This window comes from Allobosea sp. Root483D1, from assembly GCF_001429505.1.
In the GTDB taxonomy this organism is placed as follows: Bacteria; Pseudomonadota; Alphaproteobacteria; order Rhizobiales; family Beijerinckiaceae; genus Allobosea.
Map to the genome: position 1 here is coordinate 394154 of NZ_LMJW01000011.1, position 54538 is coordinate 448691.

General features: G+C 67.5%; 57 protein-coding genes and 1 tRNA gene (2 of these 58 cut by a window edge). 32 read left to right on the forward strand and 26 right to left on the reverse strand.

All coding sequences use genetic code 11. From position 1 onward, the window contains the following. From ASE66_RS11685 to ASE66_RS11710, 6 genes are all read left to right on the forward strand, one after another. Positions 1-669 carry the 3' portion of a glycosyltransferase family protein gene (locus ASE66_RS11685; protein WP_057189764.1) on the forward strand. Its footprint begins 471 nt before the window's first position, so 669 of the gene's 1140 nt are visible here — the last part of the coding sequence; its start codon lies beyond the left edge, outside the window; its stop codon occupies positions 667-669. Positions 670-826: 157 nt separating this feature from the next. After that, positions 827-1819: a cobaltochelatase subunit CobS gene (cobS, locus tag ASE66_RS11690; RefSeq protein ID WP_057189765.1), complete on the forward strand. Its 993-nt coding sequence runs from the start codon at positions 827-829 to the stop codon at positions 1817-1819. 67 nt (positions 1820-1886) lie between these two features. Further along, complete coding sequence (locus ASE66_RS11695) at positions 1887-2237, forward strand: GFA family protein (RefSeq protein ID WP_057189766.1); 351 nt, start codon at positions 1887-1889, stop codon at positions 2235-2237. Positions 2238-2249: 12 nt separating this feature from the next. Beyond that, a complete protein-coding gene (locus ASE66_RS11700) occupies positions 2250-2690 on the forward strand; it encodes a GNAT family N-acetyltransferase (protein WP_057189767.1) in 441 nt (146 codons plus the stop codon). Continuing rightward, complete coding sequence (gene cobT, locus ASE66_RS11705; RefSeq protein WP_057189768.1) at positions 2687-4582, forward strand: cobaltochelatase subunit CobT; 1896 nt, start codon at positions 2687-2689, stop codon at positions 4580-4582. The genes ASE66_RS11700 and cobT overlap by 4 nt, the downstream gene beginning before the upstream one ends. 87 nt (positions 4583-4669) lie before the next feature. Then, entirely contained in the window at positions 4670-5686 is a 1017-nt protein-coding gene (locus ASE66_RS11710; protein WP_057189769.1) for an esterase-like activity of phytase family protein, read from the forward strand. Between the two features lie 252 nt (positions 5687-5938). Here the strand turns inward: ASE66_RS11710 and rpmB are convergent, their stop codons facing one another. Continuing rightward, positions 5939-6226 (reverse strand): 50S ribosomal protein L28, encoded by a 288-nt coding sequence (gene rpmB / locus ASE66_RS11715; protein ID WP_057189770.1) that lies wholly within the window; start codon positions 6224-6226, stop codon positions 5939-5941. Between the two features lie 251 nt (positions 6227-6477). Here rpmB and ASE66_RS11720 point away from each other — a divergent pair, with 251 nt between their 5' ends. After that, a complete protein-coding gene (locus tag ASE66_RS11720) occupies positions 6478-7308 on the forward strand; it encodes a DUF3108 domain-containing protein (protein ID WP_057189771.1) in 831 nt (276 codons plus the stop codon). A gap of 351 nt (positions 7309-7659) precedes the next feature. Here the strand turns inward: ASE66_RS11720 and ASE66_RS11725 are convergent, their stop codons facing one another. Further along, positions 7660-8424: a hypothetical protein gene (locus tag ASE66_RS11725; RefSeq protein ID WP_057189772.1), complete on the reverse strand. Its 765-nt coding sequence runs from the start codon at positions 8422-8424 to the stop codon at positions 7660-7662. A gap of 488 nt (positions 8425-8912) precedes the next feature. On the opposite strand from ASE66_RS11725, the gene ASE66_RS11730 reads away from it, so the two are divergent. From ASE66_RS11730 to ASE66_RS11750, 5 genes are all read left to right on the forward strand, one after another. Then, the gene (locus ASE66_RS11730; protein WP_082613368.1) at positions 8913-9803 is read left to right on the forward strand and encodes an alpha/beta fold hydrolase; all 891 of its coding nucleotides are present in this window, start codon (positions 8913-8915) and stop codon (positions 9801-9803) included. 311 nt (positions 9804-10114) lie between these two features. Further along, positions 10115-13453: a helicase-related protein gene (locus tag ASE66_RS11735; RefSeq protein WP_057189925.1), complete on the forward strand. Its 3339-nt coding sequence runs from the start codon at positions 10115-10117 to the stop codon at positions 13451-13453. Between the two features lie 21 nt (positions 13454-13474). After that, complete coding sequence (locus ASE66_RS11740) at positions 13475-13786, forward strand: RNA-binding S4 domain-containing protein (RefSeq protein ID WP_057189773.1); 312 nt, start codon at positions 13475-13477, stop codon at positions 13784-13786. A gap of 159 nt (positions 13787-13945) precedes the next feature. Further along, positions 13946-14281: a ferredoxin FdxA gene (gene fdxA / locus ASE66_RS11745; protein WP_057189774.1), complete on the forward strand. Its 336-nt coding sequence runs from the start codon at positions 13946-13948 to the stop codon at positions 14279-14281. Positions 14282-14670: 389 nt separating this feature from the next. Further along, a complete protein-coding gene (locus ASE66_RS11750; protein ID WP_057189775.1) occupies positions 14671-15267 on the forward strand; it encodes a CarD family transcriptional regulator in 597 nt (198 codons plus the stop codon). A gap of 59 nt (positions 15268-15326) precedes the next feature. Here ASE66_RS11750 and ASE66_RS11755 read toward each other — a convergent pair whose 3' ends face one another. The 3 genes from ASE66_RS11755 to ASE66_RS11765 all read right to left on the reverse strand — a co-directional run bounded on the left by ASE66_RS11755 (position 15327) and on the right by ASE66_RS11765 (position 18063). Beyond that, on the reverse strand, positions 15327-16196 hold the full coding sequence (locus ASE66_RS11755) for a dienelactone hydrolase family protein (RefSeq protein WP_057189776.1): 870 nt from the start codon (positions 16194-16196) through the stop codon (positions 15327-15329). A 73-nt stretch (positions 16197-16269) separates the two neighbouring features. Next, the gene (locus tag ASE66_RS11760) at positions 16270-17745 is read right to left on the reverse strand and encodes a M48 family metalloprotease (RefSeq protein WP_082613369.1); all 1476 of its coding nucleotides are present in this window, start codon (positions 17743-17745) and stop codon (positions 16270-16272) included. Between the two features lie 6 nt (positions 17746-17751). After that, positions 17752-18063, reverse strand: a complete 312-nt coding sequence (locus ASE66_RS11765; protein WP_057189777.1) for a hypothetical protein — start codon at positions 18061-18063, stop codon at positions 17752-17754. Positions 18064-18316: 253 nt separating this feature from the next. On the opposite strand from ASE66_RS11765, the gene ASE66_RS32045 reads away from it, so the two are divergent. The 4 genes from ASE66_RS32045 (at position 18317) to ASE66_RS11785 (ending at position 19337) form a co-directional block, all read left to right on the forward strand. After that, complete coding sequence (locus ASE66_RS32045) at positions 18317-18538, forward strand: hypothetical protein (protein ID WP_156412109.1); 222 nt, start codon at positions 18317-18319, stop codon at positions 18536-18538. Between the two features lie 58 nt (positions 18539-18596). Further along, positions 18597-18673, forward strand: a tRNA-Arg gene (locus tag ASE66_RS11775). Between the two features lie 170 nt (positions 18674-18843). Next, positions 18844-19071: a helix-turn-helix domain-containing protein gene (locus ASE66_RS11780; RefSeq protein WP_057189779.1), complete on the forward strand. Its 228-nt coding sequence runs from the start codon at positions 18844-18846 to the stop codon at positions 19069-19071. A gap of 8 nt (positions 19072-19079) precedes the next feature. After that, on the forward strand, positions 19080-19337 hold the full coding sequence (locus ASE66_RS11785) for a hypothetical protein (RefSeq protein WP_057189780.1): 258 nt from the start codon (positions 19080-19082) through the stop codon (positions 19335-19337). A gap of 44 nt (positions 19338-19381) precedes the next feature. Here the strand turns inward: ASE66_RS11785 and ASE66_RS11790 are convergent, their stop codons facing one another. After that, a complete protein-coding gene (locus tag ASE66_RS11790; protein ID WP_057189781.1) occupies positions 19382-19570 on the reverse strand; it encodes a DUF3008 family protein in 189 nt (62 codons plus the stop codon). Positions 19571-19795: 225 nt separating this feature from the next. On the opposite strand from ASE66_RS11790, the gene ASE66_RS11795 reads away from it, so the two are divergent. Continuing rightward, the gene (locus ASE66_RS11795) at positions 19796-20539 is read left to right on the forward strand and encodes an aspartate/glutamate racemase family protein (RefSeq protein WP_057189782.1); all 744 of its coding nucleotides are present in this window, start codon (positions 19796-19798) and stop codon (positions 20537-20539) included. Here ASE66_RS11795 and ASE66_RS11800 read toward each other — a convergent pair. Genes ASE66_RS11800 through ASE66_RS11810 form a run of 3 tightly spaced genes read right to left on the reverse strand, consistent with a single transcriptional unit; the run spans position 20536 to position 23022 of the window. Further along, positions 20536-21261 carry a spermidine synthase gene (locus ASE66_RS11800; RefSeq protein WP_057189783.1) on the reverse strand — a complete coding sequence of 242 codons (726 nt, stop codon included), beginning with the start codon at positions 21259-21261 and terminating at the stop codon, positions 20536-20538. The two genes, ASE66_RS11795 and ASE66_RS11800, sit on opposite strands and share 4 nt — an antisense overlap. Positions 21262-21267: 6 nt before the next feature. Beyond that, entirely contained in the window at positions 21268-22503 is a 1236-nt protein-coding gene (locus ASE66_RS11805) for a metal-dependent hydrolase family protein (protein ID WP_057189784.1), read from the reverse strand. A 39-nt stretch (positions 22504-22542) separates the two neighbouring features. Next, positions 22543-23022: a DUF2938 domain-containing protein gene (locus tag ASE66_RS11810; protein ID WP_057189785.1), complete on the reverse strand. Its 480-nt coding sequence runs from the start codon at positions 23020-23022 to the stop codon at positions 22543-22545. 185 nt (positions 23023-23207) lie between these two features. Here ASE66_RS11810 and ASE66_RS11815 point away from each other — a divergent pair, with 185 nt between their 5' ends. Then, positions 23208-24329, forward strand: a complete 1122-nt coding sequence (locus tag ASE66_RS11815) for an ROK family protein (RefSeq protein WP_057189786.1) — start codon at positions 23208-23210, stop codon at positions 24327-24329. A gap of 3 nt (positions 24330-24332) precedes the next feature. Here the strand turns inward: ASE66_RS11815 and ASE66_RS11820 are convergent, their stop codons facing one another. The 7 genes from ASE66_RS11820 to ASE66_RS11850 form a co-directional block, all read right to left on the reverse strand. Continuing rightward, positions 24333-25268: an alpha/beta hydrolase gene (locus ASE66_RS11820; RefSeq protein WP_082613370.1), complete on the reverse strand. Its 936-nt coding sequence runs from the start codon at positions 25266-25268 to the stop codon at positions 24333-24335. A gap of 62 nt (positions 25269-25330) precedes the next feature. Then, on the reverse strand, positions 25331-26092 hold the full coding sequence (gene soxA / locus ASE66_RS11825; RefSeq protein ID WP_057189787.1) for a sulfur oxidation c-type cytochrome SoxA: 762 nt from the start codon (positions 26090-26092) through the stop codon (positions 25331-25333). After that, a complete protein-coding gene (soxZ, locus tag ASE66_RS11830; RefSeq protein WP_057189788.1) occupies positions 26089-26412 on the reverse strand; it encodes a thiosulfate oxidation carrier complex protein SoxZ in 324 nt (107 codons plus the stop codon). Before soxZ ends, soxA begins: the two co-directional genes overlap by 4 nt. 5 nt (positions 26413-26417) lie before the next feature. Beyond that, complete coding sequence (locus ASE66_RS11835; RefSeq protein WP_057189789.1) at positions 26418-26912, reverse strand: thiosulfate oxidation carrier protein SoxY; 495 nt, start codon at positions 26910-26912, stop codon at positions 26418-26420. Continuing rightward, a complete protein-coding gene (gene soxX, locus ASE66_RS11840) occupies positions 26875-27321 on the reverse strand; it encodes a sulfur oxidation c-type cytochrome SoxX (RefSeq protein ID WP_244494876.1) in 447 nt (148 codons plus the stop codon). The genes ASE66_RS11835 and soxX overlap by 38 nt, the downstream gene beginning before the upstream one ends. Next, positions 27318-29513: a xanthine dehydrogenase family protein molybdopterin-binding subunit gene (locus ASE66_RS11845; RefSeq protein WP_057189790.1), complete on the reverse strand. Its 2196-nt coding sequence runs from the start codon at positions 29511-29513 to the stop codon at positions 27318-27320. Before ASE66_RS11845 ends, soxX begins: the two co-directional genes overlap by 4 nt. Positions 29514-29591: 78 nt before the next feature. Continuing rightward, positions 29592-30059 (reverse strand): (2Fe-2S)-binding protein, encoded by a 468-nt coding sequence (locus tag ASE66_RS11850; RefSeq protein WP_057189791.1) that lies wholly within the window; start codon positions 30057-30059, stop codon positions 29592-29594. Between the two features lie 442 nt (positions 30060-30501). On the opposite strand from ASE66_RS11850, the gene ASE66_RS11855 reads away from it, so the two are divergent. Beyond that, entirely contained in the window at positions 30502-33084 is a 2583-nt protein-coding gene (locus ASE66_RS11855; RefSeq protein WP_162262475.1) for a DUF3772 domain-containing protein, read from the forward strand. Positions 33085-33088: 4 nt separating this feature from the next. Further along, positions 33089-33619, forward strand: coding sequence for a CAP domain-containing protein (locus ASE66_RS11860; RefSeq protein WP_244494878.1), 531 nt, complete (start codon positions 33089-33091; stop codon positions 33617-33619). 19 nt (positions 33620-33638) lie between these two features. On the opposite strand, the gene ASE66_RS11865 is transcribed toward ASE66_RS11860, so the two are convergent. Genes ASE66_RS11865 through ASE66_RS11875 form a run of 3 tightly spaced genes read right to left on the reverse strand, consistent with a single transcriptional unit; the run spans position 33639 to position 36012 of the window. Then, on the reverse strand, positions 33639-34391 hold the full coding sequence (locus ASE66_RS11865; RefSeq protein ID WP_057189793.1) for a M15 family metallopeptidase: 753 nt from the start codon (positions 34389-34391) through the stop codon (positions 33639-33641). A gap of 11 nt (positions 34392-34402) precedes the next feature. After that, positions 34403-35227, reverse strand: coding sequence for a flagellar motor protein MotB (locus tag ASE66_RS11870; protein ID WP_057189794.1), 825 nt, complete (start codon positions 35225-35227; stop codon positions 34403-34405). A 14-nt stretch (positions 35228-35241) separates the two neighbouring features. Continuing rightward, a complete protein-coding gene (locus ASE66_RS11875; RefSeq protein ID WP_057189795.1) occupies positions 35242-36012 on the reverse strand; it encodes a motility protein A in 771 nt (256 codons plus the stop codon). A 141-nt stretch (positions 36013-36153) separates the two neighbouring features. On the opposite strand from ASE66_RS11875, the gene ASE66_RS11880 reads away from it, so the two are divergent. The 3 genes from ASE66_RS11880 to ASE66_RS11890 all read left to right on the forward strand — a co-directional run bounded on the left by ASE66_RS11880 (position 36154) and on the right by ASE66_RS11890 (position 39702). Continuing rightward, the gene (locus ASE66_RS11880; protein ID WP_057189796.1) at positions 36154-37965 is read left to right on the forward strand and encodes a glucan ABC transporter ATP-binding protein/ permease; all 1812 of its coding nucleotides are present in this window, start codon (positions 36154-36156) and stop codon (positions 37963-37965) included. Between the two features lie 102 nt (positions 37966-38067). Beyond that, positions 38068-38397, forward strand: a complete 330-nt coding sequence (locus ASE66_RS11885) for a DUF1330 domain-containing protein (RefSeq protein ID WP_057189797.1) — start codon at positions 38068-38070, stop codon at positions 38395-38397. 138 nt (positions 38398-38535) lie between these two features. Beyond that, on the forward strand, positions 38536-39702 hold the full coding sequence (locus tag ASE66_RS11890) for a calcium:proton antiporter (RefSeq protein WP_057189798.1): 1167 nt from the start codon (positions 38536-38538) through the stop codon (positions 39700-39702). Here the strand turns inward: ASE66_RS11890 and ASE66_RS11895 are convergent. The 3 genes from ASE66_RS11895 to ASE66_RS11905 are packed head-to-tail and all read right to left on the reverse strand — an operon-like array spanning position 39692 to position 42764. After that, positions 39692-41020 (reverse strand): HlyC/CorC family transporter, encoded by a 1329-nt coding sequence (locus tag ASE66_RS11895; protein ID WP_057189799.1) that lies wholly within the window; start codon positions 41018-41020, stop codon positions 39692-39694. The two genes, ASE66_RS11890 and ASE66_RS11895, sit on opposite strands and share 11 nt — an antisense overlap. A gap of 11 nt (positions 41021-41031) precedes the next feature. Continuing rightward, positions 41032-42177 (reverse strand): 3-dehydroquinate synthase, encoded by a 1146-nt coding sequence (gene aroB / locus ASE66_RS11900; RefSeq protein WP_057189800.1) that lies wholly within the window; start codon positions 42175-42177, stop codon positions 41032-41034. Beyond that, positions 42174-42764: a shikimate kinase gene (locus tag ASE66_RS11905; RefSeq protein WP_057189801.1), complete on the reverse strand. Its 591-nt coding sequence runs from the start codon at positions 42762-42764 to the stop codon at positions 42174-42176. The genes aroB and ASE66_RS11905 overlap by 4 nt, the downstream gene beginning before the upstream one ends. 125 nt (positions 42765-42889) lie before the next feature. On the opposite strand from ASE66_RS11905, the gene ASE66_RS11910 reads away from it, so the two are divergent. The 3 genes from ASE66_RS11910 to ASE66_RS11920 are packed head-to-tail and all read left to right on the forward strand — an operon-like array spanning position 42890 to position 45828. Beyond that, positions 42890-44722 carry an aminodeoxychorismate synthase component I gene (locus tag ASE66_RS11910; RefSeq protein WP_162262476.1) on the forward strand — a complete coding sequence of 611 codons (1833 nt, stop codon included), beginning with the start codon at positions 42890-42892 and terminating at the stop codon, positions 44720-44722. A 30-nt stretch (positions 44723-44752) separates the two neighbouring features. Continuing rightward, entirely contained in the window at positions 44753-44896 is a 144-nt protein-coding gene (locus tag ASE66_RS11915; RefSeq protein ID WP_057189930.1) for a hypothetical protein, read from the forward strand. Then, positions 44893-45828 (forward strand): site-specific tyrosine recombinase XerD, encoded by a 936-nt coding sequence (locus ASE66_RS11920; protein WP_057189803.1) that lies wholly within the window; start codon positions 44893-44895, stop codon positions 45826-45828. The genes ASE66_RS11915 and ASE66_RS11920 overlap by 4 nt, the downstream gene beginning before the upstream one ends. A 5-nt stretch (positions 45829-45833) precedes the next feature. Here ASE66_RS11920 and ybaL read toward each other — a convergent pair whose 3' ends face one another. From ybaL to ASE66_RS11940, 4 genes are all read right to left on the reverse strand, one after another. Continuing rightward, positions 45834-47609 (reverse strand): YbaL family putative K(+) efflux transporter, encoded by a 1776-nt coding sequence (ybaL, locus tag ASE66_RS11925; protein ID WP_057189804.1) that lies wholly within the window; start codon positions 47607-47609, stop codon positions 45834-45836. Between the two features lie 223 nt (positions 47610-47832). Beyond that, positions 47833-48159: a polyhydroxyalkanoic acid system family protein gene (locus ASE66_RS11930; RefSeq protein WP_057189805.1), complete on the reverse strand. Its 327-nt coding sequence runs from the start codon at positions 48157-48159 to the stop codon at positions 47833-47835. 240 nt (positions 48160-48399) lie between these two features. Then, positions 48400-48609 (reverse strand): hypothetical protein, encoded by a 210-nt coding sequence (locus ASE66_RS11935; RefSeq protein ID WP_057189806.1) that lies wholly within the window; start codon positions 48607-48609, stop codon positions 48400-48402. A 125-nt stretch (positions 48610-48734) separates the two neighbouring features. Then, the gene (locus ASE66_RS11940) at positions 48735-49520 is read right to left on the reverse strand and encodes an IclR family transcriptional regulator (protein WP_057189807.1); all 786 of its coding nucleotides are present in this window, start codon (positions 49518-49520) and stop codon (positions 48735-48737) included. Positions 49521-49675: 155 nt separating this feature from the next. Between ASE66_RS11940 and ASE66_RS11945 the strand changes: the two genes are divergently transcribed. The 6 genes from ASE66_RS11945 to ASE66_RS11970 form a co-directional block, all read left to right on the forward strand. Further along, complete coding sequence (locus ASE66_RS11945) at positions 49676-50335, forward strand: amino acid ABC transporter permease (RefSeq protein WP_057189808.1); 660 nt, start codon at positions 49676-49678, stop codon at positions 50333-50335. Beyond that, positions 50332-50982, forward strand: coding sequence for an amino acid ABC transporter permease (locus ASE66_RS11950; protein ID WP_156412112.1), 651 nt, complete (start codon positions 50332-50334; stop codon positions 50980-50982). Before ASE66_RS11945 ends, ASE66_RS11950 begins: the two co-directional genes overlap by 4 nt. After that, on the forward strand, positions 50969-51700 hold the full coding sequence (locus ASE66_RS11955) for an amino acid ABC transporter ATP-binding protein (RefSeq protein ID WP_057189809.1): 732 nt from the start codon (positions 50969-50971) through the stop codon (positions 51698-51700). Before ASE66_RS11950 ends, ASE66_RS11955 begins: the two co-directional genes overlap by 14 nt. A gap of 44 nt (positions 51701-51744) precedes the next feature. Further along, on the forward strand, positions 51745-52527 hold the full coding sequence (locus tag ASE66_RS11960) for a transporter substrate-binding domain-containing protein (RefSeq protein ID WP_057189810.1): 783 nt from the start codon (positions 51745-51747) through the stop codon (positions 52525-52527). A gap of 184 nt (positions 52528-52711) precedes the next feature. After that, positions 52712-53752: a succinylglutamate desuccinylase/aspartoacylase family protein gene (locus ASE66_RS11965; protein WP_057189811.1), complete on the forward strand. Its 1041-nt coding sequence runs from the start codon at positions 52712-52714 to the stop codon at positions 53750-53752. After that, positions 53749-54538, forward strand: partial view of a threonine/serine dehydratase gene (locus ASE66_RS11970; RefSeq protein ID WP_057189812.1) — the 5' portion only. 149 nt of this gene lie beyond the right edge of the window; the window shows 790 of its 939 coding nt (coding positions 1-790); it begins with the start codon at positions 53749-53751; its stop codon lies beyond the right edge, outside the window. Before ASE66_RS11965 ends, ASE66_RS11970 begins: the two co-directional genes overlap by 4 nt.

The window sequence follows — 54538 nt, forward strand, 5'->3', positions numbered from 1 at the left end:
GCGACGCTGTTCGATGCCGTGCTGGTGCATGGCGACCCGCACGTCCTGCCGCTCGAAGCCTCCTGGCCGGTCACGCCGGAGATCGCGGGCAAGCTGGTCTATACCGGCTATCTGGCGGAGCCGCCGGCATCGCCCGGGAACTCGGCAGGCTCGCGGGAGACGATCCTTGTCTCCGGCGGTGGCTCGGCGGCGGCGCTGCCCTTGTTCGAGATGGCGCTCGCGGCGGCGCGGCTCCTGCCGAAGCGAGCCTTCCATCTCCTGATCGGCCGCGGGATCGCCGAGGCTGATTTTGCCAAGCTGCGACAATTGGCTCCTGCCAATGCGACGGTCGAGTGGGCGCGGCCGGATTTCCCGGCGCTGCTCGCCGCCTGCGCGCTGTCGCTCAGCCAGGCCGGCTACAATACCGTGCTCGACCTGCTGCAGGCCGGGCGGCCGGCGCTGCTCGCGCCCTTCGACGCCGGCAACGAGACCGAGCAGGCCCTGCGTGCCGCCGCGCTGGAACGGGCCGGGCTGGCGCGCGTTGCCCGGCTTGCCAAAGGGCCGCACGCTCTGGCCGCTGCGATCGAAGCGGCGCTGGTGCAAGGCGCTCCGCCGGTCGCAGCGGTCGATCTGGGAGGGGCCGCGGGCACCGTTGCAGGGCTCGCACGACTGCTCGCGAACCGTGCCTGAGCCGTGCGTGAATGCATGCCGGCGAAGGGCCGGCATGCCTCTTGCGAATTGCCGGCCCAAAGCTTTCGATCTAATGAGGTTCTACACGCCTCCCTTTCGGTCGGCTCCAGGACACCGGATCTTCTGCCGGCCCCTGTCCTGCGCCCGGAGAAGAACGATGACAACGACGACTGCCTCCGCCCCCGGAATGCCGGACATGAAGTTGTCCGTGCGTCAGGTCTTCGGGATCGACAGCGATCTGGAGGTGCCGGCCTATTCCAAGCCCGAGGCACATGTTCCCGACTTCGACGCGGACTATCGCTTCGACCGCGACACCACGATCGCGATCCTCGCCGGCTTCGCCCATAACCGCCGCGTAATGATCTCGGGCTATCATGGCACCGGCAAGTCGACCCATATCGAGCAGGTCGCGGCCCGGCTGAACTGGCCCTGCGTCCGCGTCAACCTCGACAGCCACGTCTCGCGCCTCGACCTCGTCGGCAAGGACGCGATCGTGCTGAAGGAAGGCAAGCAGATCACCGAGTTCCAGGATGGCATCCTGCCCTGGGCGCTGCAGAACAACATCGCGCTGGTCTTCGACGAATACGATGCCGGCCGCCCGGACGTGATGTTCGTGATCCAGCGCGTGCTCGAGCAGTCCGGCAAGCTGACGCTGCTCGACCAGAAGCGCGTCATCCGCCCGCACCCCGCCTTCCGGCTGTTCGCCACCGCCAACACGGTCGGCCTCGGCGACACCTCGGGCCTCTATCACGGCACCCAGCAGATCAACCAGGGCCAGATGGACCGCTGGTCGATCGTCACCACGCTGAACTACCTGCCTCACGATAACGAGGTCGCGATCGTGCTCGCCAAGTCGAAGCACTATCAGACCTCGCCGGAGGGCAAGGACATCGTCAACAAGATGGTCCGCGTCGCCGACCTGACCCGCAACGCCTTCATGAACGGCGACCTCTCGACCGTGATGAGCCCGCGTACGGTCATCACCTGGGCCGAGAACGCGGCGATCTTCGGCAGCGATGTCGGTTTCGCCTTCCGCGTCACCTTCCTCAACAAGTGCGACGAGATGGAGCGCGCGCTGGTGGCGGAGTTCTTCCAGCGTTCCTTCGGCAAGGAACTGCCGGAGAGCGCGGTCAACGTCGTTCTGAGCTGAAGCATGTTCCGCAGGGGTGGGCACCACTCTTGCGATCGGAACGTGCTCAACGAGCAGGAGGCCAAGCATGGCCCGGTACGAAGGAAGTTGTCACTGCGGGCGGGTCGCCTATGAGGTCGAGGCCGATCTCTCGCGGACGATCACCTGCAACTGCTCCTACTGCCAGCGCCGCGGTTCAGTGCTGGCCTTCACCCCGGCGACGAGCTTCACCCTGACCAAGGGCGAGGACGCGCTGACCGAGTACCGCTTCAACTCGCAGAAGATCCAGCATCTGTTCTGCGAGAGCTGCGGCATCGAATCCTTCGCGCGCGCCAATGCGCCGGACGGCACGCCGACGGTTGCGATCAACGCCCGCTGCCTCGCCGGCGTCGAGCCGACCGAGCTGAGCTCGACGATGTATGACGGACGGGCGCGCTGAAGGAGCGCGTCGATGAGCACCGCCGCCGACAGCAAGCAGGCCACGATCCAGCGCGAGGCGGACTTCGCCGCAACGCGCGAGGCCGTACTGCGCGGGCTTGCCGCGCATAATGAGTCCAGGGTCGGGCCACGCAAGACGCAGCCTCTGGCGCTCAGCCTGCGCGACGAGAACGGCGTCATGGTCGGCGGCCTCGTGGGCGAGCTGAAATGGGAATGGCTCTATGTCGACCTGTTCTGGATCGACGAAGGCCATCGCGGCGCCGGCCATGGCGAGGCGTTGCTGGCGATGGCCGAGCAGGCAGCGCGCGACCATGGCGCGCGCGGCGTCTATCTGGGCACGATGAGCATCCAGGCGCCGGGCTTCTATCCCCGCATGGGCTATCGCGAATGCGGCCGCATGGAGGACTATCCGGTCGCCGGTCAGACCTTCCATCACTTCATGAAGGCGCTATGAGCATCTCGAACCGCAAGCCCGGAACCCCGAAGGAAGCGCCGGCCGAGCCGCTGAAGCGCGCGGTCGCGGGCGCGATGAAGGCGATCGCGCGCAAGCCCGAGATGGAGATCGTCTTCGCCGCCGACAAACCCTCGCTCGTCGGCGAGCGCGCTCGCCTGCCGGAGCCGCCGCGCAAGCTCACCGCGGGCGACGTCGCGATCCTGCGCGGCCATGCCGATTCGATGGCGCTGCGCCTCGCCTGCCACGACAACGCGATCCATCGTCGCGCGGCGCCCGAGGGCGATGCGGCGCGCGCCGTCTTCGACGCGGTCGAGCAAGCCCGGGTCGAGAGTGTCGGCTCGCGCCGGATGAGCGGCGTTTCCGGCAACATCTCGGCGATGCTGGAGGACCGCTATCATCGCGGCGGTCGCTATGAGGAGATCACCGACCGGGCCGATGCGCCGCTGGAAGACGCGCTCGCCCTAATGGTGCGCGAGCGCCTGACCGGCCTGAAGCCGCCCAAGGCGGCGCAGAAGCTGGTCGATCTCTGGCGCGAGCAGATCGAGGCCAAGGCCGGAGACGATCTCGACCGGCTGGCGAAGTCGATCGAGGACCAGCGCGCCTTCGCCCGCACTGTGCGCGACCTCTTGGTCTCGCTCGACATGGCCGAGCAGAGCAGCCAGGGCGACGAATCCGACGAGGACGAAGACAATCAGGACGAGTCCTCCGAGGACCAGCAGCAGGAACAAGGCGAGGCCGAGCAGGAGAGCCAGGGCGAGCGCTCCGAGACCGAGGTCAGCGACGACGCGGCCGAAGAGCTGCAGGAAGGCGCCTCCGAGGCCGCCGACGCGCCGGCCGGCGATTGGGACGAGGAAGACGAGAGCTCCGAGGCTGAAGAGGCCGGCGAGGCGCCGCGTCCGCGCGACAGCCGCGCCAACGACCGGCCGCAGACCGACTACAAGGCCTACACCCAGAAGTTCGACGAGATCGTCACCGCCGAAGAGCTCTGCGACGCCGAGGAACTGACGCGGCTGCGCGCCTATCTCGACAAGCAGCTGGCGCATCTGCAGGGCGTCGTCGCGCGCCTCGCGAACCGCCTGCAGCGGCGCCTGATGGCGCAACAGAACCGCTCCTGGCAGTTCGACCTGGAGGAGGGGGCGCTCGATCCCTCGCGCCTGCCACGCATCATCATCGACCCGTTCCAGCCGCTCTCCTTCCGGCAGGAATCGGACACGAATTTCCGCGACACGGTGGTGACGCTGCTGATCGACAATTCAGGCTCGATGCGCGGCCGGCCGATCACGGTCGCGGCGACCTGCGCCGATATCCTGGCACGGACGCTGGAACGCTGCGGCGTCAAGGTGGAGTTGCTCGGCTTCACGACGCGGGCCTGGAAGGGCGGGCTGTCGCGCGAGAGCTGGCTGCAATCGGGCAAGCCGGCCAACCCGGGCCGCCTCAACGATCTCCGGCACATCATCTACAAGGCCGCCGACGCGCCCTGGCGGCGCGCGCGCAAGAATCTCGGGCTGATGATGCGCGAGGGGCTGCTCAAGGAGAACATCGACGGCGAGGCGCTCGACTGGGCGCATAAGCGCCTGCTCGGCCGCTCCGAGCAACGCAAGATCCTGATGGTGATCTCCGACGGCGCGCCGGTCGACGATTCGACCCTCTCGGTCAATGCCGGCAGCTATCTCGAGCGCCACCTGCGCCATGTCATCGCGGAGATCGAGACGCGCTCGCCGGTCGAGCTGATCGCGATCGGCATCGGCCACGACGTCACCCGCTATTACCGCCGCGCCGTCACCATCGTCGATGCCGAGGAGCTTGGCGGTGTGATGACCGAGAAGCTGGCGGAGCTGTTCGAGGAGGATGCTGCCGGGACGAGTTCGCGGGGCTCGCGCCGCCTGCAATGAGCCCTTTTCAGTGACGGCCAAAACCGCGACCCGTCCTCTCCCCCACAAGGGGGGAGGGCTTCCGCGCGATTCCTTCATCACCTGCGCATGACCTCGCCTCTTGCAACGCGACGCGGCATCATCGCCGGCCTCGGCGCGGCGGCCTTCAGCCTGCCTGCTCGCGCGCAGAGCCTCGAGCCCGGGCGGATACCCGTCAGCGTCTCGGCGCGGCCGATCGCGAGCTTCGAGCCCGGCAATTCGTCAAAGACCCGCTTCGGCCAGCTGATCTTCCGCGGCGGGCTCCAGCTCTCGGGCAGCCATCCCCGCTTCGGCGGCTTCTCGGGACTGTGGCGCTCGCCCGACGGGGCGCAGGTCATCGCGATCACCGACAATGGTTTCTGGCTGACGGCGAAGCTTGCGCGCAACGCCGGCAAGCTTAGCGGGCTGGAGGAGGCCGAGCTCGCGCCGATTCTCGGGGCGTCCGGCAAGCCACTGCACCGCTCGCGCTATTACGACACCGAATCGCTGGCCATGCAGGGCGGCATCGCCTTCATCGGCGTCGAGCGCACCCATGACATCCTGCGTTTCGACTGGGCTCGCCACGGCGTCGAGGCACGGGCCCATCTCGTGCCGGTGCCGCCAGCGGCGAAGCGCCTGCCGAGCAATCGCGGTTTCGAGGCGCTCGGCGTGCTGCCGGCCGGCCACCCGCTTGCCGGCGCGCTGATCGCGATCTCCGAGCGCTCCGGCCGCGAGGACGAGCCGACCGCGGGCTTCATCATCGGCGGGCGCCAGCCGGGCACGCTGCAGGTAATCCGCCGCGATGGCTACGACATCACCGATCTCGCCTTCCTGCCGGGCGGCGACATGCTGCTGCTGGAGCGCTGGTACAAGCCGCTGCGCGGCGTCGGCATGCGCATCCGCCGCATCGCCGGCGCTACCATCCGCCCCGGTGCGAAGCTGGACGGGCCGATTCTGATCGAGGCCGATCTCGGCCAGGAGATCGACAATATGGAGGGGATGGCGGTCCATCAGGAGAACGGGCGGACGATCATCACCCTGATCTCGGACGACAACTTTTCAACTTTCCTGCAGCGGACCGTGCTGCTGGAGTTCGAGTTGGCCTAGAGCCGGGAACCCGCCACGTCATTCCGGGGCGCCGCGAAGCGGCGAGCCCGGAACCCATAAACACCGCGCTGTTCTGGAGGGCGCGGCGATTGTCGTGTCTTCTTAGATCCCGGGGGTGTTCATGGGTTCCGGGCTCAGTCCTTCGGCCTGCCCCGGAATGACGGCAGGCTTCCGTACGCCCCGGCAGTAAGGCGCCCAAACGAAAAAAGCGGCCTCGCGGCCGCCTCGTTCAATCCCGAGGGAAAAACCCGCTCAGTTGGCGGCGAGCTTCTTCTCGATGTCGCGCTTCAGGATCAGCGCGCCCGGCGAGAGCTCACCGGCCGGAGCCTTGACCAGGAAGGCGTCGAGGCCACCGCGATGATCGACGGTGCGCAGGGCGTTGGCCGAGACGCGCAGGCGGATCGAGCGGCCGAGCGCATCGGACTGCAGCGTGACGTTGACCAGGTTCGGCCGGAAGACCGTCTTGGTCTTGTGGTTCGAGTGGCTGACGAGGTGCCCGGTCTGGGTACCCTTCCCGGTCAATTCGCAACGGCGGGCCATGATCGTGTTCCCAAAATCTCCGAATGCTCAACGCAAAGTGCCGACACGCGACGTGCCGGCAGGCGAGCACCGGAAGTCAAATTGAAGTGGCGGGTCTATACCCAGCCGTTGACGGGCCGTCAAGGCGAGAGCGCAGGATCAGCTGCGGAAACATCTCGGTAACCATTATCCCCCCAAGCTCATGCGAGCCAGTCACGATTCGGACCGAATCTCAGTGCATGCGACGATCTCCGTCGCGCCCGGAGCCTGCAATGAAGCTCGCTTTGTCGCCTGCCAACAGCGCCCGTCTCGCGGCGCTGGTGCTCGCCTTGTCGGCGTCGGCCGCGCAGGCGGCCTCGCTCGACGCGACCTATGACGTCACGCTGCTCGGCCTGTCGCTCGGCAAAGCCAATCTCTCCGGCGGAATCGACGGGGCCAGCTACAAGCTCGACGCCAATGCCAAGCTGACCGGTCTCGTCGGCAGCTTCACCGGTGGGCGCGGTTCGGGAGCGGCAACCGGCAATCTCAACGGCAGCAGGCTCTCGCCGGCGACCTTTGCGGTGTCCTCGGCCAATTCCAGCGAAAGCCGGACGGTGCGCATGGCGCTCGGCGGCAATGCCGTGCAGGCGCTGGCGATCGAGCCGCCGATCGACGCCAAGCCCGATCGCGTCCCGCTCAAGGACGAGCACCAGCGCAACATCATGGACCCGCTCAGCGCCTTCCTGATGCCGGTCGAGGCTTCCGGCCGCAATGCGGGGGCAGCCGCCTGCAATCGCACGCTGGCGATCTTCGACGGCGCGGCGCGCTACGACATCAAGCTGAGCTATTCCGGCACGCGCGAGATCAAGATCGACGGCTATAGCGGCCCGGTCTCGGTCTGCCAGGCGCGCTATGTGCCGATCGCCGGCCACCGCTCCTTGCGGCCCTCGACCAAGTTCATGGCCGAGAACAGGGAGATCTCGACCTGGCTCGCTCCCGTCGCCGGGACGAACATGATGCTGCCGGTGCGCATCTCGGTGAAGACGATGATCGGCACCGCGGTGATCGAGGCCTCGAGCTTCAAGGTCGATCCGGGCGTCACGGCGACCGCGACGCGGAATTGAGGTCAGGCGTTGGCGCCAAGCTCAAGCGGGAAGGGCGTGGATTCGTAGATCGCTTCCAGGCGGAGCTTCGCGATCAGCTCCCCATTCATGCACGAGCGCGATGAGCGCCAGCCGGTCGCCTGCCGCGAGCAAAGGGCTGGTGTGGTCGGTGGCCTTACGCCAGGCGCGTCCCCACTAGAATTAGGGGTCGCGAGCTCAGCGCTAATGCAGCGTGCGGCATTTCATCCGGCCATGTCGAGATTCCCGCGGGGATGTCGGCGCCAAATTCTGCAGCTGAGCGATAGTTGCGGCATTAGGTAGCAAACGCACCTAGACCATAGAAATCAGCCCGGCGGTTGGCCGGGCTGATTTTTAGTGCTTCGCCGGCATCAGCGGCACAAGTTTTTGTAACTTGGCGATGAAGCCCTCTAGATCTTCGACGTTGTCGAAACGAGCCGAGACAGTCACCGACTCCATGTCGAACACGATCGGTTTCGTTGGCTCTTTTGGCTGCCCCGGCCAAGGGGGCGGGTGCACCCCCAGTGGGATGGGCTCGGATTTCTGCGCGTGCATCTCAGGCCCCTTGCTCAGTTCACCGGGGTGCTTGACGCCCCCCTCGTCGAGCTTTGATTCTACCGAAGCCTCAGCCTGAACACCACTCTTTAGTCCTGTAAATTGAATGTTGTCTTTCAGAATGCTCAGCAGCGCCCGCGCAGACTGGTCGTTAAGATGACGCTCAAGCTTCAAATGGCTGCGGGCTACAGTGTCGGCCGGAATGCCAGCCGACCAGCCGTCCGTCTCCCATAGCGCCCGAAACAGCGACGGCGCGAGCGCGAAGGTACTGAGCATGGCGGCTCGTACGTCGTCGCGCTCATCAAGGAAGTAGCGGCGCGCCGCAGCGCTGAGCTTGACGCGGCGCTCGGCATTCGCCCCTTCGTCGTCCAGCAGGCCGTAGCCCTTGAGCGCCCCGACTGTCTGGAACCCTCCGCTACTCTTCGGGCTGTATCCCCAAACCTCAAAGGCCACCGGGACCAGCATGGGTTTGCCGGCCTTGTCAGCGTGGAAGAGCAGCTCGGCGCGGGAGAGCGCCTTTTCCAGATTGATGAATGGAAATCGCGTCGAGACGTCGTCAGCCATAAGAGCCCCCAAGTTTCGCGAGGAATCTACACGGCATCTATTTCAATTTCAAGTTCAGTTCTCCATACCCCTTGACGGCATTCGGGCCGCCGGACATAAGGAAGTGGCGGCGGCGAGAATCGCTGCCGGAAAGGAGAACAAAATGCTCAGGAGGGTCGAGAGTCCTGCCGCCAGCAGTCCGATGGCGATGGACGAGGATTTAAAGGAAGGGCCGCTACCCCAGCCCTAGGAAGCGACGGGTAGCAGCCCTTTAGATCGGCAGATCGCCAATGCGGGTCGGTAGAGAGAAATCTCTTCCGGCCCGTTCTTTTTTATACCGGAATCTCGGGATTCCGTCTAGCTCGCCTGCTTTTCCCGCTCCGACCCGCGCTCGGCCTGGGCTTCAGTCACGATCCGACTCGCACTGCATGGGGCCTCCGCCATCCGACGAATTGCGGGAAGTTCGTGCGAGGGGCTAGCCTTACCGGCGATTCGCCTCCGGAGCCGCCATGTCCAGCGATTTCGCCTTGCCGCCCGGCCTCAGGCATCGCCAGGTCGTCGTGCGTGACACCGTGCTGCATGTCGCCGAGGTCGGCGACGGGCCGGCGGTGCTGCTCCTGCATGGCTGGCCGGAATTCTGGATGAGCTGGCTGCCGCTGATGAACCGGCTGCATGGCGAATTCCGGCTGATCGCACCCGATCTGCGCGGTTTCGGCGATAGCGGCAAATCATCGGCGCCGCGCAGCGATGTCGGCGCCAACGCTCATGCCGACGACATGGCGGCGCTGCTGGAGGCGCTCGGTGCCGGCCCTGTCGGCGTCGTCGGCCACGATGTCGGCGCCTATGTCGCGCAGGGGCTGGCGCGGCGCCATCCGCAGCGGGTCGAGAAGCTCTTGTTCTTCAACTGTCCGACGCCGAGCGTCGGCTCGGCCTGGGTCCGCGACGGCCATGTCAACGAGATCTGGTACCAGTCCTTCCAGCAATTGCCGCTGGCGGAGCAGCTGATCGGTTCGAGCCGCGAAGCCTGCGCCCTCTATCTCGGGCACTTCCTGACGCATTGGTGCCATCGCAAGGATGCCTTCGCGCCGGTCTTCGACCTTTGGGTCGAGAATTTCATGAAGCCCGGCAATCTGCGTGGGGGATTCGACTGGTATCGCAGCCAGAATGCGGCGCGGATCGCCGCCATCGACGGCCACCCGGCGCCGTCCGTGCCGATCCATCAGCGCACAAGGGTGCATTGGGGCCGGCACGATCCGATCCTGAAGTCGGAGTGGTCGACCTTCCTGTCGCATTATTTCGACGACGTCGAAGTGACCTTCTGTGAGAGCGCCGGCCATTTCGTCCATGTCGAGGCGCCGGACGAGGCGGCGCAGGTCCTGAGCGAGGTCTTCGCGGACTGAGCGGGGCGATTGCCTGCCGCGATCTTCGCCGGTCCCCCTCGTCTTCCAGCCAGAACGCCCTACATGAGCGAAAGGGGCCCTCGCGCGCGCAAGTCGGCGAAGGATGGACAATGAGGGCGATTCAAAATCTTGTGGTTTTTGAATCGCTTGCCGCAATATCTCGCCGTGAACGAAACCTGATTCTGTGGGAGTCAGCGATTCGACCCCGCTTCGTTCCGGACTCGTTCTGTTCACGGATCGGGTTGCATTCAGGCCGCCCGACTCGATAGGGCTCGCGGCCGCCCGGACTGCAGGAAAGCTCCAGCGTCTTGATCCAGCCTCGTTCCCTTCCGCCCTCGCTCCGCGCCCGCGGTGTCACAGCGGTGCTCGGCCCGACCAACACCGGCAAGACCCATCTCGCCATCGAACGGATGGTCGCGCATCCGACCGGCATGATCGGCCTGCCGCTGCGCCTGCTGGCGCGCGAGGTCTATCAACGCGTCGTCGACAAGGTCGGCCCGGAGGCTGTCGCGCTGATCACCGGCGAGGAGAAGATCAAGCCGGAGCGGCCGCGGTTCTGGGTTTGCACGGTCGAGGCGATGCCGCGCGACCTCGCCGTCGATTTCGTCGCGATCGACGAGATCCAGCTTGCCGCCGATCTCGACCGCGGCCATGTCTTCGCCGACCGGCTGCTCAATCATCGCGGCCGCGAGGAGACCATGCTGATCGGCGCCGGCACGATGCGGCCGCTGATCGAGCAGCTCATTCCCGGCGTCAATGTCGTCTCGCGCCCGCGCCTGTCGAAGCTCTCCTTCGCCGGCGACCGCAAGATCACCCGCCTGCCGCGGCGCTCGGCCATCGTCGCCTTCTCGGCCGAGGAGGTCTATGCCATTGCCGAATTGATCCGGCGGCAGAAGGGCGGCGCGGCGGTGGTGCTCGGCGCGCTCTCACCGCGTACGCGAAATGCCCAGGTCGAGATCTACCAGTCGGGCGATGTCGACTATCTCGTCGCCACTGACGCGATCGGCATGGGGCTCAATCTCGATGTCGATCACATTGCCTTCGCCGGCGACAGCAAGTTCGACGGCCATCATTATCGCAAGCTCAACCCGGCCGAGTTCGGCCAGATCGCCGGGCGAGCCGGCCGGCATCTGCGTGACGGCACTTTCGGCACGACCGGGCGCTCGCCGCCTTTCGAGCAGGAACTCGTCCAGGCGATCGAGGACCATCGCTTCGAATCGGTGCGCCAGGTGCAATGGCGCAATTCCGACCTCGATTTGCGCTCGATTCCCGGGCTGGTCGACAGCCTCAACGTCCAGCCGCAGGAACAAGGACTGACCCGCGCGCTGATCGCCGAGGACATGACGACGCTGGAAATTCTGGCGCGCGATCAGGATGTGGCGCGACTTGCACAGGGCAAGCCGGCGGTGTCCCGGCTCTGGGAAGTCTGTGGATTGCCGGATTATCGCAAGATCGCGCCGATGCAGCATGCCGAACTGGCGACGACTTTGTATCTGAGATTGATGCGCCATGGCCGGCTCGATCCGGACTGGTATGCCGGCCAATTGGCCGCCCTCGACCGCGTCGATGGCGAGATCGACACCCTCTCGGCCCGCATCTCCCAGGTCCGGACTTGGACCTATGTTGCCAACCGGCCGGACTGGTTGCTCGATCCTGAGCATTGGCAGGGGGTGGCGCGTCTTGTAGAGGACAGGCTGTCGGACGCTTTGCACGAACGGCTTGCCAGCCGATTCGTCGATCGGCGTACGAGCGTGTTGATGCGTCGCCTGCGGGAGAATGCAATGTTGGAGGCCGAAGTCACCGCGACCGGCGATGTCCTGGTCGAGGGTCAGCATGTCGGATTGCTGCAGGGCTTCCGTTTCACGGCCGATCCCAAGGCGGGTGGGCCGGAAGCGAAAGCGCTGAATGCGGCGGCGCTGAAAGCGCTGGCAGGCGAGCTCGAGGCGCGCGCCTCGCGCGTCGTGCTGGCCGGCGACGATGCCTTCGTGCTCTCGCATGACGGGCTGGTCCGCTGGATCGGCGAGCCGGTGGCGCGCCTGACCGCCGGCGAGAAGGTGCTGGAGCCGCGCCTGCGCCTGATGATCGACGATCATCTGCCGGCCCCGGCACGCGAGCAGATCGAGACAAGGCTGGCCGCCTGGCTGAAGCACCACATCACCAAGCTGCTCGGCCCGCTCCAGATCCTGGAGAATGCCGAGAGCGCCGCCGGCATCGCCCGCGGCATCGCCTATCAGACGGCCGAGGCGCTCGGCGTGCTCGAGCGCGCCAAGGTCGCCGAGGAGATGAAGACGCTCGACCAGGAAGGTCGTGCGGCGCTGCGCCAGCTCGGCATCCGCTTCGGCGCCTTCCACCTCTATGTGCCGGCGCTGCTGAAACCGGCGCCGCGCGCGCTTGCCGCCCAGCTCTGGGCGTTGAAGCACGGCAATCCGGAAGCTGCCGGGCTCGACGACATCTCGCATCTCGCCTCCTCCGGCCGGACCTCGTTCCCGGCCAACAAGGACATTCCGAAGGGGCTCTATCGCGCCGCCGGCTATCGCGTCTGCGGCGAACGGGCGGTGCGCGTCGACATCCTGGAGCGGCTCGCCGACCTGATCCGCCCGGCGATCGCCTATCGCCCGGGTGTCACGCTCGGCCAGCCGCCGGTGGGCGCCGCCGATCAGGATGGCTTCGTCGCTACCGGCGCGATGACGTCGCTCGTCGGCTGCGCCGGCGAGGACTTCGCCTCGATCCTGCGCTCGCTCGGCTATGTGTCGGTGAAGCGCCCGGGCCCGGCGATCACCGCTGCGCTCGCCGCCGCGCCGGCGCCTGTCGTCGCCGCTGCGCCGGAAACGGAGGCGTCCGCGGCCGACACGGCCCTGGCGACCGAGCAGGTCGACGCGTTGAACGAAGCGCCCTCGTCCGATGGCGAGGTCGCGAGCGAAGGCGCTGCCGCCGAAGCGCCGGCAAGCGAAACGGCTGATGTCCCGGTCCTGACCGATGCGGAAGTTGCCGCGGCGGCTCCTATCGAGGAGGAGGCTGCCAGCCCGGCCGAGCCGGTGCCTGCCGACGCGATGTCGACGCTGGCGTTGCCGAGCGACGAGCCTGCGACGGAAGCCGAGACCGAAGCCGAAGTCGAGACCGCGACGGCCGAGCCTGCTGCGGCCGCCGAGGCGGCTTCCCCGGCCGAGCCGGAGCTGATCGAGGTCTGGCGGCCGCATCGCCATCAGGGTGGGCGGCGTCCCGAGCAGGGGCAGCGTGGCCGCCGACCCGACCGTCGCGCCGGTGCTGCCGAGGCCACTCCCGCTGCGGAAGGCGGCGAGGCCAAGCCTGCTGGGCAGCGTCCCAACCGCAATCGCTGGCGCGAAGGTGGCTGGAGCGGCCCGCGCCCGGCCGGCGGCGAGGGCGGCAAGCCCGCGCCGCAGGAAGGCGCTGGCCGCGCTGCCCAGGGGCGCGACGGGCGTCCCGAGCGCGGTCCGCGGCCGGAGTTCAAGCGGGATGGCGGCCGCCCTGGTGGTGGCCCGCGCCGCGATGAGCGCGGCGGCAAGGAACAGCGTTTCCAGCAGCCGGCGAGGCCGCGTCCGGCCGAACGCCAGCCCGATCCGGATTCACCCTTCGCCAAGCTGCTTGCCCTGAAGGCCCAGCTCGAGGGCAATGACGGGCGCAAGAGCTGATCGCAGAGATACGGAGGCTGCTTGCGCGACGATCGGCAACGCCTCGACAAATGGCTCTGGTTCGCGCGTTTCGCGCGGACTCGCCCCGCTGCCGTGCGGCTGGTGGAGGAGGGGCATGTCCGGGTTGCAAGCAAGCGCGTCGAGAACCCGGCCCTCGGGATGAAGCCGGGCGACGTGCTGACGCTCGCTTTGCCGCACGCGACGCTGGTCGTGCGTGTCGCAGCCTTCGCCGAGCGCCGCGGTTCCTACGAGCAGGCGCAGACGCTGTATGAGGTTTTGAGCGGGGGTGAACGCGGCGATCAGTCGCTTGCGCCGGACGGGTCTGAGGGCTAGAGCGCGTATCGATGTGGGGAGCGCTGGCCCGCCCGCGAAAAATCATCTCGAAACGCACGTTTCGGTGGAAATTCGATCTCGTTTCCGGTCGTGACAGGGCCTTGAAACATTCTCTCGACCCGCTCTAAAGAAGCGCCGGCCGATCGGAAGGACAGCGCCATGACCTATGTGGTCACCGAGAACTGCATCAAGTGCAAATACATGGACTGCGTCGAAGTCTGCCCGGTCGACTGCTTCTATGAAGGTGAGAACTTCCTCGTCATCCATCCCGACGAGTGCATCGATTGCGGCGTCTGCGAGCCGGAATGCCCGGCCGAGGCGATCAAGCCCGACACCGAGCCCGGCCTCGACAGCTGGCTGCAGGTCAACGCGAAGTTCGCCGCAAGCTGGCCGAATATCACGCAGAAGAAGGAATCGCCTGCCGACGCCAAGGAGTTCGACGGCGTGCCGAACAAGCTCGAGCTTCTGTCCCCGGAGCCCGGCGAGGGCGACTGAACTTACCCTGCGGCAGAGCGTGATTGCAGTTAACCATTGCCGGCCGCAACGCGGCCCGGCGGCGTTTGCATTCCGTTTACCTTTGATTCGGCGCGAGTTTTGTGGTATCCACAAGCCACAGTCGAGTTCTTTCCGCCTGCCCCTGCGAGGTCACACAAACGGGGCACCCCCAGAGACGAGAGCAGCGCCCCACCGGTCAGAACGTCCGGCGTGTTGCTGTCTTCGTGCCTGGTGGACAGCAAGAAGCGACCGACTGAGGGAGCATGTTGTGTCGGGAGAAGAGCCAGAAGGCTCGCCCGTCATGTCAGGCAGAGAGCCGCCGGCCATCCTGGCCAGCGGCTGAAAGTCGAGTCTCCGCTTCCCGCGGAGAAATCAGGAGTCGAAACGGCATGTCCACTGCGAAGAAGGCTGTTGTGCGCCATGGCTTCAAGACGGGCGAGTTCGTCGTCTACCCGTCTCATGGCGTCGGTCAGATCACGGCGATCGATGAGCAGGAAGTCGCGGGCTTCAAGCTCGAGCTCTTTGTCGTCAGCTTCGCCAAGGACAAGATGACCCTGCGCGTGCCCACCGCCAAGGCGGCGAGTGTCGGCCTGCGCAAGCTCGCCGATGCCGAGATCGTCGGCAAGGCGCTGGCGACCCTGACCGGCCGTGCCCGGGTCAAGCGCACCATGTGGTCGCGCCGCGCCCAGGAATACGAAGCCAAGATCAATTCGGGCGATCTCGTCGCCATCGCCGAGGTGGTGCGCGATCTCTATCGCTCCGAGGCGCAGCCCGAGCAGTCCTATTCCGAGCGCCAGCTCTATGAGGCGGCGATCGACCGGATGACCCGCGAGATCGCGGTGGTCGAGGAGATCACCGAGACCGAGGCGCTGAAGAAGATCGAGGGCCAGCTCGCCAAGTCGCCGCGCCGCGCCGGCAAGGGTGAGGCTGCCGAGGCTGCCGAAGCCGAGGATGGCGACGAGGATATTCAGGAGGAGGCTGCCTGAGGCAGCTTTCCATATCGAACTAGAAAGCCCGGCGGATCGCTCCGCCGGGCTTTTTCGTATCAGGCGGCGCCGGTCTCGGCCGCGAGGAAGGCCACCGTCCGCTCCCAGGCGAGCTTTGCCGCCGCCGCGCTGTAGCGCTCGGCGCTGGTGTCGTTGAGGAAGGCGTGGTCGACGTCGGGATAAACGATCGCCTGGTAATTGACGCTGGCTGCCTTCAGGGCCGCCTCATAGGCCGGGAGGCCCTCGACCAGGCGCGTATCGCGGGCGGCGTGCTGGATCAGCAGCCGGGCCTTGATCTGCGGCACCTTGGCGAGGTCGGGCGAGCGGCCATAGAAGACGACGCCGGCATTGAGCTCCGGCGCGCTGACGGCAAGGTCGTTGACGGCGCCGCCGCCCCAGCAGAAGCCGACCGCGCCGACCTTGCCGGTTGCATCCGGACGCGCCTTGAGGAAGGCGAGGGCCGCGCGCCCTTGCGCGATGACGTCCTCCGGCTTGAGCTGCGCGAACAGGGCGCGGGCGGCGTCGGCATCGGCCGGCGTGCCGCCCAACGGGGTCAGGAAGTCGACTCCAAGTGCATTGAAGCCGGCCAGGGCCGCGCGGCGCGTGACGTCCTCGGTGTGCGGATTGAGCCCCCGGTTCTCGTGAATGACCACGACACCGCCGCGTTTTGCCTGCGTCTTCGGCGTGACGAGATAGCCCTTGAGCTTCACGCCACCGATGGTCTCGTCGATGCGCCTGCTCTCGATACGGGCATCGTCCGCGGCGACCTGCTGGGCGTGGGCGTAGTTGGGCTCCAGCAGCGCGAGAGCGGCTTCCGCCGCTGCCGCGGTGCCGGCGATGGCGATCAGCCGGTTCATGAAGCTGCGCCGGTCGAGCGGCTTGTGGGTGTATTCGTCGTAGAGTTCGACGATGCGACGATCGAGCGCCATGGCTGCCTCCCTGTCCTGACGAAGGCGCGGAGGCTAGCACAAGGCGCCGGGAAAGGGTTGGGCCGCCGTTGGGCTACTCGCTCACGATCTTGTAACGCTGACCGGGCGTCAGTCTCGCGCTCCGCTCCAGCCCGTTCAGGATCAGGAACTGCTCAAGCGGCCGGTCGGTCGACGCCATGCGCTCGGTGAGGCCGGCGGGCGTGTCGCCGGCACCGGCCGTGACGAGCCGGATCCGCAAGGGGCTGACCGATTGCGCGTCGCTGGCGCTGAGATTGCGAAAGCTGTCGAGCAAGGCGCGCATGGCGCGCTCGGGGTCGTTCTGGCCCTTGGCGGCGAGAATGAAGCGGTAGACGCGCGGCCCGGCCTGGATCGCGGCGAGGCGGAATGTCCAGTCGGCGCCCTTGCCCGAGGTCACCGCCGCGGGCAGGCCGCCGACCGTCAGCGACTGGATGTCCGCCGTGGCGACACCGTCGATCCAGCCCGAGGCGACATAGGATTCGAGCGTCTGGCCGGCCTTGAGCGCGACCGAGTCGAAGCGCAGCGCCTGCGAGCCGTCATTGCTGACGCCGACCACCATCTCGCGGGCGGCTTCGAGCTCGAAGCCGTCAGGGGCGGTGAAGGCGATGCGCAGCGCGCTGTTGAGATAGCGGCGGCCGCGCACGACGCCGTCGGCCGGATCGTCGCCGAAGGCGATGCCGTCGATGACGCTGAGCCAGCGCGAAGCGTCGCGCTCGCCGATGCCGGGCGCGCCGATCTGGCGGGCGCCATTGGTGACGGCGGCGACGCGCTCCGGCGTCGAGGGATGGCTGGAGAGGATGTCGAGCTTCTTGTCGCCGCCGCCCTGGCCACCGGCGCGGAAGCTGGTGTTGCGGCCGAGCGAGACCAGGAAACGGCCGGCGCCATAGGGGTCGTAGCCGGCGCGCGCGATGTTGCGCACGCTGATCTGGTCGGCGGTCAATTCCTGCTGGCGCGAGAAGCGGGCGAGCGAGAGCTTCGAGCTCTGCTGCACCGCGGCACCGGTCGTCGGATCGTTCAGCACCTGCGCCACGACCTTGCTTACCAGCGCCGATTCCGCCTCCATCTCGGCGCGCTCGACGGCATGGCGCGCGGTGACATGGGCGATTTCGTGCGCCATCACCGAGGCGATTTCGGCCGAATCGTTCGCGAGGGCAAGCAGGCCGCGGGTGACGTAGAGCCGCCCCGTCGGCAGGGCGAAGGCGTTGACGATCGGCGAGTTGAGGATCGTCACCTCATAGGCGCCGATCTGGCCTTCGCCGGCCTTGGCGAGGCGGGCGATGATCCCCTCCAGCTCGGCCTTGACCTGCGGCGCACGGTATTCGCCGCCGAAGGCCGAGAGCAGGCGCTGGTGCTCGCGGTCGGTGTCGCGCTGCAGGCTGGCGACGCGCGGCGCCGGCTCGCCGCCGGGCTGGTTGAGCGGGGCCAGGACGGAATTCTGGTCGCCGAAGCAGGCCGCCAGCAACAGGGCCGGCAGCGCCGCGGCGGCGAGGCGCCCCCGGAACGGCTGACGATGGCGCTGAACTCTCCGCATCGGCCCCTAGTCGATCAATTCCAGTGCGCTGCGCGTCTCGGCCTCGATCAGGAGGCCGTCTCGCCCCTCGACCACGCCGCGTATGCGCACGCGTTTACCCGTCAGCGACGAGGCGGTCCAGCCGCTGCGCTGCAATTCACGCCACAACGCGCGCGACAGAACGATGCTGCCACCCGTGCCGCGCCGCCGCTCGAAATTGAGATAGGTTCGCTGCGCCCGCTCTCCGACAGCAGCGACACGCCCCTCGACCACGACGATCCGGCCCGCCTGCGCTCGCATCGCGGCAGCATCATGGCCGTCAATCACCGGCAGCGCCACTGCGGCATGTTTTCGCTGCGGGGCCCCGGGTTGGCCGGCCGCCACCGGTCGTTGCTCGGCCTTGCGCCAGATTTCGTTGCAGGCGGCGAGGCCCGGCTCGGGCAGGCGCAGAGCCGCGCCTTCGGCGAGGAGGGCGGCTCAGATCGGGCTGGCCGGCGAGCGCAGCGGGAGTGTCGTCGGCTGCGAGGAGGCGGCCCGGGAGGCGTCCCCAGCGATCGGCCGCGCCGAGTGGCGCCAGCCGGAAGCTCTGTCCATGCCAGCGCGCCAGGTGCGTGGCGAAGCGCTCGCGCTCGGCGTCGTTTTGCCGGGGCGCCAGTCCTGCGAGCCTGACGCTCCGGCCGTCGGCGAGGAGCGGGTCGCCATGCCGGTCGAGACCGGCCAGGCGGACCAGCGCGGTCCCGTCCGGCGTCGCACAAGCGTCGTCTGCCGCCCGTGTCACGCCGGCCGAGGCCGCCATGACAACGAGGAACGGTAAGATCGCTGCAAACGAAGGCTTCACCCGCATCGGCTTTATGCTAAACGCAAGAACGTGCGTCCCGGTAGCTCAGCAGGATAGAGCAACGGTTTCCTAAACCGTAGGTCAGGGGTTCGAATCCCTTCCGGGACGCCATTCAGGCTGCATGGATAGCGGCCTGCCAGCTCCGCACATCGCGATAATCGGCCTGCGCGAGTCGGCCGTGATCTGCCGTTGCGACCCGCACTTTACCTTTCGTTAACCCTGAAGGGGTTCTCTGTCTGTGTCCACCGGGGCCGTTGGGGGCACGGAAAGGACCACTGGCCATGACCGAGCCTCAGCCTGACCAAGCCGCCCTGGACCAGCTCGTCGGTCTGCCGATCGCCGAGGTCGAGCGCGATCTCATCCTGGCGACCCTGCGAGAGACCGGTGGCAACCGGACCCATGCCGCAGCCATTCTCGGCGTTGCCATCCGGACGCTGCGCAACAAGATCGGTGCCTATGCGGCAGAGGGCCATGACGTTCCCGAGCCGCCATCGTCGTTCGTTGCGTGAGCGGGCCGATGGCGCGTCCTGCCAGCGGCAGCGCCGAGGCCAGCAACCTCATCCTGTCGGCCACCGTGGCTGCGCTGTTGCGCGGCCTGGTCCAGAAGCAGGTCCTGCGGGCGGATGACGTCCGGGAGCTCTACGAGACGGCACTCCTGCTGCTCGAACAGCAGCAAGGTGAGCTGCCCGGCGAGAGGGCTGCGTTCGAAGCGGCACGCGCCGCGATCGAGCAAGGCCTCCTGCGTATGCAGGCTGGAGGCGGTGAAGTCCGCTGACGGACAAGCACTGATGGCGGCGCCCGGCCAAAGCCGGCTCTTCGTCAGTGCTTTGTCACGTGCTCCGGCTTGCCCTTGCGTTTGGTCGAGGCCATTTCGTCGAGCTCCTTCTCGGTCATCGACTTGGCCATCGATTTCGAGGCTCCCTTGAGTTCGCTCTTGGGAATGTCGCCGCGCTTGGCGGCGAGCGCGGCTCCGGCCGCCTTCTGCTGCGCTTTGGATTTGGCTGGCATCGTTCATCCTCCGATCTAGGGCGGTCGATCGTGCAACCCGAGCGATACGGGCTGGTTCCACGCGGCCGTCGCGACGGCTTCGTCGGGCCGCTCGCGTTGCGAGCCGACCATGCGGGGAACGCGGGCCGCCCGGCCTTGCCGCGCAGGCTTTGGCACGGCAAAGCTCATGGCACGGCTCTTGATAGAAGGCCTTAAGGCCGGTCAACTCTCGCCCCCGGGATCATCTTGCGCATTCTCGTCCTCAATCCGAACACCAGCGCCGAGATGACCGAGCTGGTCCTGCGCGTGCTGGCGCCGCTGACGCCCACCGGGGTGACGCTGAAGCCGGCGACCGGCCGCTTCGGCGCGCGCTACATCTCCACCCGCAGCGCCGGCGCCGTCGCAGGCCATGCGGCGCTGGACGCCTTTGCCGAGCACGGCGCCGATTGCGACGCGGTCTATCTCGCCTGCTTCGGCGATCCCGGGCTGATGGCGCTGAAGGAGATCGCCGCGGTTCCGGTGGTCGGCATGGCCGAAGCCGCCTGCCGGCAGGCGGCGGCGCAGGGCGGACGTTTCTCGATCGTCACCGGCGGCGAGCGCTGGGGGCCGATCCTCACGGAATTCACCGCCGCGCTCGGGCTGGACGGCCGGCTGGCTGCCGTCGAGACGGTGGCGCCGACCGGCGGCGACATTGCGGCCGATCCCGACGGCTCGATTGCGCTGTTGGCCGAGGCCTGCCGGCGGACGGTGGCGCGCGACGGGGCGCAAGCGGTTATCCTCGGCGGCGCCGGGCTCGCCGGGCTTGCGGCGCGGGTCGAGCCTCATGTCGGCGTTCCCGTGATCTGCTCGACTGCAGCCGGCTTCGCCGCGGTGCTCGACGCGGCGCGCAACCCGCCGCCCAAGCCGGCGCAGGGCGACCTCGCCTTGCCAGCAGCGGTTCCGACGATCGGGCTCTCGGCCGGCTTGGCGCGCCTGCTGAGCGAGCGCTAGCGCCGCCTTGTTCCGGACGGGTGAGCGGGCTGCGCGGCAGTTCCGTTTCCCTGAGGCGCAGCCAGCCAGATCATGTGCTTCGCGCCGCCCGCTCCGGCGCGAGCGCGCACCGTCTTCTCTTCGACGGCGAAGCCGGCCTGGCGCAGGCGCTGGGTGAAGCTGCGATCCGGTCCGGCCGACCAGACCGCAAGGACGCCGTCCGGCCGCAAGGCGGCCTTCGCGTTGGACAGGCCGGCATGGTCGTAGAGCCGGTCGTTCGCCTCGACCATCAGCCCGTCCGGGCCGTTGTCGACATCGAGCAGGATCGCATCGTAGCCGCCGCCGCCCTCGCGGATGGCGGCCACGACGTCGGCTTCGCGCACATTGACGCGGGGATCGTCGAGGCAGCCGGCGAAGATCGGAGCGAGCGGGCCGCGCGCCCAGGCGATCACCGCCGGGATCAGCTCGGCGACGACGATCTCGGCATCCGCCGGTAGGGCGGCGAGCGCCGCCCGGAGCGTGAAGCCCATGCCGAGCCCGCCGATCAGCAGGCGTGGCCTTGGGCGTCGCCCGATCCGCGCGATGGCGAGGCTTGCCAGGGCCTCCTCCGAGCCCTTTAGGCGCGAGTTCATCAGCTCGTTATGGCCGAGCGTGATCGAGAACTCGTCCTCGCCGCGGCGCATGAGCTTCAGCGTGCCGCCGCCCGGGATCGAGGCGGCGTCGAGCTGCGTCCACGGCTTCATCGCTCGTCAGTCCAGCCGGGCGCGCTTGATGAAGGCGCCGGCCTTCATGATGACAGGCATGTGCTTGCCCTGGCGGGTCAGCAGAGAAAGGTCCTGCAGCGGGTCGCCGTCGACGACGATCAGGTCGGCATGGGCGCCGGGCGTGATCGTGCCGATCTTGCCCTCGAGCTTCAGGAGCTTGGCCGCGACATGGGTGGCGGCGCCGATCACCTCATGTGCGGGCAGGGCCCGGCCGCGGATGACGAACTCCTCCGACTGGTGGCGGTGCATCTCGCCGAGCAGGTCGCTGCCATAGGCCATGGCGAGACCGGCCTTCTTCATGATCGCCAGCGATTCCATGCCGGCGGCGCGGACGTATTCGACCTTGGCGACGGAATCGGGCGGGAAGCCGAGCTTGCCGCCCTCGCTGGCGAGCTTGTCATATGTGACGAGGGTGGGCACGGCGACGGCGTCGTTCCTGGCCGCGAGCTTTGCGGTCTCGGCCTGGATCAGGTTGCAATGCTCCAGCGAGTGGACGCCGGCCTCGACGCAGCGCCGGATCGCTTCGTCGGTGTAGACATGGGCGGAGACGTAGGTGCCGGCCATGCGGGCCTCTTCCACTACCGCTTCGAGCTCGCCGACGGAGAAGCCGAGGAAATGGATCGGGTCGGTCGGCGAGGCGCAGCCGCCATTGGCCATGATCTTGATGAAGTCGGCGCCGCCCTTGAGCTCCTCGCGGGCGGCGCGGCGAACCTCGGCCTCGCCGTCGCAGATGCGGCCGAGCGCGCCGAGGCGATGGCGCGTGCCGGGCGCGAGCCGGTCATCATAGCGCCCGCGGAAATCGGCATGGCCGCCGGTCTGGCTCAGGGCCTTGCCCGAGATGACGAGGCGCGGCGTCAGGAAGTCGTTCTCCTCGGTCGCCTGCTTCAGGCCGAAATCGGCGCCGCCGACATCGCGCACTGTGGTGAAGCCGCGCAGCAGCATCTCGCGCATGATCACCAGCGAGCGCACGGTGACGAGCGAGTCCGGCAGGGCGGCGTTGCGGCCGAGATCGGCGAGACCGGCGATGACGTGGACATGGGCATCGATCAGGCCCGGCATCAGCGTGCGGCCCTTGAGATCGACCGTCCTGGCCTTGTCGGACCGTACGCTCTTGCCGACCTCGCGGATCATTCCGCCCTCGACCAGGACCGAGACCGGCGCTGCGCGCTCAGGCGCGGTGCCGTCGACGATGCGGGCATTCTGGAACAGGGTCGCGGCCATGGATTTCGTCCTAGTCTCTGACAATTCGAGGGATGTCGTTCAGCGCATCAGCAGTGCGGCGAGCCAAAGGCTCAACCCGAAGACGACGTGATTGATCAGGCCGATCAGCCGGATCTGGTTGGCGTTCGGCCGCCTGCTGGCGGCGAGGCCGAAACCCAGGCCGGGCTGCAGGATGAACCAGCCGCAGCCGACGGTGACGACGCCGACGATCAGGGCCGGCAATAGGGTGGGGTTGCGGGCCCAGTCCAGGCCCCAGAACAGCAGCACGATTCCCGCGAAGAGCGCGCCGATCAGGTAGTGCATGATCCAGCCGATCGCGAGTTCGTTCGCCACGGGCGGCGTGTCGGCGATGGTGTCATGCATGACACGGCCGCGCGGCAGATAGGCGAACCAGCGCCCGATCGCGGCCCAGTTCGCGAGCGGTATGCCGAAGGCGCGATTGAGGAAGAGCGCCCAGAGATCGAGCAAGGCGGTCGCGCCAATGCCGATCGCGAGCGAGCGGCCGATCACTTCGAGCATCTATCATCCCCCCGGCCGCAAACCGACCGCCGGCTATGGAGGCGAAATGGCGCGGCGCGGTCAATCGCCAGCGGGTCGAATGTCCCCGCCCACAGCGCAGACGGGGCATGCGGCGGCGCGGCGCAGGAACCGCCAGGGGGCCTTGCTCGTTCTCCCCGGGGTGCTTTCAAAGCGGGGGTGAAGCGATGGCAGTAGCGACGGCGAGCAAGACGAGCGCGAACGGGCCTCATGGTGCGGAGGAGCTGCCCTCGGTCATCGTCACCAGCTACAATCTGGAAATCCGCGATGCCGATGGCTTCGTCGGCGACAAGGCGAGCCGCGGTGCCTTCATGGACCATCTCGCCGAATTGCGTGGCCATCTCGCCGAGGCGGGAGAGGATCCGCTGGCGGAGGCCGGCAAGACACCGAGCAAGTCGGAGCTCGACAAGCTCATCACCGAGGGGACGGCCCGTGAGGCGGCGCTGGTGCTCTCGGCGGTCGAGCGCTTCGCCCAGTCGCTCGCCTTCGTGATCCGCCGCTTCCTGCGCCAGAAGGCCTGGAGTCCGGTCGAGCGTATCGTCGTCGGCGGCGGCTTCCGGCAGAGCCGGATCGGCGAGCTGGCGATCGCGCGAGCCGGCATCATCCTGCAGACCGAAGGCTTTTCGATCGAGCTCGTTCCGGTGCGCCATCACTCGGACGAGGCCGGGCTGGTCGGCAGCGCCCATCTCGCGCCGAAATGGATCTTCGAAGCCTATGACAGCCTGGTCGCGGTCGATATCGGCGGCTCGAATATCCGCGCCGGCATCGTCGAATTGCGCCAGGACAAGGCGGCCGATCTGAGCAAGGCACGCGTCTGGGAAACCGAGCTCTGGCGCCATGCCGACGAGGAGACGAGCCGCGAGGAGGCGGTGAAGCGGCTCGGCAAGATGCTGCGCGAGCAGATCGCGCACGCCGGCAAGGAAGGTTTGCGCGTCGCGCCCTTCATCGGCGTCGGCTGCCCCGGCCTGATCGAGCCGGACGGCGCGATCGATCGCGGCGCCCAGAACCTGCCGGGAAACTGGTCGAGCAGCCGCTTCAACCTGGTCGAGAGCATCCGCGAGATGGCTCCGGAGATCGGCGAGCATGATACCGTCGTCACCATGCATAACGACGCCGTCGTCCAGGGCCTGAGCGAACTGCCCTTCATGCAGGATGTCGAGCATTGGGCGGTGCTGACCATCGGCACCGGGCTCGGCAATGCCAGCTTCGAGAACCGGGTGAAGCCGAAGAGCCGGGACAAAGAAAAAGACAAAGACAAGCCGAAGGACGGCAGGGACAAGAAGGACTGAAACTCAGTCCCGCTTCGCCGGCAGCGCCCAGAGCAGCCCGCGCGTCACGATCGCCGGGAAGACGGTGAGGTGGTCCTCGCCGGGAATGATCTCGGTCGAGAGTTTCAGGCCGGGATAATTGCGCGAGCGCAGCGCCTGCTCGAACTCGCGGAGATCGGCGATCATGTCGGTTTTGCCATTGTAGCGCGGATCGCCCGAGGCCTTGTCGATCGTCTCATAGGAGGCGATCGCCATCAGCACGTTCGCCCTCAGCTCCTTGTTGGCCTGCGCATAGTCGCGCTCGCGCTGGAGCATCTCCTTCTGGTCAAACCAGAGCGAGGGGCTGCCGATGATGTAGTGCTGGAACAGCTTGGATTCGGTCAGAAGGACATAGAGGCCGAACAGCCCGCCATAGGAGTGGCCGGCATAAATGCTGCGGGTCGTGTCGGTGCGATAGGTCGCGGCGACGAAGGGCATCAGTTCCTCGGAGAGGAAGCGGCGATAGCCCTCGGCTTCACCGAAGACCGGCGGTTTGCCGGACGGGTCTCGCGTCTTCTCGCCGTTCGGCGTCGGCGTGTAATCGCGCCGGCGGCTGTATTCGGGCGTATCGCCGACCGAATAGGACAGGCCGACCAGGATGAATTCCTCCAGACCCTTGGCCCGGTTGCCGACCCGCCGTGCGATGCTGCGCACCAGCGGAAAGGCATAGTCGGCATCGGTGACGAACAGCACCGGGAAGCGCCGGCGCGGCTGCGACTGATAGGATTCGGGCAGGCTGACGAAGATCTCGTAGTCGCGCTGCAGCGCCTTGGCCCTGATCGTCCTGACTTCGGTGCCCTTCAGCACGAAGGGCGGCGGCGCGGCGACGCCGGCCGCGGAGGCCGGAGGCTCGGCATCGGGCTGAGCGATGGCGGCGGTGGCGATCAGGAGCGCGGCGACGAGGGCAGGCAGGCGAAGCATCCAGGACGTCTCCGACAGGACTGTGCCGGGATCGTGACGGCAGCGGCGGTCTTAGCCAAGAGCTATCGCCGCAGACCCGGTGCCTCCAGCGCGAGACCCTTGGCCCGCACGGCGAGATAGAGTTCAAGCGCGAGATAATCATCGGAGCCGTAGTCGAACTGCGTCGCCCTGACCCCGAGCGAGCAAGCGCGCAGGCGCCGGTGCAGCGAGCCGAGCCCGTTCCATTCGAGCCGGTAGGCGGGATAGCCGGTGCCGACGCCATGGCTGATGGTGTCGCCGCGCAGCTTCTGGCCGACGAGGCCGTCATGGCACTGGGTGCAGGCCAGGTTGAGCTGCCCCTGCCGGCGTTCGTAGAAGGCCCTGCCGGCTTCGTAAAAGGGTCTCGCCGCGCCCTCGGCTGAGACCGATAGCGGCAGACCGCGCGAGAGCGAGGCGACATAGGCGGTGAGGCCGAGCAGTTCCTGGCTCTCATAGCCGAAGGCGGGCTGCTTCTGCCGGTCGATCCGGCACTGCTCGATGCGCCCTTCGAGATTGATCAGCTTGCCGCTGTTGGCGTCGACCTGCGGATAGCGGGCGGCCGCGCCGCGCAGGCTCTGCTTGGGGTCGGCATGGCAGGAGAGACAGGTCGGTGTCGTACCGTCGCGGCGGCTGAACAAGTCCTCGCCCTGCTCGACCCAGAGATAGCCGGGATTGCGGCCCTGGTCTTCCTGCTGCCGCTGCATCTGCGGCGAGAGGAAGGCGCTGCCCGGCTTGATCTCTTCGGCGAAGGCTGGACTCGCCAGCGCGAGCAGGACTGCCGCGAGCGCGCGGCCGGCAGAGGTCATGTCACGACGAGACGGGCGGTGCGGGTGAAGGTCGCCCCGCCATCCTCTCGCCACTCGAAGGAGAGGTCGCCGGTCTCGACGGCGCGGGTGGTGAAGCTGACGAAGGGGTTGGCCGAGACGCCGGTGTGCATGTCGTAGCGGAAGACCGGCTCGCCGGCATAGGTCACGGTCAGCCGGTTGAGGATCTTGCGCGGCACGACCCGCCCTTCGGAGTCGACCTGGCCGCCGCGATCCATCGGATGACGGACGAGGACGCGGATCTCGACGATCTCGCCGGCCTTGGCCTCGGCCGGCATGGTGATGCGGGCGTTGAATGCCATGGCGCTTACCCTCCGTCGATGCAGGCGCTCAGCGTCACCACGATGTCGGCATCGGCCATGACGTAGCCGCCGCCGCTCAACGCCGCGATCGCCACGACCTTCTGCGAGGTGGCCAAGCGCAAGGTGGCGCGGATATCGGCCCGGCCGCTGCGCGGGGAAAGATGGAAGCGAGCCACGTCGGGGAACGGGTTCTTCTCGGCGATGACATGGATCCAGCGGACATGGTCGGCATCCGTCATGGGGCTCTCGACCTGGATCGCGACATCGACCGAATTGCCGTTCTCGACCAGCTGGGGAATGTCGAAGCTGATTTTGCCGCGCTCCGGCACCGCGCCTTCGGTGATGCGCGCGACCAGCTCGGCGAGCGCCGGCGGTGCGGCTGCGCGAGCCGGCGCGGGCAAGGCCACAAGCGCAAGGCCGGCGGCGCCGGCCGCCATGACCTCGCGGCGCGATAGCGCCGTTTCAGGGCGTGCGCAGGCTGGCGAGATAGGTGACGACATCCTCGATCTCCTGGGCGTTCAGCGCCGGCCGATCGCGAAAGGCCGGGGCAACGTCTCGCAATCCTTCGATGCGAAAATAAGGCGGCATCACCGTCTGCGGGTTGAGCAGGCCGGCATCGACGAGGCGCAGGCGCAGCTGCCCGGCATCGAGCCGGGCGCCGACCCCGGCGAGACCCGGGCCGATCGTGCCCTGGAAGGGCTCGTTCGGCTCCGGCACATGGTGGCAGATCAGGCAATTGCCCTGGGTGCGGTCGAGCACGAGCGCCCGCCCACGCGAGGCATCGCCGATCCGGCCGCCGAGCGACGCCGGAATCGCGTCGCCGACGACCTTGTAGGCTTCGAGCGCGCCTGCCGGCGCGCTCGCGAGCGCCAGCAAGATCAGCGTGGTCCGGATCGCGGCAAACCTCACGCCTTGCGCAGATCCGTGTTCTTCAGCGGCAGGTTGCGCACGCGCTTGCCGGTGGCGGCGAAGATCGCGTTCAGCACCGCCGGCGCCGCCACCGCGATGGTCGGCTCGCCGACGCCGCCCCAGAAGCCGCCGGAGGGCACGATGATCGTCTCGACCGCCGGCATGTCCTCCATGCGCACCACCGGGTAGGTGTCGAAGTTCTCCTCGACCATGCGCCCGTCCTTGACGGTGCACTCGCCGAAGAGCGCGGCGGAAAGCCCGTAGACGAAGGAGCCCTCGACCTGGCGCTCGATCTGCGCCGGGTTGACGGCGTGGCCGGGGTCGGTCGCGGCGGTGATCTTGTGGATCTTGAGCTTGCCCTCGGCGTCGACCGAAACTTCGGCCACGGCCGCGACATAGGAACCGAAGCCCATGGTCTGGCAGATGCCGCGATAGACCCCCTCCGGCGCCTTGGTGCCCCAGCCGGCCTTCTCGGCGACGGCATTCAGCACGGCGAGATGCTTGGGATGGTCCTTCATCAGCGCTCGGCGGAATTCGAGCGGATCCTTGCCGGCGGCATGGGCAAGTTCGTCCATGAAGCATTCGAGATAGATGGTGTTCTGGTTGAGATTGACCCCGCGCCAGAAGCCCGGCGGCACATGCGGGTTGCGCATGGCGTGGTCGATCAGGAGGTTCGGCACGGTGTAGCCGATCGAGGCCTCCGGCCCCGGCGGGTTGAGGCCCTGGAACACGGCTGGGTCGCGCCCGTTCTGGATGTTCTGCGGGAAGATGCCGGCGACGATCGACTGGCCGGAGATGCGCAGATGCAGGCCGGTCAGGTTGCCGTCCTTGTCGAGCGCGCCGGTGAGCTTGCATTGTGTCACCGGGTGAAAGCGCCCGTGCAGCATGTCCTCTTCGCGCGACCAGATCAGTTTCACCGGCGTGCCGGGGATCTGCTTGGCGATGGCGACGACCTGGCGGACCCAGTCATGGACGGCGCCGCGCCGGCCGAAGCCGCCGCCGAGGTCGATCTTGTAGGCCTCGCATTTCGCCAGCGGCAGGCCGGAGGCTTCGGATGCGGCGGCCAGCGCGGCCTCGCCATTCTGTGTCGGCGTCCAGACTTCGCAGCGCTCGGGCGTGTAGAGCGCGGTCGCGTTCATCACCTCCATGCAGGCATGGTTCTGGAACGGGTAGGAATAGACCTGCTCGATGACGCGGGCGGCACTGGCGATGGCGGCCTTGACGTCGCCGTTCTGGTTGCCGACCGCGGCTTGGGGCGCATCGAGTCCTTCCTTCAGCCAGGCGGCGATGCTCGCGCTCGAGACCTTGGCGTGCTCGCCCTCGTCCCAGGTGATCGGCAGCGCGTCGAGCGCGGTCTTGGCCCGCCACCAGCTGTCGGCGACGACGGCGACGGCGCTGTCGCCGACCGGCAGGACGTGCTTGACGCCCGGCATATCCTTGATCTTGGCGGCGTCGAAGCTCTTCACCTTGCCGCCGAAGACCGGACAATCCTTGATCGCGGCGTTCAGCATCCCCGGCAGCTTGAAGTCCATACCGTAGATTTTCTTGCCGGTGGTCTTGTCGGCGGTATCGAGCCGCTTCAGCGGCTTGCCGGCGATGATCCAGTCCTTGGGGTCCTTGAGCGGGACGTTGGCCGGTGCTGGAGCCTGGAGCTTGGTCGCTGCGGCAGCGACCTCGCCATAGCGGATCGAGCGGCCGGAGCCCTTATGGGTGATCACGCCCTTGGCGGCGCTGCATTCGGCTGCCGGCACCTTCCAGCCATCGGCCGCGGCCTGGACCAGCATCATCCGCGCAGCGGCGCCGCCTTTGCGGACATATTCATGGGATTCGCGGATGCCGCGGCTGCCGCCGGTCGAGAAATTGCCCCAGACGCGGTTGCGGGCGAGGTTCTGGCCCGGCGTCGGATACTCGGTGGTGACCTTGGCCCAGTCGCAGTCGAGCTCCTCGGCGACGAGCTGGGCGAGGCCGGTCAGTGTGCCCTGGCCCATTTCCGAACGGGCGATGCGGATCACCACCTTGTCGTCGGGATGGACCACGACCCAGGCGTTGACCTCCGGCACCGCGCCCTGGGCCTGTGCCTCGCTGGAGAACGGGATGGAAAAGCCGAAGCTGAAGGCGCCGGCGGCTGCAGCCGAGCCCTTCAAGATCGAGCGGCGGGAGAGCTTCGTGTCGGTGACAGAGGCTAGACTCATGGCGTCCTCCTGATGCGGATGGCGCTGCGGCGAGGCTGTGGCGCTCGAGCCGTGCGCAGGGAAACGGGAAAGATCAGATCAGCCGCGACCCATCTGGCCACTGGCGGCGACGTCCTTGATGGCGGCCTTGACGCGGTTATAGGTGCCGCAGCGGCAGATATTGGTGATCTCGGCGGCGATGTCGGCATCGCTCGGCTTGGGATTGGACTGCAGCAGTGCGGCGGCGGCCATGATCATGCCGCTCTGGCAGAAGCCGCATTGCGGTACGTCGTGTTCGATCCAGGCCTTCTGGATCGGGTGATTGCCGTCGGGCGAGAGGCCCTCGATGGTGATGATCTTCTGCTCGGCGGTGAGGGCGCTCACCGGCATGGTGCAGGAGCGGGTGGCGACGCCGTCGATATGAACTGTGCAGGCGCCGCATTGGGCGACGCCGCAACCATATTTCGTGCCGGTCAGGCCGATCTGCTCGCGGATGACCCAGAGCAGCGGCGTGTCGTCCTCGACTGTAACGTCAATCGTCTTGCCATTGATGCTGAGCTTAGCCACCGCAAACCTCCCGGTTTCGATTCCAAGGTCGGCGAGAGAGCCAGCGCGCCCCGCCGTTCGATCAGGCCGACCCGTCAGAGGCCGGAGATGTTCCTTGGAAGAATTCAAACCCAGAAGCGCCGTTACCGCCAGAGGTTGTAGGATCACCTGTGATCACGGTCGCGTTGGGCTGTTTCTGCGCACGCTCGCTGTGATCCATGCGGCTTTCGGCGGCGCCGCCATGATGCTGTCCGGTTTTCTGTCGCAGACACGGGGCGTCAGCAGCGTCGGCGACGGCGCGCTCTCACAGGAATGTGATGCCCTTGGTCGAGTCTCATCCTCCGGCGTGGCGCCGCCGCGAATGCGGCAATGGTGCCGTTTCTTCCGGCATGCTTGCTTTCCGCGCGCGGCAATGGCGAGGCTGCCGGACGATGCGAATCAGCCGGGCAGGACCGCGATGCCGATGATCCCCTGCCTTCACCGGGTCTTCCGCCGATCCGGCGGCGCCTTGCTGTTCGCGCTGGCGCTGCTGTTCCTGCCGCTGACGGTGCTGGCGCAATCGGCTGATACCACGAGCCCCCGCGCCCGGCTGGATTCGATCCGGGGCGAGCTCACCCAGATCGAGGGCTCGCTCGCCAATCCGAATGTCTCGGACGAGGAGTTGCAGCGCCAGCGGCTGCGCCTGCAGCCGCTGCTCGACCAGTTGCGCATCCTCACGGAGGAGCAGGCGCCGCGCACCGAGCAGGCCAAGCTCAGGCTCGACCAGCTCGGAGCGAAGCCGGACGCCAACGCGCCGCCCGAGACGCCGGACGTGGCGCGCGAGCGCGAGACCCGCACCAAGACCTTCACCGAGGCCGACGAGGCCCTGAAGATCGGGCGCGCGACGCTGCTGCAAGGCGAGCAGCTGCAAGGCTCGATCGCCGATCTCAGGCGCGACCGTTTCGCCAAGGCGCTGTTCGCGGCCGGACCGTCGGTCCTCAACCCCGACGTCTGGTCGACGACCCTGACGGCCTTCCCGTCCGATCTACGCGCCTCGCAGTTCATCTTCGGCGACTGGCTCTCGGTCGTCACCTCGGCCCTGTTCAGCCCGCGCGGCGTCCTGGTCGCATTGGCCTTCCTCGGCGCGATCACACTCTATGTCGCGCGTGCCCGCTACATGCCGCGGCTGACGGCGCGACTGGCGGCGAGCGTCGATTCGAGCGACCGCTACATCCTCTATGCGGCTCTCATCCGCATCGTCGCACGGACGGCGCCGCCGGCGCTGGCGAGCTGGCTGATCTATGCCGGCCTGAACACCGCCGGCCTGCTGCCGCCGCGAATCCAGCCGGTGATCCTCGCCGCGGTCTTCGGGCTCGTCCTCTTCGCCTTCGTCCAGGCGCTCGTCGATGCGCTGTTCGCGCCTGGCGAGCCGCAGCGGCGCCTCGCCAGCGTGATGGAATCGACCGCGAAGACCGTGACCCGGCTCGCCGGTTCGCTCGCCATCGTCATGGCGATCGGCAAGGTGCTGGAAGCCTGGCTGCAGGCGATCGCCGCCGGCCTCACCTTGTCGATCATCGTGCGCGGCGTCGTCGCCACCGTCTTCGCGCTGATCCTGATCGCCGGGCTCTATCGCCTGCGTGACAATCAGGAGATCGAGCAGGAGGCCTGCCTCGGCCCCTATGTGCCGGTCGACGGCGCCAGCCTCGGGCCGGTGCGGATCCTCGGCTGGGTCGTCGGTTTCGCCATCATCCTGGCGCTGCTGCTCGGCTATGTCGTGCTGGCGACCTTCCTGACCGAGCAGGTGATCTGGCTCGGCATCCTCGCCGCCGTCTTCGTGCTGCTGATGCAACTGGTCGATCTCGGCATCGTCAGCCAGCTCACCGGCGAAGGCCGCTTCGCGCTGACCCTGCGGGCCGGAATCGGCCTGCGCGCGGCGACGCTGCAGAAGATCGCGGTGGTGCTCGCCGGTGTCCTCAAGATCGTGCTGATCGTCGTCACGATCATGCTGGCGCTGGCGCCCTGGGGCCTGGAATCGACGGATCTGACGACGTCGCTGCGGGCCGCCTTCTTCGGCTTCCAGGTCGGCGGCGTCACGGTCTCGCTGTCCTCGATCGTCGTGGCGATCCTGCTCTTCGCCTTCGGGTTGGCGGCGACGCGCTCGCTGCAGGGCTGGCTCGAAGGCAAGTTCCTGCCGACGACCGCGCTCGACACCGGCCTGCGCAATTCGATCACCACGGCGGCCGGCTATGTCGGCTATGCCGCCGCCGCCGCGATCGGCTTTTCCTCGCTCGGCCTCAGCATGGAGCGGCTCACGCTCGTTGCCTCGGCGCTCTCGGTCGGTATCGGCTTCGGCCTGCAGTCGGTGGTGTCGAACTTCGTCTCCGGCCTGATCCTGCTTTGGGAGCGGCCGATCCGGGTCGGCGACCAGGTGGTGGTCGGCGACGCCGAGGGCATCGTCAAGCGCATCAATGTCCGCTCGACCGAGATCGAGACGTTCGACCGCTCCTCGGTGATCGTGCCGAACTCGAACCTGGTCTCGGGCGTGGTGCGCAATCGTGTCCGCTCCGACCGGACCGGCCGGGTGCTGATCTCGATCAGCGTGCCGCGCCGGCTCAATCCCACGGACGTCCGCGCCATGCTGCTCGAGGCCGGCGAGGCGCATGGCGACGTGCTGAAGAAGCCGGGCCCAGCCGTGATGTTCAAGAAGCTCGGCACGTCGACGATGGATTTCGACCTGATCTGCGTCGTCGGCGAGGTCGACATCGTCGGGCGGGTCACCAGCGACCTCAACTACGTCATCCACAGGCGCCTGGCCGAGCTGGAGACCCCGGTCGCGACCGAGCTCACGGTCAAGGGGCTGGAAGGCGTCGAGCATTCGCTCGGCGAGATCGCCGCTGCCGTGTCGCGGGAGGTCGGCCGCCGCGCCAAGCCGGCGAGCGGGCGCGTCACCGTGAAGCGTTCGGGCCCACCGGCCGAGAACGAAGAGGGAGCGGAGGAGGCTCCCGCCTCGCCACCCGCCAAACCGGAACCGGCCGCGAATGGCGGCAAGGACGAGACCAAGGACTGATGCGATGCGCCTTCTCCCCATGCTCTCCATGCGCCCGCAGCGGCTGCGTTCGATGAGCTGCCCCGCCGCGCTCGTCGCAGCGCTGTCGTTGCTCAACCTCGCTGGCTGCACCGAGCCGGTCCGGACCCAGCCGGCCTTCTACCGCGATCTCGGCTCGCCCTCGGCCAGGGTCGATGCGGAGGCGGCGCGTGCGACGATCTCGGCCTATCGGCTCAATGCCGGCCTCGGCACGCTGAAGCTCGATCCGGAGCTGATGCAGGCAGCCGAGCAGGAAGCCGCTGCCATGGCCGCCGCCGACAAGCCGGCCCAGGCCGAGGCGGTTAAGGCCAGGTTGGCGCGAGCCGGGCAACCGGGCGCCGAGGCCAATCTCTCGGCCGGCTACCGCCGCCTGGCGGAGGCTTTCTCGGGCTGGCGCGACTCGCCGCAGCACGACCGGGTGATGAAGGCGCCGAACGCGACACGGATGGGCATCGCCTCGGCCTATGCGGCCGGCTCGAAATACCAGGTCTACTGGGCGCTCGTCGTCGCGCCCTGAGCGGGTGCGGCTGACGCGGTCATTCGACCGCGAAATCGAAGGGCATCGTCGGGAACGGCTCCTTCGCCAGCGTGAAGTGCCACCATTCCTTGCCATAGCCGCGGAAGCCCTCGGCGCTCATCGCGGTGGCGAGGAGGGCGCGGTTTCGGCGGGCCTCGTTCGAGACGCCGGGATGGCCGAGCGCGCTTTTCTCCGAGAAGCAGTCGAAGCTCGTGCCGAGATCGAGCTCGGTTTCGTGCGGGCGGGTCGCTGAAGGTCCGTCGCAGGGGCCGGCGTCCACGGGTGTCGGCACCGTGGCCGCGCCGGCGGGGACGAGGCCGACATCGACGGTGGAGCCGCGGGAATGGCTCGAATTGCCGGCGATGTAGCCTCTGGCGACGAGATCGCCCTTGGCGATGCCGGGATGAAAGATGCGGCCGAGATTGGGAGCGCCGGGCCGCTTCACCCAGTCGATGAAAGCGGCGACGGCGCGGGCGGGCCGGTAGCAGTCGAACAGCTTCAAGCCATAACCCTGCCGGGCGAGCCGCTTCTCGACGCGGATCAATGCGTCGGCGGCGATGCGCGTCAGTACGCATTCGCCCCGGCCATAGCCGGGCACGGCCGCGCCGGTGAAATTGAACGGCGTCGCATAGCGCATATCCTGCGCGATCGCCGGCGCGAGCTCGCGCAGCCGCACGAAGCCTCCGGGTAGCGGCTCGGCACTGGCCGGGCGCGAGGCGAGCACGAGCAGGGCGGCCGTCAGCGCCTGCCTGCCGATCGCCGGGCGCGGCATACCCCCGCGACTCAGGGCCTGGCGCCGACCGGTAAGGGCGGCGCATCCGCCTTCAGCACGATGCCGACGCGGCGGTTGAAGGCGAGATAGGGGTTGTCCTTGACCAGCGGGTCGGTGTCAGCCTTGCCGGTGACCGAGCTGAAGCGCTCGTCGGGCACGCCGGCATTGCCGAAGATCTCGCGCACCGCCGCGGCGCGGCCGACCGAAAGCGCCCAGGGATTGCCGGGAGCGATCGTGCCCGGCCGCTGCGCCGCGGTGTGGCCGGTGATGGCGATCTTGTTGGGCATGCGCCGCAGCGTCGGCGCGATCGCGGCGAGCAACCGGCGCATGCGCTCGTTCGGCTGGATCGAGCCTTCGTCGAACATGGCGCGGCCGTCCTGGTCGACGAGCTGGATGTCGATGCCCTGCTCGGAGACCTCGATCAGGATGTTGCGCGAGAGCTCGCCGATCTCCGGCATTTCGCGCAGGGCCTGGCGCAGCGAGGCAGCCGCGAGCGCGAAGCCGCGATCATGGGTGGCCGAGACCAGCCCGTCTTCCTTCTGCTGGTTGTGGTTCGGCGCGGTGTTGTCGGAGGCGTCCTCGAGCGGGCGGACATAGGCGTTCTTGATGTGGGTCTTGGTCGGGATGCCGTCGACCTCGACGATGCCGGCGAGCTTGAAGTCGCGTTGCGTGCCGAAAGCCTCGCGCATCGAGCCGGCGACGATCTGGAGCTTCTGCTTGTCCTGGCTCGAATAGGCGGCGACCATGACGAAGAAGGCCATCAGCAGCGCCATGAGGTCGGCAAAGGTCACGAACCAGCCGTGACCGCCATGGCCTCCACGCTTCTTCTTCGCCATCGCTCAGCTCCCACTCAGGTCGCTTCTGCCATTTCGGCGCGATGGTGGTCCGGCAGGTAGGCGAGCAGCATTTCGCGCACCAAGGTCGGGCTCTTGGCGTCGCGCATCTGCAGGATGCCGTCGATGATCAGCGTGCGCGAGATCTCCTCCTCCTCGAGCTTGATGTGGAGCTTGTCGGCGATGGGGAGGGTCAGCATGTTGGCGACCATGGCGCCGTAGAGCGTCGCCAGCAGCGCCGTCGCCATGGCCGGGCCGAGCTTGGACGGGTCCGACATATTGGCGAACATCGTCACCATACCGAGAATCGTGCCGATCATACCCCAGGCCGGGGCGCAGTCGCCGATGGCGCGGTAGACCTTGGAACCCTCGTCGAGCCGCTGCAAGAAGTTGTCGCGGTCGCGCTCCATCGTGTCGCGGATGAAGTCCTTGTCGTAGCCGTCGGCGATGTAGCGCAGGCCCTGGGCCAGGAACGGATCGGAGACCTCGACATTCTCGAGCGCCACCGGGCCGCTCTTGCGGTTGATCTCGGCGACGCGGGTGATCTCGTCGATCAATTCGCGCGGATGGACCGAGCGCATGGTGAAGGCGAAGCGGAGGCCCATCGGCAGGCCATGCGCGATCACCGAGAAGGGAAAGCGCAGCATGGTCGCGGCGGAGGCGCCGCCGAAGATGATGATGGCGGCGTGCTTGTCCCAATAGGCGGCGAAGTTGCCACCATCGATCATGATCAGGGCGACGATCGTCGCGATGCCGCCGATGATGCCTGCGCCGGTCGCGATATCCATGAGTCACCCCAAGCCGGCCTGCACAGCCGCAACGCCAACGCCACGCTTTCGCTGCCGCGGTAACCATATGGAGCGCCGATTGAAGGAAGCGTTAAGGTTGAGGGCTTGCTCACGCTGCGGCGTCGTCTAAAGCTTTTGGCAATGTCTCTGCTTGCGATCTACGCCCGCGTCCTCGGCGAGCTCGGCCCGGAACGGCGCCTCGGGCTCTTTCTCGCGCTCGCCAACGTCGCGTTGGCGGGTGCCGCCTTCGCCGAGCCGATGCTGTTCGGCGCGCTGATCGACAAGCTGACCAGCCTGCAAATAGCCGGTACGCGCCCGGGCTGGGCCGATATCAACATATTGCTGGCCGCCTGGGTCGGCTTCGGCCTGTTCAATATCGGCGCCGGCGTCTTCGTCGCGCTCTTCGCCGACCGGCTGGCGCATCGCCGCCGGCTGGCGGTGATGGCGAATTATTTCGAGCACGCGCTGACGCTGCCGCTCGCCTACCACACACAGACCCATTCAGGCCGCGTGCTCAAGGTGATGCTCGAAGGCACCAGCGGCATGTGGGCACTCTGGCTCTCCTTCTTCCGCGAGCATTGCGCCAGCTTCGTCGCGCTCTTCATCCTGTTGCCGTTCACGCTGTGGAAGAACTGGCAGCTCGGCCTGGTGCTGATCTTCCTGGTCGTGCTGTTCGGCACGCTCACCGCCCTCGTGCTGCGCAAGACCGACAAGCTGCAGAGCAATGTCGAGGCCTATCATTCGAGCCTCGCCGAGCGGGCCTCGGACGCGCTCGGCAACGTGCCGGTGATCCAGAGCTTTACCCGGATCGAGGCCGAGGTGCGCGGCCTGCGCAACACCATCACCAGCCTGCTCGAAGCGCAGATCCCGGTGCTGACCTGGTGGGCGGTCGCCACCGTCGCGACGCGCGCCTCGGCGACGCTGACCGTGCTCTCGATCTTCGTCGTCGGCACCTGGCTCCTGATGCAGGGGCAGACGACGGTCGGCGAGATCGTCACTTTCATGGGTTTCGCCACCATGCTGGTGGGCCGGCTTGAGCAGATCGTCTCCTTCGTGAACTTCATCTTCATGCAGGCGCCGAAGATGCGCGAGTTCTTCGAGGTGATCGATACGCTGCCGGCGGTGCGCGACCAGCCAGGTTCGCCCGATGCCGGGCGGCTCGAAGGCCGGATCGCGTTCGACAATGTTTCCTTCTCCTATGACGGTAAGCGCGCCGCCGTCGCCGACGTCTCCTTCGAGGTCAAGGCCGGCGAGACCATCGCCATCGTCGGCTCGACCGGATCGGGCAAGTCGACCACGCTCGGCCTGCTGCACCGTGCCTTCGATCCGCAATCGGGCCGCATCCTCGCCGATGGCAGGGATATCCGCGAGATCTCGCTGCTCTCGCTCCGGCGCAATATCGGCGTCGTCTTCCAGGAGCCAATGCTGTTCGCCCGCTCGATCCGCGAAAACCTGACGGTCGGCAAGCCGGACGCGACCGATGCCGAGATGATGGAAGCACTCGACCGGGCGCAGGCGACCGAGGTGATGGCGCGCCAGAGCGACGGGCTCGACACCATCGTCGGCGAGCGCGGCCGCACGCTATCCGGCGGCGAGCGCCAGCGTCTGTCGATCGCGCGCGCTTTGCTCAAGAACCCGCCGATCCTGATCCTCGACGAGGCGACCTCGGCGCTCGATGCCGCGACCGAAGTGAAACTGCAAAAAGCCCTCGACGAGGTGATGAAGGGCCGCACCACCTTCGTCATCGCGCACAGGCTCGCCACCATCCGCAATGCCGACCGCATCCTGGTGTTCGAGCAGGGCCAGGTGATCGAGATGGGTTCCTTCGAGGAACTCGTCGCCAAGGGCGGGCGCTTCGCGGCGCTGGCGCGGGCGCAGTATCTGGTGACCGACAAGCCGGTGGTGGCTGCGGAGCCGTCCTCGCTCGCGGCCAAGGGCATAGTCGACGGTTGATCGCCGCTTCTTTGCTACCTCGGAGGTAATCGACTGGCCGCCACTCAGGTCGCATGGTCCCCGGCATCGCGGGTGTGAACCCGCTCCAAAGGGGATCCGCCCATGACCGCCTACGCCATCGCCCATCTTCGCGACGTCGACCTCAACGCCGAGATCGTCGACTACATCAAGCTGATCGACGAGACCCTCACGCCCTTCGGCGGCCGCTTCCTGATCCATGGCGTGACGCCGGAGGTCATGGAGGGGCCCTGGGAGGGCGATCTCGTCGTCATCGCCTTCCCCGACCGCGCAGCCGCCCATGCCTGGTACGCCTCGCCGGCCTATCAGGCGATCCTGCCGCTCCGGACGCGCAATTCGCGCAGCGCCGCGATCATCGTCGACGGCGTATCCGGCAGCTACAAGGCCACCGACTTCCTCACGAAACTGGGCTGAGTCCCGCTCTTTTGCTGCCCTTCCGGCACCAGTCCTCGAGCGGATGAACAATCACGTGTCACAAGCGTGCCGTTATGAGATCATTTTCGGCACGTACTCGCCGATCTCCATTTTCCAACGACGGATTCATTGCCCGACATGATGATCGCCCGCCTCGCCTGCGCCTGGGCCTCGGTCGCAGCCTTCCAGCTCTTTGGCGGCACCTTGATGGCGCAAATCGGCGCTCCGCTGCCGTCACTGCTGATCTTTGCCTGGCTGCTCGGCATCATCGTCTGGTCGGCCTTCGGCGTGGTGCATGAGGCGGAGGAGATCGCCCACCGGCTCGGTGAGCCCTATGGCACGCTGATCCTGACGCTTGCCATCGTCATCATCGAAGTGGCGCTGATCTCGGCGGTGATGCTGGGAGCCAAGGGCGCGCCGACGCTCGGGCGCGACACCATGTTCGCGGTATTGATGATCGTGCTGAACGGCGTCGTCGGCATCGGCCTCCTGATCGGCGGCCTTCGGCATTTCTCGCAGGGCTACAACCTCAAGGGCGCCTCGGCCTACCTCGTGGTGATCATCCCGCTGACGCTGGTCCCGCTGGTGCTGCCGAACTTCACCACCTCGACCGCCGACGGCACGCTGACCACAGTCCAGTCGATCGCGTTCTCGCTCTTCAGCCTGCTGCTCTACGGTGTCTTCCTGCTCCTGCAGACGGGCCGGCACAGCGTCTTCTTCATGGAGCCGGCGAGCGAAGCGAATGTGCCCTATGGCGCGGCCTATGCCCGGGCCAGGATGCAGCCGAAGCCCGAAGCCGAGGCCGCCTTGCAGCCTGCCTCCGCTTCGGAGCCGTCGCACGCGCCCTCGGGGGGCTCGACCCGCACCCATGTCCTCCTGCTGCTCGCGAACATTCTGCCGATCGTGATCCTGGCGAAAAGTCTCGCCGTGATGCTCGATTACGGCATCGTGCGGCTCGGCGCGCCGGCCGCGCTCGGCGGCATCCTGATCGCGATGGTGGTGTTCACGCCCGAATGCATCGCGGCGCTGCGCGCGATCACGGCGAACCAGCTGCAGCGCGCGGTTAATCTCTGCCTGGGGGCGGCGGCCTCGACACTGGGCCTGACGGTTCCGGCCGTCCTGCTCATCGGCGTCATCACCGACGAGAAGGTCGTGCTCGGCCTGTCCTCCACCAACATGGTCATCCTGTCGATGACGCTGTTCCTGAGCACGCTGACCTTCACCGGCACGCGCACCACCATGCTGGAGGGTGCGGTCCACCTTTCGGTGTTCTTCGTCTTCGTGGTGCTGGTCTTCAGCCCCTGACGAAGGCGACAGGCGCAGCTTCCCGCTCGACAGGAGCGCCATTGCCGGCCGGCGCCACCCTGAGCGCCGTCAAGCGGTTGCGGCTCTTGCGCATCACCTCGAAGCGGAAGCCGTGGAAGGTGAAAGCCTGGCCAGCCTCGGGGATGGCGCGAGCTTCGTGGATGACGAGGCCGGCGATGGTCGTCGCCTCCGCATCCGGCAATTGCCAGTCCATGGCCCGGTTGAGGTCGCGGATCGGCACGCCGCCATCGACGATGACCGCGCCATCGGGCTGCTGGCGCAGGCCGGGCACGGCGACGTCGTGCTCGTCGCGGATGTCGCCGACGATCTCCTCGAGGATGTCCTCGAGCGTCACCAGCCCCATCACCTCGCCGTATTCGTCGACCGCGAGGGCAAAATGCGTCTTGCGGGCGAGGAAGCCCTTGAGTTGCTCGGGCAGCGGCGTGTTCACCGGCACGAACCAGGGCTCCAGGGCGATCGCCGCGACATCGAGCTTGCCGGCGTCGCCGCCGGCGGCATCGAGCGCGCGCAGCAGGTCCTTGGCGTGCAGGATGCCGACGATGTTCTCCGGCTTGTCGCGCCAGAGCGGCAGGCGGGTATAGGGCGAGGCCAGGACCTCGCGGACGATCGCCTCCGGGCCGAGATCGAGATTGATCGTCCGCATCTTGGTGCGGTGGATCATCACGTCGTCGACCGCGAGCTGCTTCAGGTCGAGCAGCCCGCTGACCATGTCGCCGTCTGCCTTCTCGACCATGCCGCCCTGGCGCATCAACTCGACCTGGTCGCGCAGGATCTCGTCGATTGCGAGCACCGGGCGCTGCGAGTCGATCCGCAGGCCGAACAGGCCGAGCACGCGACGGGCGAGCCATTGCATCAGCCGGACCGGCGGACCGAGCACAGCGAGCAGGCGCCCCACCGGGCGCACCAGCTTGAGCGCCATGCGCTCGGGCTCGGCGACGGCCGCCATGCGCGGCGCGAGCTCGCCGAGCACGACGACGACCAGCGCAACCGCGATCGCAAGGCCCGCGGCGCCGCTGACGCCGAAGGACGCGAGCGCGGCATAGGCGGCAAAGCTCGCCGTCGCGGTCTTCACCAGCGTCCGTGCCAGGAGGAAGACGCCGCTCAGGCGCTCGCGATCGCCGAGCACGCGCAGGGCGATCGCGGCGCGGCGGCTGCCGGCCTTCTCCAGGGCGATGAGCCTTGCGCGCGAAGTCGCGTGGAGCGCTGCATCGGCCGCGGCGAGGAAGCCGGTCAGGAACACGCCGAGCGCTATGACGGCGATGGCGAGCCAGGGATCGAGATGCGGAATGGCTACCATGGAGGAAGCGGTCAGGCCCCGGCTAGTTCGCTCTCGATGAAGTCGTGCGCCGCCTCGGCGGCGACGCCGGGCGCAATGAAGCTCTTGCCGATGCCATGCACCAGGATGAAGGTCAGCGCGCCGCGCCTGACCTTCTTGTCCTGGGTCATCGCCTCGACGATCTCGGCGGCAGAGCCGGTGCCGCCGGGCACGTCCTGGAGCCTGGTCGGCAGGCCGACGGAAGCGAGATGGGCGGCGACGCGGCCGGCATCCTGGCCGGAGCAGAGGCCGAGCCGCTGCGAGAAGCGGAAGGCGAGGCAAAGCCCGATCGCGACGGCTTCGCCGTGGACGAGGCGGGTGGAATCGTAGCGGGTCAGGCGCTCCAGCGCATGGGCGAAGGTGTGGCCGAGGTTGAGAAGGGCGCGGTCGCCATCCTCGCGCTCGTCACGGGCGACGATCGCGGCCTTGGCCCGGCAGGCGGTCGCGACGGCATGGTCGCGCTCCGGCCCGCCCTCCATGACGCGGCGCCAGTTGACCTCGCACCAGTCGAAGAAGGCGGGATCGTCGATCAGCCCGTACTTCACCACCTCGGCATAGCCGGCCTTGAACTCGCGCTCGCTCAGCGTATCGAGCAAAGAGGTGTCGCAGACCACCAGCGCCGGCTGGTGGAAGGCGCCGATCAGGTTCTTGCCATGGCTGGAATTGATGCCGGTCTTGCCGCCGACCGATGAATCGACCTGGGCAAGCAGGCTGGTCGGGATCTGCACGAGGCGCACGCCCCGGCGCAGCACCGAGGCGGCAAAGCCCGAGAGATCGCCGACGACACCGCCGCCGAGCGCGATGACGACGTCGTTGCGCTCGATCTTGGCGGCAAGCAGTCCGTCGCAGAGCTCGATGAAGCGGGCATAGGATTTGGTCGCCTCGCCCGGCGGCACGGTCAGGCGCGTCGTGGTGACGCCGGCCCGGTGCAGGCAGGATTCGAGCGCCGGCGCATGCAGAGTGGCGAGGTTCTCGTCGGTGACGATGGCGGCGCGGGCGCCCGGCGACAGCCGCGCGATCGTCTCGGCGGCTTCGCAGAGCTGATGACGGCCGATCAGGATGTCGTAGGAACGCTCGGCCAGCGCGACCGGCACGACGATGCGATCCGCCGCTGCGGCAGCTGGGGCCAGGGCGGTCATTGCGTGTTCTCCTGGCCCAGTCGGCGGTCGAGCGCCGCCATTGCATCCTCGACGACGACCTCGTGCGGGTCGTCGCGCGAGATCAGCGTGATGTCGGCCAGCCCATAGACCGGCTCGCGCTCGGCCAGCATCCGGCGCATGGTCGCTTCCGGATCCGTGGTCTGGAGCAAGGGGCGGTTGCTGCGCTTGCGGACGCGGCGCATCAGCACGTCGAACTCCGCCTTCAGCCAGATCGAGATGCCGAGCTCGGTGATGCGGGCGCGGGTGTCGGCATTCATGAAGGCGCCGCCGCCGGTCGCCAATACGAGCGGCGCGCGCGTCGCCAGGATGCGGGAGATGACCCGGCGTTCGCCGTCGCGGAACTCGCTCTCGCCGCGCTGGGCGAAGATCTCCGGGATCGTCATGCCGGCGGCGGTCTCGATCTCGGTGTCGGCGTCGACGAAAGGCAGGCCGAGGCGGGCGCCGAGCCGCTTGCCGACCGAGCTCTTGCCCGAGCCCATCATGCCCACCAGGACAATCGCGCGCGCGCCGAGCGCAGCCCGCAAGGCTTCCCGGTCCACCTGTTCGATCGTTTCCGCCATCGTCATCGAATGAATTCCTTGAGCCCGCTCTAGCATGAGGATCGCGGTACCGCCATGTGCCTTGCGCTGCGGCTTGACCGAGGCGTCTCCGTCGGGCTCGTAGCGCGGCGACGAGGGTGACGGGGCTGATGATGCCGGGGGCCGGAGAGGATTGCGGGATCGCCGGATTACGGCCGCCCTTCGTACTGCTGGAGGATCGCAGCGGGCCAGGGCAGGCGCTGCTCTTCGCCGAGCCCGTCGAGATCGTGGAAGCCTGCAAGCCGTCCGGGATCGCCGGCGCTTTCGCCCGCATCGAAGACGGATTGGCGCGCGGCCTGCACGCCGCAGGCTTCCTCTCCTATGAGCTCGGCTATGCCTTAGAGCCGCGTCTTGCCGGGCTTTCGCCACGCGAGCGAGCCCTACCATTGCTCTGGTTCGGTCTGTTCGAGGGGCCACGCAAGGTCGCGCCGGCAGAACTTGATCAGAGCTTTGCGGCGCTGTGCCCGCCGCCACTGGAAGATTTGACGTTCGGCCTGGACGAAGCCGGCCACGCGGCGGCCGTGCAACGCGTGCTCGACTACCTGCACGCCGGCGACGCCTATCAGGTCAACCTGACCTTTCCGATCCGCTTCCGTTACCCTGGCGACCCACTCGCCCTCTACGGCGCGCTGCGGGCGAGCCAGCCGGTCGCGCATGGCGGCATGATCGCGACAGGAGAAGCGAACATCCTCTCGGTTTCGCCGGAGCTGTTTATCGAGACCAATGATGGACGTGCCGTCACGCGGCCAATGAAGGGGACGGCGGCGCGTGGCGTCGATACAAAGGCCGACGAGGCGGCGAAGGCGGCGTTGCCCGCCGATCCGAAGCAGCGGGCCGAGAACCTGATGATCGTCGACCTCCTGCGCAACGATCTCGGCCGCATCAGCGAACAGGGCTCGGTCAAGGTGCCGGCGCTGTTCAGCGTCGAGACCTATCCGGGCTTCCACGCCCTGACCTCGACAGTGACGAGCAAGCTCCGGCCAGGCCTGTCGCTGGCCGAGCAGATGCAGGCGCTGTTTCCGTGCGGCTCCGTCACCGGAGCGCCGAAGCTGCGGGCGATGGAGATCATCCGTGAGATCGAAGCTGCGCCGCGTGAGATCTACACCGGCTCGATCGGCATGATCGCTCCCAGTGGCGATTTCAGCTTCAACGTCGCGATCCGGACCGCGACGCTGCTGCCTGATGGCGATGGCGTCTATGGCGTCGGCGGCGGCATCGTCGTCGATTCCAAGCCAGCCGAGGAATATGCCGAGTGCCGGCTGAAGGCGCGGGTGCTGACCGATCTCGCCGGGGATTACGGGCTGATCGAGACCTTGCGCTGGTCAGGCGGCTATGTCCGGCTTGCGTTGCATATCGAGCGCCTGGCCGCGTCGGCGGCGGCGCTGGGTTTCCGGTTCGATCGGGAGCAGGCGCTCGGGCAGCTGGGCGAGGCCGAAACATCATTCCCCGCCGGCGAAGATCGGCGGGTGCGCTGCGAACTGCGTCGCAACGGCATCGTCCAGATCACGACGGCGCCGATGCCGCCTGCCGCCGATGGTGCGCTCCGCATCGCCGTTGCCAGCCAGCGTATCGATGCCGGCGATCCCTTCCTGCGCCACAAGACGACGCGCCGGACGGTCTATGAACGGGCTTTCGCCGAAGCGGCGTCACAAGGCTGCGACGATGCGCTGCTGCTGAACCGGCAGGGCTTCGTCACCGAGACCAGCCGCAGCACCATCTTCGTCGAACGTGACGGCGTCCTGCTGACGCCGCCGCTGGAGCACGGTCTTCTGCCGGGCGTGCTGCGCCGCGAACTCATCGAAACCGGCGCTGCGCGGGAGACGCCCTTGCGCCTCCACGACCTTGTGGAGGCGGAGCGCTGGTTCGTTGGCAACAGCCTGCGCGGACTGCAGATCGCAGGGATCGCCGGCTCCGCCCTTGCGCCCGACACCCCCAATCAGAAATAACGGGTTGGGGTGCATGGGGAATCGCCGGCCGTGCCGACGCTGTTCAAGTTCTTGACGTTCCTGGCTGTGATCGCCGGGCTGATCTATGGCGGCATGATCGCGCTGGTCACCTTCGTGAAGCCGGAGCCGCGCGAGATGGTCGAGATCGTCCCACCCTCGAAGCTGCAGAAATGAGCAAGCAAGCGCGGTCCTGGCTGAACGGCTTCCTCGACATGCTGGCGGCCGAGCGCGGCGCGGCCAAGAACACGCTCGACGCCTATGAGCGCGATCTCGACGACTATCTCGGTTTCGCCGCGAGCCAGGGCGGGCCGGCCGCGGCCACGGCGGACGATATCCGGGCCTATCTGGTCGAGTTGTCGGAGCGTGGGCTGAAGGCCTCCTCTGCGGCGCGGCGGCTCTCGGCAGTTCGGCAATTCCACCGCTTCCTCTACACGGAAGGGTTGGCGGAGGGCGATCCGACCGCGGCGATCGAGGGGCCGCGGCTTGGCCGGCCGTTGCCGAAGGTGCTCAGCGTTGCCGAGGTCGACCGGCTGATCGGCACGGCCCAGCAGATGGCGGAGCAGGAAGGCCAGACGCCGGCGGCGCGGGCGCGCACCTTTAGAATGCGCTGCCTGATCGAGATGCTCTACGCCACCGGCCTGCGGGTGTCCGAGCTGATCGCGCTGCCGCTCTCGGCGGCGACGACGCGGGAGCGTTTCCTCGTCGTCCGCGGGAAGGGCGACAAGGACCGGCTGGTGCCGCTGAACGAGGCGGCGCGCACGGCGGCCTCGGCCCACCTTGCGCTGCTGCGTGAGCAAGGGACACCCGAGGGGCGCTGGCTCTTTCCCTCCGATGGCGATAGCGGGCACCTGACCCGCCAGGCCTTCGGCCGCGACCTCAAATCACTGGCGGCGGCGGCAGGTCTGTCCACGGCCAAGGTCTCGCCGCATGTGCTGCGCCATGCCTTCGCCAGCCATCTCCTGCAGAACGGCGCGGACCTGCGCGTCGTGCAGGAATTGCTGGGTCATGCCGATATCGCCACGACCCAGATCTACACCCATGTCCTCGACGAGCGGCTGAAGAGCATGGTGCGCGACCTGCATCCGCTGATGGACGGGGAGGGGTAGTCCGCTCAAGCCGCGTTCGGCGTACCCGGAGCCGGTTCCTCGCCCTTCCGACCGCAAAGCGCCAGCATGGCGCGGGCGATCTCGGCCTCGCCCATGATGGTGCGGCTGGCGCCGCATTGCTTGAGATGCTCGACTTCGGCGACAGAATGGGCGCGAGCGATGATCGGCAGGCCCGGATTCTGCTTGCGGGCCTGCTCGCAGACCTGGCCGGCCTCGAAGCTGCCGGGAATGGCGACGAAGAGGCGCGTTGCCCGTGCCAGCCCGGCGGCAGCGAGCACCTCCGGATCGGCGGCATTGCCGACGAGTACCTCGGCGCCGTCGCTGCGGGCGGCGTCGACGCCGTCATCCTGGTCCTCGATCACCAGCAGCTTCTCGCCCATCGCCGAGAGCCCGGCGCCGAGCAGCGAGCCGACGCGGCCATAGCCGACGACGACGATATGATCGGTGAGCGCGGTCGGGGCGATGTCGCGTTCGGGCACTGGTGCCGGTTCGGGCTCTGGGGCGGCCATTGGTGCTTCCGGCACGGGCACAGGTGCAGGTTCGGCCGGTTTTGGCTTGGCCAGAACGGGCTCGGGCGGAGCGAAGCGGTCGACCAGCTTGAACAGCAGCGGATTGAGCACGATCGAGAAGATCGCGCCGGCGAGGATCAGGTCGCGACCCTGTTCGGGCAGGAGCTTCAGCGAGACGCCGAGCCCGGCGAGGATGAAGGAGAACTCGCCGATCTGTGCCAGGCTCGCCGAAATCGTCAGCGCGACCGAATCAGGCTTGCCGAAGGCGCGCACGATCAGCCAGGCCGCCAGGGTCTTGCCGAACAGGATGATCGCGATGGTGGCGATCAGCGGGAACGGCGAGCGCAGCAGGATGCCGGGATCGAACAGCATGCCGACCGAGACGAAGAACAGCACGGCGAAGGCATCGCGCAGCGGCAGCGATTCCTCGGCGGCACGGTGGCTGAGCGGCGATTCGCTCAGGATCATGCCGGCGAAGAAGGCGCCGAGCGCGAAGGAGACGCCGAACAGGCTCGCGGCGAGATAGGCGACGCCGAGCGCGATCGCGAGCACGGCGAGGCGAAAGAGCTCGCGCGAGCCGGTGTGGGCGACCCAGTGCAGGATCCAGGGGATCAGTCGGCGCCCGATGATCAGCATGAAAGCGACGAAGGCGGCGACCTTGGCGAGCGTCAGGCCGAGCACGCCCCAGAGCCCGAGATCGAAGCGCGTCGCCAGCGGACCGCTTCCGGAAGCGGCGCCGGAGCCGCCGTTCAGCACATCGGCGACCGCCGGGATCATGACCAGCGCCAGGACCATGGCGAGGTCCTCGACGATCAGCCAGCCGACGGCGATCTTGCCCTTCTCGGTCTGGACGATGCGGCGCTCCTGCAAGGTGCGCAGCAGCACGACCGTACTGGCGACCGAGAGTGCCAGGCCGAAGACGAGGCCGGCGATCACGGTCCAGCCGAGCAGCAGGGCGAGGCCAAGGCCCAGCAAGGTCGCGGCGGCGATCTGCACCAATGCACCCGGCACCGCGATGGCTTTGACGGAGAGCAAGTCCTTCAGCGAGAAATGCAGGCCGACGCCGAACATCAGCAGGATGACGCCGATTTCGGCGAGATCGTTGGCGAGGCCCTGGTCGGCGACGAAGCCGGGTGTGAACGGACCGACCGCGATGCCGGCGAGCAGATAGCCGACGAGCGGGGAAACCCTCAGCTTCTGCGCCAGCGCCCCGAAAACGAAGGCGAGGCCGAGGCCCATGACGAGGATGGCGATCAATGGGCCGTGATGCATGGGTCTCCGGAGGGCAGGCGGGAAGGGATGTCGCGACTGTGCGGATCGCGGCGGACGAATTCAACCTTTGATGGAAGACAAAAGTCGCAAGCGAGCTGCGACATGGCGCCCAAGGGTGCCGGACATTTCCGCCTATCTCGCGAATCGCGAAATGCTCAGCTTTTTTCCTATGGCATTTTCTTGATGCGAACCGGGGCCGGCTTCGCTTGAAAATGCTTTGGCGTCAGGCCTTGGTGGGCTTGTGCTCGAGCAGGATCTGGCCCTGCTTCTCGACGCCGAGCTTCAGCTTCTCGGCGAAGACCGCGAGCAACAAGGGCAACATCACCTCGACGCGGACCAGTGCGTCCTCGACCTCGATCTTGCCGCTGACGGTCTGGCCGAGCGCGGCGACGCCGAACTGCAGCGTGTCGCCCTGCCAGGTCTCATCGACGAGCTGCATGCCGAAGCCGCCGAGCTTGTCGCGGACCTTGCCGACGCCGCCCTGCAGTTGCCGGCGCGCCGCGTCGCGGCCGAGCGAATGCGAGATGGTGATGATGACGGGGCGTTTCATGCGTCAGGTCCCGGAAGCGTGAGCGAGCTGGCGTGCCGCTGAGATGGGCTGCGCGGCGGGCGCTTGCAACCGTCTACCGGTTCGACATTGAACGAAGTCGTCCCGGGCGACCGGAGGGAAACCCGGGCCCCATGCCTGAACCTCTATCGGAAAGGCTCAGGCATGGGCCCGGGATCTCTGCCTCGCTTCGTCCGGGACGTCCCGATGGCCTGAACCTGTCGCGTGAATTGGATTTGGAACTCAGTGGCTGCGGGCTTCGAGCGCCTGCTGGCCATGGGGCGTGACCTTCCAGACCTCCTCGCCAGGCTCGGCCAGGCCGCGGCCCTGGAGCAGGCGCAGCATCGCTTCGCCGAAGATGAAGCGGCGCGTCTCCTCGTTGATGCTCTCCAGCGCGATCCATTCCGGATCGGTCATCACGATGGTTTCTGGGTTCGTCGCGGTCTCGGCCATTCTGTCCTCCTCCGTGGCTCTTGCGTCGGTCAGACGCAAAATTGCGAGCAATCTTGGAGAGCTTATGGCCGGGGTTGGGTGGCGCTGCGGTAATTGCGCGGGTTTTCCGGGTTTTTGGGGTTAGCCTAGCCGTAGGGCAGGCGTAAGCCCGCCTCTGCTGCACAGGCCTTGAGCGCGAGCAGGATGGCGTTCTCGTCGGTCTCGACGCCATGGCGCTGCAGACAGGGCACCAGGATCGCCGCCTCGGCATGGCCTGCCGGGCCGATCACCGGGCAGGCGATGTCGGTGACGGCGAGGATGTCGCGACTTGCCGCAATGCGGTGCCCGAGCCTACGGATCTCGGCGAGCGCGGCCTGTGTTTCCGGGTCGTCGAGGCGCTGCCTGGTCTCGACCGGCGCCTCGCGCATCAGCCCGCGCCGGCGGCCGTCCGACTGGAAGGCGAGGATGAGCAGGCCGGAATTGGCGTCGAGCGCCTGGCGGCCATAGCCGGGGCGGACGATGACGCTGGCGTCGAGATGGCCGGCTGTGGTGGCCAGCACGACGGTCTGCGCCCGGCTCAGCACGACGAGATGGGCGGCCTGGCCACTTTCCTCGCTGAAGCGCTCCATCAATGGCAGCACGACCGAGGTGAGCTGCTTGCCGCCCGGTGTCCTGATGCCGAGGTCGAACAGGCGCCGCGACAAGCCGAGCCGGTCGGTGCCCGGCTCGCGTTCGAGATAGCCGCGCTGCTGCAGCACAAAGACCATGCGGAAGATCTCGCTCTTCGAGCGTTGCAATCGTTCGGCGATGATGCGCGTCGAAAGCGGCTCGCCGGTCTCGGCGAGCAGTTCGAGGATATCGAGGCCCTTCTCGAGGGCCGGCGCGGCATAGGCCGCCTTCTCGTCATTCTCGGCTTCAGGGAAAACGCTCATGTTGCGCCTGTTTCATATATGAAGCTTGACATCAAATAAGAAGCCAAACTAGCCTCCGGGTAAAGGGGGGGAGACATGACCGCATCGCCGCAGCATCCGTCCAGCCTATCCGGACGGCGGGCCAATGGCCCGCAGCCCCTGCAGGGCTGCCGGCGATGAAGTACGGGCTCCAGTTTCGCGACGTCTTTGCGGCCTGGCAGTCCATTCTCGATGGCGTCTGGATCACGTTGCTGCTGTCGGTGGCGGCCATGGTCGGCGGGCTTCTCATCGGCATCCTCTGCGCCGCCGGGCGGACTTACGGCCCAGCCTGGCTGCGCCGCATCATCGGCGCCTATGTCGAGATCATCCGCAACACGCCGCTCCTGGTGCAGCTCTTCCTGATCTTCTTCGGACTGCCGAGCTTCGGCTTGCGGCTCGACGGGCTGACCGCGGCGATGATCGCGCTCGTCATCAATCTCGGCGCCTACACCACCGAGATCGTCCGTGCGGGCTTGGAGGCGGTGCCGAAGGCGCAGGTCGAGGCCGGCCATTCGCTGGGGCTCTCAGGCCTGCAGGTTTTCCGCTACATCATCGTATTCCCGGCGCTGAAGGCGATGTTCCCGGCGCTCGCCAGCCAGTTCGTGCTCCTGATGCTGGCGACCAGCGTCGCCTCGCAGATCTCGGTGCAGGACCTCTTCCACGCCGCGTCGATCGTGCAGTCGCGCACCTTCCGCGATTTCGAGGTCTATACGGTGATCGGAGTGCTCTATCTCGCGCTCGCCATCGGCTTCCGCGGCCTCTTCGCCCTGATCTACCGTGTGGTGTTCGTGCGATGATCCGGGAATTCGGCCTCATCGATGTGATGTACCTGATCGCGGCGGCGCGCTGGACGATCGCGCTGACCGTGGTCGCCTTCGCCGGCTCGGCCGTACTTGGGCTCGGGCTCGCGATCCTGCGCATCCTGCCGGTCGCACCGCTGCGCTGGTTTTCGGCGACCTATATCCAGCTGGTCCAGGGCACGCCGCTGCTGGTCTGGCTGTTCCTGATCTTCTTCGGCCTGCCGCTCGCCGGCATCTCGGTCAATCCCTGGATCGCGGCCGCCGTCGCCTTCTCGGTCTATGGCTCGGCCTTTCTCGGCGAGATCTGGCGGGGCGCGCTTGTCTCGATCGCCAAGACGCAATGGGAGGCAGGAGCCTCGCTCGGGCTCTCGCTCGGCGAACAGCTGCGCTACGTCATCATCCCGCAATCGATCCGGATCGCGATTCCGCCGACGGTCGGCTTCCTGGTCCAGCTGATCAAGAACACCTCGCTCGCGGCGGTGATCGGCTTCGTCGAGCTCACCCGCGAGGGCCAGCTCACCGCGGCCGGCACCTACAAGCCCTTCGCCGTCTACATCACCGTCGCGTGCATCTATTTCGCGATGTGCTTTCCTCTCACGCAATGGAGCCGCTCGCTCGAGCGGAAGCTCGATGTCGCTCGTTGAAATCCAGGACGTCAGCAAGAGCTACGGCGCGAACCAGGTGCTGAAGGGCGTCTCGCTCGACATCGCGAAGGGCGAGGTCGTCGCCGTGATCGGCCGCTCGGGCTCGGGCAAGAGCACGCTGCTGCGCTGCGTCAACGGGCTGGAGCCGGTGCAGGCCGGCACGATCCGCATCGACGGCGTCAAGGTGAACGATCCCGCCACCGATCTGCGCAAGCTCAGGCAGGAGGTCGGTATCGTCTTCCAGCAGTTCAACCTGTTCCCGCATCTCTCGGTCAGCGACAACATCACACTGGCGCCGCGGGTGGTGAAGAAGCAGCGGCCGGAGGAGGCGCGCGAGGTCGCCCGCGAGGTGCTGGCCCGCGTCGGGCTGGAGGACAAGCTCGACGCCTATCCCGCGCAGCTTTCCGGTGGTCAGCAGCAGCGCGTCGCGATCGCCCGCTCGCTCGCCATGCGGCCGAAGCTGATGCTGTTCGACGAGGTCACCTCGGCGCTCGATCCGGAACTCACCGGCGAGGTGCTGAAGGTGCTGGAATCCGTGGCGCAGGAGGGCATGACCATGATCCTCGTCACCCACGAAATGGGCTTTGCCCGCAGATTCGGCTCGCGCGTCGTCTTCATGCACGAGGGACGAATCCACGAAGAAGGCCAGGCCGCGGCGGTGCTCGCCGCGCCGAAGACGCCCGAGCTCAAGACCTTCCTCAGCGCGGTTCTGCACTGAGGCAGGACAATCAGTTCCAGTCAGAGTCACGAGGGGAGGACACCATGCGTAAATTGTTTGCAGGCCTGGCGGCGATGGCGATCGCCGCATTCGGAGCGGTGGAGGCCAAGGCCGACAAGCTCCAGGACATCCTGTCCAAGGGCGTCGTGCGCATCGGCGTGCCGCTCGATGCGCCGCCCTTCGGCTCGCAGGACGCCAACCGCAAGGCGGTTGGATTCGACATCGAGCTCGCGGAGATGGTCGCCAAGGGTCTCGGTGTGAAGCTGGAGATGCAGCAGATCACCGGCGCCAACCGCATCCCCTTCCTGCTCACCGACAAGGTCGACATCGTCATCTCGGTGATGGGCCTGTCGCCGGAGCGCGCCCGGCAGATCATGTTCACCGCGCCCTATGCCAACACCTTCCTGGCGGTCTACGGCGCGAAGTCCGCGACCGTCAGCAGCCCGGAGACGCTGGGCTCGGCCCGCATCGCCGCCGCCAAGGGCACGACGCAGGAACTCGCCATCACCGAAGCCGCACCCAAGGCGAACGTGATGCGCACCGAGGACGACGCAACCGCGGCCGCGGCCTACATCACCGGCCAGGCCGATCTGCTCGCGACCAACTCGATCGTCGCTCAGGCGCTCGCCAAGCAGAACCCGAGCAAGGAATTTGAGCGCAAATTCGTCATCCGTCGCAGCCCGGCGCATATGGGCGTGCAGATGGACCAGCATAACCTCGTGCGCTGGCTCGACAGCTTCATCTTCTACGCCGCGATGAACGGCGAGCTCGACCGGCTGCACAAGAAGTACCTGGACATGCCGATGGACCCACTGCCGACGCTGTGAGGCGGTCCACTGCCGTCATTCTCGGGCGGCGCATAGCGCCGACCCGAGAATCTCGTGACCAGAAGGCTCTGGCTAGAGCCTCCTCCTGCCTGAGATGCTCGGGTCAAGCCCGAGCATGACGGTCCTTCTCGACCCTCCCCATTCTCGGGGAGGGCTTCCCAGGCCACGTCCATCGAGCCCCGCCATGACCAGCCCCCGCCAAAAGCCTACCCCGCGCCCATCCAGCGCCTTCCTCACCGTCGATCCGGAGAAGGACGGCAAGCAGGTCGGTTTCCTGATGATCCCGCATTCGCCGCATGACGATGCCTGGGGCGCGACGCGGATTCCGATCGCTATCATCAAGAACGGCTCGGGCCCGACCGCGATCCTCGAAGGCGGCAATCATGGCGACGAATACGAGGGCCCGATCACGATCTGCGACCTGATCCGCGATCTCGATCCCGGCCGCGTGCAGGGTCGGCTCATCCTGATGCCAGCGAACAATGTCCATGCCGTTATCGCCGGCCAGCGCACCTCGACGGTCGACGGGCTCAACTTCAACCGCACCTTCCCGGGCGACCCGCGCGGCACCATCACCCAGCAGATATCGGCTTTCGTCAGCGATCATATCCTGCCGCTGGGCGACGCCTTTCTCGACCTGCACTCCGGCGGCTCCTCGCTCGACATCATCCCGAGCGCGATCGTCGAGCCGACCGACGATCCCGGACTGCACAAGCGCAACGTCGCGGCGGTGCAGGCCTTCGACGCGCCGATGACGGTGGTGATCTCCAATCTCGGCGAGCCGCGTACCGCGACGGCGACCGCCTGCCGGCAGGGGCTCGTCACGGTTGGTACCGAGATGGCTGGCGCCGGCGCGGTTTCGCTCGATGCTCTCAAGATCTGCCGGCGCGGCGTCGCCAATGTGCTCGACCATCTCGGCATCGTCCGGCGCGACAAGCCCGAGCCGCGTAGCGGCGGTGGGCAGGTGCTCGAACTGCCGGGAACCGCCGCTTACGTCTATGCCACGGCGGACGGCGTCTTCGAGCCGTTCCATGCCAATGGCGAGACCGTCAGCGCCGGCCAGCCGGCCGGGCGCATCCATTGCACCTGGGACCCGACGCGTCCGCCGGAGACGCTCCGTTACGCCGCCGACGGCATCCTCTATGGCAGGCGCCAGCCGGGCCGGGTCCGGCCGGGCAATTGCTGCCTGATCGTGGCGTCGCCCTATCGCGGGGTGTTGTCGTGATCGGTCTCGACGACGTCCGCGCAGCGCGCTGGCGGATTGCACCGCATATCCGCAAGACGCCGACGCTGCCCTATGCCCAGCTCAGCTCGCGCGAGGCGTTCGGCGGCGCGGTGACGCTGAAGCTCGAACTGTTGCAGGCGGCCGGCTCGTTCAAGGCGCGCGGCGCGATGAACCGGCTACTGACGCTTTCGGCCGAGGAGCTGGCCCGCGGCGTCGTCACGGCGTCCGGCGGCAATCACGGGCTCGCCATCGCCCGCTCGGCCCATGTGCTCGGGGTGAAGGCCAAGATCTTCCTGCCGTCGAACGTTGTCGCCGACAAGGTCACCAAGCTCAAGAACTGGGGCGCCGAGGTCGAGATCGTCGGCGCGGTCTGGGACGAGGCCAATGCCGCCGCGCTCGCTTACGCCGAGAAGACCGGCGCGACCTATGCCCATCCGTTCAGCGATCCCGTCGTGGTCGCCGGCCAGGGCACGCTCGGGCTCGATATCCTCGACGAGATGCCGGATGTCGACGTCATCCTTGTTGCGATCGGCGGCGGCGGACTGATCACCGGGCTGTCGACGGCGGTGAAGGCGCTCAGGCCGCAGACGCGCATCATCGGCATCGAGCCCTATGGCTCGCCGACGCTGCATGCCTGCCTCGAAGCCGGCAAGCTGGTCACGCTCGACAAACTGGAGACGAAGGTCGCGACCATGTCGTGCCGGCGCACCGACCAGGCGATCTATGAGGCCGTCGCGCGCAATGTCGACGAGATCGTGCTGGTCAGCGACGACGAGATGGAACAGG

What these genes read in the sequence shown, in the direction of transcription:
- ASE66_RS11790 (WP_057189781.1), bottom strand. Translation starts at nt 19,570, where the DNA reads ATGCCAGCCAAATCCAAAGCGCAGCAGAAGGCGGCCGGAGCCGCGCTC.
- ASE66_RS11945 (WP_057189808.1), top strand. Translation starts at nt 49,676, where the DNA reads ATGAAGTACGGGCTCCAGTTTCGCGACGTCTTTGCGGCCTGGCAGTCC.
- ASE66_RS11885 (WP_057189797.1), top strand. Translation starts at nt 38,068, where the DNA reads ATGACCGCCTACGCCATCGCCCATCTTCGCGACGTCGACCTCAACGCC.
- ASE66_RS11780 (WP_057189779.1), top strand. Translation starts at nt 18,844, where the DNA reads ATGACCGAGCCTCAGCCTGACCAAGCCGCCCTGGACCAGCTCGTCGGT.
- ASE66_RS11875 (WP_057189795.1), bottom strand. Translation starts at nt 36,012, where the DNA reads ATGGATATCGCGACCGGCGCAGGCATCATCGGCGGCATCGCGACGATC.
- rpmB (WP_057189770.1), bottom strand. Translation starts at nt 6,226, where the DNA reads ATGGCCCGCCGTTGCGAATTGACCGGGAAGGGTACCCAGACCGGGCAC.
- ASE66_RS11865 (WP_057189793.1), bottom strand. Translation starts at nt 34,391, where the DNA reads ATGCCGCGCCCGGCGATCGGCAGGCAGGCGCTGACGGCCGCCCTGCTC.
- ASE66_RS11700 (WP_057189767.1), top strand. Translation starts at nt 2,250, where the DNA reads ATGAGCACCGCCGCCGACAGCAAGCAGGCCACGATCCAGCGCGAGGCG.
- ASE66_RS11785 (WP_057189780.1), top strand. Translation starts at nt 19,080, where the DNA reads ATGGCGCGTCCTGCCAGCGGCAGCGCCGAGGCCAGCAACCTCATCCTG.
- ASE66_RS11835 (WP_057189789.1), bottom strand. Translation starts at nt 26,912, where the DNA reads ATGTCGTCACCTATCTCGCCAGCCTGCGCACGCCCTGAAACGGCGCTA.
- ASE66_RS11905 (WP_057189801.1), bottom strand. Translation starts at nt 42,764, where the DNA reads ATGACGATGGCGGAAACGATCGAACAGGTGGACCGGGAAGCCTTGCGG.
- ASE66_RS11750 (WP_057189775.1), top strand. Translation starts at nt 14,671, where the DNA reads ATGTCCACTGCGAAGAAGGCTGTTGTGCGCCATGGCTTCAAGACGGGC.
- ASE66_RS11855 (WP_162262475.1), top strand. Translation starts at nt 30,502, where the DNA reads ATGATCCCCTGCCTTCACCGGGTCTTCCGCCGATCCGGCGGCGCCTTG.
- ASE66_RS11890 (WP_057189798.1), top strand. Translation starts at nt 38,536, where the DNA reads ATGATGATCGCCCGCCTCGCCTGCGCCTGGGCCTCGGTCGCAGCCTTC.
- ASE66_RS11910 (WP_162262476.1), top strand. Translation starts at nt 42,890, where the DNA reads ATGCCGGGGGCCGGAGAGGATTGCGGGATCGCCGGATTACGGCCGCCC.
- ASE66_RS32045 (WP_156412109.1), top strand. Translation starts at nt 18,317, where the DNA reads ATGCCAGCGCGCCAGGTGCGTGGCGAAGCGCTCGCGCTCGGCGTCGTT.
- ASE66_RS11920 (WP_057189803.1), top strand. Translation starts at nt 44,893, where the DNA reads ATGAGCAAGCAAGCGCGGTCCTGGCTGAACGGCTTCCTCGACATGCTG.
- ASE66_RS11895 (WP_057189799.1), bottom strand. Translation starts at nt 41,020, where the DNA reads ATGGTAGCCATTCCGCATCTCGATCCCTGGCTCGCCATCGCCGTCATA.
- ASE66_RS11720 (WP_057189771.1), top strand. Translation starts at nt 6,478, where the DNA reads ATGAAGCTCGCTTTGTCGCCTGCCAACAGCGCCCGTCTCGCGGCGCTG.
- ASE66_RS11955 (WP_057189809.1), top strand. Translation starts at nt 50,969, where the DNA reads ATGTCGCTCGTTGAAATCCAGGACGTCAGCAAGAGCTACGGCGCGAAC.
- ASE66_RS11960 (WP_057189810.1), top strand. Translation starts at nt 51,745, where the DNA reads ATGCGTAAATTGTTTGCAGGCCTGGCGGCGATGGCGATCGCCGCATTC.
- aroB (WP_057189800.1), bottom strand. Translation starts at nt 42,177, where the DNA reads ATGACCGCCCTGGCCCCAGCTGCCGCAGCGGCGGATCGCATCGTCGTG.
- ASE66_RS11725 (WP_057189772.1), bottom strand. Translation starts at nt 8,424, where the DNA reads ATGGCTGACGACGTCTCGACGCGATTTCCATTCATCAATCTGGAAAAG.
- ASE66_RS11950 (WP_156412112.1), top strand. Translation starts at nt 50,332, where the DNA reads ATGATCCGGGAATTCGGCCTCATCGATGTGATGTACCTGATCGCGGCG.
- ASE66_RS11930 (WP_057189805.1), bottom strand. Translation starts at nt 48,159, where the DNA reads ATGAAACGCCCCGTCATCATCACCATCTCGCATTCGCTCGGCCGCGAC.
- ASE66_RS11710 (WP_057189769.1), top strand. Translation starts at nt 4,670, where the DNA reads ATGACCTCGCCTCTTGCAACGCGACGCGGCATCATCGCCGGCCTCGGC.
- ASE66_RS11940 (WP_057189807.1), bottom strand. Translation starts at nt 49,520, where the DNA reads ATGAGCGTTTTCCCTGAAGCCGAGAATGACGAGAAGGCGGCCTATGCC.
- ASE66_RS11815 (WP_057189786.1), top strand. Translation starts at nt 23,208, where the DNA reads ATGGCAGTAGCGACGGCGAGCAAGACGAGCGCGAACGGGCCTCATGGT.
- ASE66_RS11860 (WP_244494878.1), top strand. Translation starts at nt 33,089, where the DNA reads ATGCGCCTTCTCCCCATGCTCTCCATGCGCCCGCAGCGGCTGCGTTCG.
- ASE66_RS11760 (WP_082613369.1), bottom strand. Translation starts at nt 17,745, where the DNA reads ATGCGGAGAGTTCAGCGCCATCGTCAGCCGTTCCGGGGGCGCCTCGCC.
- ASE66_RS11845 (WP_057189790.1), bottom strand. Translation starts at nt 29,513, where the DNA reads ATGAGTCTAGCCTCTGTCACCGACACGAAGCTCTCCCGCCGCTCGATC.
- ASE66_RS11800 (WP_057189783.1), bottom strand. Translation starts at nt 21,261, where the DNA reads ATGAAGCCGTGGACGCAGCTCGACGCCGCCTCGATCCCGGGCGGCGGC.
- cobS (WP_057189765.1), top strand. Translation starts at nt 827, where the DNA reads ATGACAACGACGACTGCCTCCGCCCCCGGAATGCCGGACATGAAGTTG.
- ASE66_RS11880 (WP_057189796.1), top strand. Translation starts at nt 36,154, where the DNA reads ATGTCTCTGCTTGCGATCTACGCCCGCGTCCTCGGCGAGCTCGGCCCG.
- ASE66_RS11810 (WP_057189785.1), bottom strand. Translation starts at nt 23,022, where the DNA reads ATGCTCGAAGTGATCGGCCGCTCGCTCGCGATCGGCATTGGCGCGACC.
- fdxA (WP_057189774.1), top strand. Translation starts at nt 13,946, where the DNA reads ATGACCTATGTGGTCACCGAGAACTGCATCAAGTGCAAATACATGGAC.
- soxA (WP_057189787.1), bottom strand. Translation starts at nt 26,092, where the DNA reads ATGACCTCTGCCGGCCGCGCGCTCGCGGCAGTCCTGCTCGCGCTGGCG.
- soxZ (WP_057189788.1), bottom strand. Translation starts at nt 26,412, where the DNA reads ATGGCATTCAACGCCCGCATCACCATGCCGGCCGAGGCCAAGGCCGGC.
- ASE66_RS11730 (WP_082613368.1), top strand. Translation starts at nt 8,913, where the DNA reads ATGTCCAGCGATTTCGCCTTGCCGCCCGGCCTCAGGCATCGCCAGGTC.
- ASE66_RS11935 (WP_057189806.1), bottom strand. Translation starts at nt 48,609, where the DNA reads ATGGCCGAGACCGCGACGAACCCAGAAACCATCGTGATGACCGATCCG.
- ASE66_RS11965 (WP_057189811.1), top strand. Translation starts at nt 52,712, where the DNA reads ATGACCAGCCCCCGCCAAAAGCCTACCCCGCGCCCATCCAGCGCCTTC.
- ASE66_RS11870 (WP_057189794.1), bottom strand. Translation starts at nt 35,227, where the DNA reads ATGGCGAAGAAGAAGCGTGGAGGCCATGGCGGTCACGGCTGGTTCGTG.
- ASE66_RS11820 (WP_082613370.1), bottom strand. Translation starts at nt 25,268, where the DNA reads ATGCTTCGCCTGCCTGCCCTCGTCGCCGCGCTCCTGATCGCCACCGCC.
- ASE66_RS11695 (WP_057189766.1), top strand. Translation starts at nt 1,887, where the DNA reads ATGGCCCGGTACGAAGGAAGTTGTCACTGCGGGCGGGTCGCCTATGAG.
- ybaL (WP_057189804.1), bottom strand. Translation starts at nt 47,609, where the DNA reads ATGCATCACGGCCCATTGATCGCCATCCTCGTCATGGGCCTCGGCCTC.
- ASE66_RS11805 (WP_057189784.1), bottom strand. Translation starts at nt 22,503, where the DNA reads ATGGCCGCGACCCTGTTCCAGAATGCCCGCATCGTCGACGGCACCGCG.
- ASE66_RS11755 (WP_057189776.1), bottom strand. Translation starts at nt 16,196, where the DNA reads ATGGCGCTCGATCGTCGCATCGTCGAACTCTACGACGAATACACCCAC.
- cobT (WP_057189768.1), top strand. Translation starts at nt 2,687, where the DNA reads ATGAGCATCTCGAACCGCAAGCCCGGAACCCCGAAGGAAGCGCCGGCC.